45 protein-coding genes (1 of these 45 running past the window's edge) are annotated in these 57,671 nt (G+C 39.6%); 26 read left to right on the top strand and 19 right to left on the bottom strand.

Annotation, left to right across the window (positions count from 1 at the left end):
* The 5 genes from FTV11_RS10075 to FTV11_RS10055 form a co-directional block, all read right to left on the bottom strand.
* Window positions 1–544, bottom strand: partial view of a hypothetical protein gene (locus FTV11_RS10075; protein ID WP_180073951.1) — the 5' portion only. It extends 110 nt beyond the left edge of the window; the window shows 544 of its 654 coding nt (coding positions 1–544); its start codon is at window positions 542–544; its stop codon lies beyond the left edge, outside the window.
* Between the two features lie 433 nt (window positions 545–977).
* Entirely contained in the window at window positions 978–1,790 is an 813-nt protein-coding gene (locus FTV11_RS10070; RefSeq protein WP_180073950.1) for an HNH endonuclease, read from the bottom strand.
* Between the two features lie 736 nt (window positions 1,791–2,526).
* Complete coding sequence (locus tag FTV11_RS10065) at window positions 2,527–3,822, bottom strand: Y-family DNA polymerase (protein WP_180073949.1); 1,296 nt, start codon at window positions 3,820–3,822, stop codon at window positions 2,527–2,529.
* 30 nt (window positions 3,823–3,852) lie between these two features.
* Window positions 3,853–4,434: a LexA family transcriptional regulator gene (locus tag FTV11_RS10060; protein WP_180073948.1), complete on the bottom strand. Its 582-nt coding sequence runs from the start codon at window positions 4,432–4,434 to the stop codon at window positions 3,853–3,855.
* An 83-nt stretch (window positions 4,435–4,517) separates the two neighbouring features.
* A complete protein-coding gene (locus FTV11_RS10055) occupies window positions 4,518–5,138 on the bottom strand; it encodes an SOS response-associated peptidase (protein WP_180073947.1) in 621 nt (206 codons plus the stop codon).
* A 119-nt stretch (window positions 5,139–5,257) separates the two neighbouring features.
* Here FTV11_RS10055 and FTV11_RS10050 point away from each other — a divergent pair, with 119 nt between their 5' ends.
* Window positions 5,258–5,695 (top strand): hypothetical protein, encoded by a 438-nt coding sequence (locus tag FTV11_RS10050; RefSeq protein WP_180073946.1) that lies wholly within the window; start codon window positions 5,258–5,260, stop codon window positions 5,693–5,695.
* A 59-nt stretch (window positions 5,696–5,754) separates the two neighbouring features.
* Here FTV11_RS10050 and FTV11_RS10045 read toward each other — a convergent pair whose 3' ends face one another.
* Window positions 5,755–6,414: a hypothetical protein gene (locus tag FTV11_RS10045; protein ID WP_180073945.1), complete on the bottom strand. Its 660-nt coding sequence runs from the start codon at window positions 6,412–6,414 to the stop codon at window positions 5,755–5,757.
* Between the two features lie 690 nt (window positions 6,415–7,104).
* Between FTV11_RS10045 and FTV11_RS10040 the strand changes: the two genes are divergently transcribed.
* The 6 genes from FTV11_RS10040 (at window position 7,105) to FTV11_RS10015 (ending at window position 15,189) form a co-directional block, all read left to right on the top strand.
* Window positions 7,105–8,652: a class I SAM-dependent DNA methyltransferase gene (locus tag FTV11_RS10040; RefSeq protein WP_180073944.1), complete on the top strand. Its 1,548-nt coding sequence runs from the start codon at window positions 7,105–7,107 to the stop codon at window positions 8,650–8,652.
* Complete coding sequence (locus FTV11_RS10035; RefSeq protein WP_180073943.1) at window positions 8,649–9,701, top strand: restriction endonuclease subunit S; 1,053 nt, start codon at window positions 8,649–8,651, stop codon at window positions 9,699–9,701. The genes FTV11_RS10040 and FTV11_RS10035 overlap by 4 nt, the downstream gene beginning before the upstream one ends.
* A gap of 53 nt (window positions 9,702–9,754) precedes the next feature.
* Window positions 9,755–10,294: a DUF2939 domain-containing protein gene (locus FTV11_RS10030; RefSeq protein ID WP_180073942.1), complete on the top strand. Its 540-nt coding sequence runs from the start codon at window positions 9,755–9,757 to the stop codon at window positions 10,292–10,294.
* A gap of 30 nt (window positions 10,295–10,324) precedes the next feature.
* Window positions 10,325–10,798 (top strand): hypothetical protein, encoded by a 474-nt coding sequence (locus FTV11_RS10025; RefSeq protein WP_180073941.1) that lies wholly within the window; start codon window positions 10,325–10,327, stop codon window positions 10,796–10,798.
* Between the two features lie 80 nt (window positions 10,799–10,878).
* Window positions 10,879–11,901, top strand: coding sequence for a lecithin retinol acyltransferase family protein (locus FTV11_RS10020; protein ID WP_180073940.1), 1,023 nt, complete (start codon window positions 10,879–10,881; stop codon window positions 11,899–11,901).
* Window positions 11,902–11,937: 36 nt separating this feature from the next.
* Complete coding sequence (locus tag FTV11_RS10015; RefSeq protein WP_218950516.1) at window positions 11,938–15,189, top strand: type I restriction endonuclease subunit R; 3,252 nt, start codon at window positions 11,938–11,940, stop codon at window positions 15,187–15,189.
* 398 nt (window positions 15,190–15,587) lie between these two features.
* Here the strand turns inward: FTV11_RS10015 and FTV11_RS10010 are convergent, their stop codons facing one another.
* Both FTV11_RS10010 and FTV11_RS10005 read right to left on the bottom strand, forming a co-directional pair.
* On the bottom strand, window positions 15,588–15,887 hold the full coding sequence (locus tag FTV11_RS10010; RefSeq protein ID WP_168378735.1) for an HNH endonuclease: 300 nt from the start codon (window positions 15,885–15,887) through the stop codon (window positions 15,588–15,590).
* 191 nt (window positions 15,888–16,078) lie between these two features.
* Window positions 16,079–18,313 (bottom strand): NADP-dependent isocitrate dehydrogenase, encoded by a 2,235-nt coding sequence (locus tag FTV11_RS10005; protein WP_180026752.1) that lies wholly within the window; start codon window positions 18,311–18,313, stop codon window positions 16,079–16,081.
* 1,122 nt (window positions 18,314–19,435) lie between these two features.
* Here FTV11_RS10005 and FTV11_RS10000 point away from each other — a divergent pair.
* The 10 genes from FTV11_RS10000 to wecB all read left to right on the top strand — a co-directional run bounded on the left by FTV11_RS10000 (window position 19,436) and on the right by wecB (window position 32,626).
* Window positions 19,436–20,722, top strand: coding sequence for a sensor histidine kinase KdpD (locus FTV11_RS10000; protein WP_180073938.1), 1,287 nt, complete (start codon window positions 19,436–19,438; stop codon window positions 20,720–20,722).
* 92 nt (window positions 20,723–20,814) lie between these two features.
* The gene (gene glnE, locus FTV11_RS09995; RefSeq protein ID WP_180073937.1) at window positions 20,815–23,574 is read left to right on the top strand and encodes a bifunctional [glutamate--ammonia ligase]-adenylyl-L-tyrosine phosphorylase/[glutamate--ammonia-ligase] adenylyltransferase; all 2,760 of its coding nucleotides are present in this window, start codon (window positions 20,815–20,817) and stop codon (window positions 23,572–23,574) included.
* 18 nt (window positions 23,575–23,592) lie between these two features.
* A complete protein-coding gene (locus FTV11_RS09990) occupies window positions 23,593–24,519 on the top strand; it encodes a branched-chain amino acid transaminase (protein ID WP_078191262.1) in 927 nt (308 codons plus the stop codon).
* Between the two features lie 84 nt (window positions 24,520–24,603).
* Window positions 24,604–25,491 (top strand): mitochondrial fission ELM1 family protein, encoded by an 888-nt coding sequence (locus FTV11_RS09985; protein ID WP_180073936.1) that lies wholly within the window; start codon window positions 24,604–24,606, stop codon window positions 25,489–25,491.
* A 472-nt stretch (window positions 25,492–25,963) separates the two neighbouring features.
* Window positions 25,964–27,310 carry a sulfatase-like hydrolase/transferase gene (locus FTV11_RS09980; RefSeq protein WP_180073935.1) on the top strand — a complete coding sequence of 449 codons (1,347 nt, stop codon included), beginning with the start codon at window positions 25,964–25,966 and terminating at the stop codon, window positions 27,308–27,310.
* A 172-nt stretch (window positions 27,311–27,482) separates the two neighbouring features.
* Window positions 27,483–28,292 carry a polysaccharide deacetylase family protein gene (locus FTV11_RS09975; protein ID WP_111885826.1) on the top strand — a complete coding sequence of 270 codons (810 nt, stop codon included), beginning with the start codon at window positions 27,483–27,485 and terminating at the stop codon, window positions 28,290–28,292.
* 3 nt (window positions 28,293–28,295) lie between these two features.
* Window positions 28,296–29,288, top strand: coding sequence for a glycosyltransferase (locus tag FTV11_RS09970; RefSeq protein WP_111885807.1), 993 nt, complete (start codon window positions 28,296–28,298; stop codon window positions 29,286–29,288).
* Window position 29,289: 1 nt separating this feature from the next.
* A complete protein-coding gene (locus FTV11_RS09965; protein ID WP_162689781.1) occupies window positions 29,290–30,312 on the top strand; it encodes an ELM1/GtrOC1 family putative glycosyltransferase in 1,023 nt (340 codons plus the stop codon).
* 101 nt (window positions 30,313–30,413) lie between these two features.
* A complete protein-coding gene (locus FTV11_RS09960) occupies window positions 30,414–31,463 on the top strand; it encodes a glycosyltransferase family 4 protein (protein ID WP_180073934.1) in 1,050 nt (349 codons plus the stop codon).
* Window positions 31,464–31,492: 29 nt separating this feature from the next.
* Window positions 31,493–32,626, top strand: a complete 1,134-nt coding sequence (gene wecB / locus FTV11_RS09955; protein WP_180073933.1) for a non-hydrolyzing UDP-N-acetylglucosamine 2-epimerase — start codon at window positions 31,493–31,495, stop codon at window positions 32,624–32,626.
* A gap of 148 nt (window positions 32,627–32,774) precedes the next feature.
* Here the strand turns inward: wecB and FTV11_RS09950 are convergent, their stop codons facing one another.
* From FTV11_RS09950 to FTV11_RS09925, 6 genes are all read right to left on the bottom strand, one after another.
* Window positions 32,775–33,539 (bottom strand): glycosyltransferase family 32 protein, encoded by a 765-nt coding sequence (locus FTV11_RS09950; protein ID WP_180073932.1) that lies wholly within the window; start codon window positions 33,537–33,539, stop codon window positions 32,775–32,777.
* A gap of 47 nt (window positions 33,540–33,586) precedes the next feature.
* Window positions 33,587–34,678, bottom strand: a complete 1,092-nt coding sequence (locus FTV11_RS09945; protein ID WP_180073931.1) for a glycosyltransferase — start codon at window positions 34,676–34,678, stop codon at window positions 33,587–33,589.
* Between the two features lie 77 nt (window positions 34,679–34,755).
* Window positions 34,756–34,974: a hypothetical protein gene (locus FTV11_RS09940; protein ID WP_111885360.1), complete on the bottom strand. Its 219-nt coding sequence runs from the start codon at window positions 34,972–34,974 to the stop codon at window positions 34,756–34,758.
* 125 nt (window positions 34,975–35,099) lie between these two features.
* Window positions 35,100–35,966 (bottom strand): lysophospholipid acyltransferase family protein, encoded by an 867-nt coding sequence (locus FTV11_RS09935; RefSeq protein ID WP_180024548.1) that lies wholly within the window; start codon window positions 35,964–35,966, stop codon window positions 35,100–35,102.
* A gap of 314 nt (window positions 35,967–36,280) precedes the next feature.
* Window positions 36,281–38,065 carry an aspartate--tRNA ligase gene (aspS, locus tag FTV11_RS09930; protein ID WP_180073930.1) on the bottom strand — a complete coding sequence of 595 codons (1,785 nt, stop codon included), beginning with the start codon at window positions 38,063–38,065 and terminating at the stop codon, window positions 36,281–36,283.
* Window positions 38,066–38,225: 160 nt separating this feature from the next.
* Window positions 38,226–39,005, bottom strand: a complete 780-nt coding sequence (locus FTV11_RS09925) for a DUF4184 family protein (protein ID WP_180073929.1) — start codon at window positions 39,003–39,005, stop codon at window positions 38,226–38,228.
* 147 nt (window positions 39,006–39,152) lie between these two features.
* Between FTV11_RS09925 and znuD the strand changes: the two genes are divergently transcribed.
* Together znuD and FTV11_RS09915 are read left to right on the top strand one after the other, a co-directional pair.
* On the top strand, window positions 39,153–41,237 hold the full coding sequence (gene znuD / locus FTV11_RS09920; RefSeq protein WP_180073928.1) for a zinc piracy TonB-dependent receptor ZnuD: 2,085 nt from the start codon (window positions 39,153–39,155) through the stop codon (window positions 41,235–41,237).
* Between the two features lie 109 nt (window positions 41,238–41,346).
* Window positions 41,347–42,813: a phospholipase D family protein gene (locus FTV11_RS09915; protein WP_180026738.1), complete on the top strand. Its 1,467-nt coding sequence runs from the start codon at window positions 41,347–41,349 to the stop codon at window positions 42,811–42,813.
* Between the two features lie 87 nt (window positions 42,814–42,900).
* Here the strand turns inward: FTV11_RS09915 and FTV11_RS09910 are convergent, their stop codons facing one another.
* Window positions 42,901–43,359, bottom strand: coding sequence for a hypothetical protein (locus FTV11_RS09910; protein ID WP_180005494.1), 459 nt, complete (start codon window positions 43,357–43,359; stop codon window positions 42,901–42,903).
* Window positions 43,360–43,542: 183 nt separating this feature from the next.
* Between FTV11_RS09910 and FTV11_RS09905 the strand changes: the two genes are divergently transcribed.
* Window positions 43,543–44,007, top strand: coding sequence for an RcnB family protein (locus FTV11_RS09905; protein ID WP_373685127.1), 465 nt, complete (start codon window positions 43,543–43,545; stop codon window positions 44,005–44,007).
* A gap of 47 nt (window positions 44,008–44,054) precedes the next feature.
* Here FTV11_RS09905 and FTV11_RS09900 read toward each other — a convergent pair whose 3' ends face one another.
* Window positions 44,055–44,552, bottom strand: a complete 498-nt coding sequence (locus tag FTV11_RS09900; RefSeq protein WP_180026737.1) for a phosphate-starvation-inducible protein PsiE — start codon at window positions 44,550–44,552, stop codon at window positions 44,055–44,057.
* Between the two features lie 170 nt (window positions 44,553–44,722).
* On the opposite strand from FTV11_RS09900, the gene FTV11_RS09895 reads away from it, so the two are divergent.
* Complete coding sequence (locus FTV11_RS09895) at window positions 44,723–45,358, top strand: FMN-binding negative transcriptional regulator (RefSeq protein WP_180022436.1); 636 nt, start codon at window positions 44,723–44,725, stop codon at window positions 45,356–45,358.
* A gap of 44 nt (window positions 45,359–45,402) precedes the next feature.
* Here FTV11_RS09895 and FTV11_RS09890 read toward each other — a convergent pair whose 3' ends face one another.
* The 3 genes from FTV11_RS09890 to FTV11_RS09880 all read right to left on the bottom strand — a co-directional run bounded on the left by FTV11_RS09890 (window position 45,403) and on the right by FTV11_RS09880 (window position 50,128).
* Window positions 45,403–47,184: an acyl-CoA dehydrogenase C-terminal domain-containing protein gene (locus tag FTV11_RS09890; protein ID WP_180026736.1), complete on the bottom strand. Its 1,782-nt coding sequence runs from the start codon at window positions 47,182–47,184 to the stop codon at window positions 45,403–45,405.
* Window positions 47,185–47,377: 193 nt separating this feature from the next.
* Entirely contained in the window at window positions 47,378–49,180 is a 1,803-nt protein-coding gene (locus FTV11_RS09885) for an acyl-CoA dehydrogenase C-terminal domain-containing protein (protein WP_180026735.1), read from the bottom strand.
* Window positions 49,181–49,498: 318 nt separating this feature from the next.
* Window positions 49,499–50,128 carry a hypothetical protein gene (locus tag FTV11_RS09880; RefSeq protein ID WP_180073927.1) on the bottom strand — a complete coding sequence of 210 codons (630 nt, stop codon included), beginning with the start codon at window positions 50,126–50,128 and terminating at the stop codon, window positions 49,499–49,501.
* 134 nt (window positions 50,129–50,262) lie between these two features.
* Here FTV11_RS09880 and baeS point away from each other — a divergent pair, with 134 nt between their 5' ends.
* The 5 genes from baeS (at window position 50,263) to FTV11_RS09855 (ending at window position 57,408) form a co-directional block, all read left to right on the top strand.
* Complete coding sequence (gene baeS, locus FTV11_RS09875; protein WP_180073926.1) at window positions 50,263–51,939, top strand: sensor histidine kinase efflux regulator BaeS; 1,677 nt, start codon at window positions 50,263–50,265, stop codon at window positions 51,937–51,939.
* 12 nt (window positions 51,940–51,951) lie between these two features.
* Window positions 51,952–52,638, top strand: coding sequence for a response regulator (locus FTV11_RS09870; protein WP_111885370.1), 687 nt, complete (start codon window positions 51,952–51,954; stop codon window positions 52,636–52,638).
* 233 nt (window positions 52,639–52,871) lie between these two features.
* Window positions 52,872–54,569 carry a carboxypeptidase regulatory-like domain-containing protein gene (locus FTV11_RS09865; RefSeq protein ID WP_180022416.1) on the top strand — a complete coding sequence of 566 codons (1,698 nt, stop codon included), beginning with the start codon at window positions 52,872–52,874 and terminating at the stop codon, window positions 54,567–54,569.
* Window positions 54,570–54,926: 357 nt separating this feature from the next.
* Complete coding sequence (locus FTV11_RS09860) at window positions 54,927–56,282, top strand: amino acid permease (protein ID WP_180073925.1); 1,356 nt, start codon at window positions 54,927–54,929, stop codon at window positions 56,280–56,282.
* Window positions 56,283–56,553: 271 nt separating this feature from the next.
* Window positions 56,554–57,408 carry a hypothetical protein gene (locus FTV11_RS09855; protein WP_180073924.1) on the top strand — a complete coding sequence of 285 codons (855 nt, stop codon included), beginning with the start codon at window positions 56,554–56,556 and terminating at the stop codon, window positions 57,406–57,408.
* Window positions 57,409–57,671 lie beyond the last annotated feature (263 nt).

The raw sequence follows: 57,671 nt of genomic DNA, 5'->3' as shown, positions 1-57,671 counted from the left end.
TAACGCAATAGGCTTGTTCTGATAATTTTGTAGTAAGTTTATAGGCACTACTTTGATTCATACTTGAAGTACTCCACATTTTGCAAGCTGTATCTTGACCTAGCCATAAATGTAGAGTTCCCTTAATTTTTTGCAAAGTTACCACTGGATATTCACCAGTCATTGGACTCCAGTTTTTTAGATTTGTATAACCAAGCATGCTGTACTCCTGTATACGATCTATAGCCTCCCTTAGAGTGGGATAAGGCTTGCTATCGAGCCAATAACCATCATCCTGTTTAAGCAAAAGTCCATAAGAAGTTCCTGTTGGGATCACTTCCAACTGTGAAGAATAAATGGGGGTGTTTTTACTTTGCTGAGGTAGGTTGCTGATAGGAGGGACTATTTGTTGGGGTTGAGGTGTATGTTCATAGTATTTTTCGAGTAAGAGGTCGTATGCCATTATGGTAAGTAATTCTATTGGTTTTCCTATACGCTGAGACAAGTGTTCGAGAGCTATTAGATAAGCTTTTGGTGGTATTGGGAATTGTACTGGTCTAGTCATTGTTTACTCAACGGGATCGATTAATGGTGGGTGAAACTATGACAAAGAAGTTTTCATAATGGAAATAATTTAAATGAATCAGTGGTTTACGTACGTGCGTACGTACTTAAAGAGGCTTGATTTTCATGAGAAATCATAAAATATTGTCAGACATAATATGAGCACTCTCATAAAATCTTGTGCTCAAGTGAAGAATATTTTATTTAAGATTGAGATCGTTTAGGAACTGAATTGGTCTCAACCTGAGACCAATGATTGCTTTTGAGTTTGGCACCTCCGGTGCCTTATGTGACTCTTTCTTCAATTTAAAGATTGACGAGGGTTTCCTTGTAAAACCAGCATAGCCTATCAATCGCTCTCTAAAGTCTATTCATGTGGGAGTGAATAATCTCTAGTGCGTTTGATAGGTTGTCCTAAAGGTTAGTACTTCAGATTAGTTGCGAAACAGATTGTCTCGATGCCATTGTAAATATTCATTATGGCGAGGATCTATCTTGCTTAGCTTCATACTTGATGAGATACCTAGTTGATCTAATGTATCCTTGCTAAGTTTAGGGCTAATCATGATTGAGCCTGCACCATCGAAGCTGATCAGTCCCTTATCAAATGCTTTATCTAATGTAGGGGATAATAACAAACCATTAAATTGATCTAGTCGTTCCTTGTTGTTAGAGGCACTCCATGGCTTGATATGTGAAGCTATGAGTAAGTCGTTAATCGTGCAACCTGTTACAGCACAACCATTCCAATAATCACACAAAGCATTTCTGTAAGTACCTTGGCCAATACGAGCTTTGATTAAGGCATCTTTCTCTGTTTGGTTTTGAGCTTCATCTGATTCATCTAATGTAATGTTACTTATTGATGTTATTGGTTTTCCACATATAGTACTTAAGAACTCTTCAAGTTCAGGGGTATCATCAAATCCAAAGTCTAGCCCAAATCTTTCGGGCTTTTTCTTAGGAGTCGGTTTTGTGTACGGATTTAACTTTTTATTAAAGCTACGCATATTTGAGCAGAAATATTCTGACTGAATGGGATCAGCATGTACGCCTGAGATTTTAAGTAAATTAGTCCGCTTAGAGAAAAATGTGTCATGAATAACTAAAGGAAATCTATTGGTTTTTTTTACATAAATTGGATGATTAAGTTTAGGATGTGTGAATTCAATAACATAAGATTTTTCAAGGTTTCTAGTGAAATCTAATGTCTTTAAATGAGTCTGAATTTCAAGTGATGATATCATTATCTTTCCTTAGAGTGTTTTTGTAGTAGATGACACATTCCACACTTATCAATTACTAAGCTTGGAAAGGTGAATAACCAATCTTCATTGAATCTACATGTGTCAGGTAGCTATTAAATTGATTATGTACATCAGCATTAGGTTTGCAAGAAGAATTCTACTAGGCGTGAAAATTAGCCTAATGATGAAAATAAACCAATAAAAAACAGCCAGATGGATCAAGCCATCTGACTGTTTGTTTTGTGATGCAACCTAAGATTAGCTTTCACAAGCTAAGCCTTAGCTCGAAACTTGCAACACAACAACCGAAAAGGTTTAGTTAAGTTAGAGCTCGTTTGTAGGCGACGCAAGTATTTTATAGAGAATTTTCAATACAAAAGTTTTGAGAAAAATGCTCACATTACTACGAGGGTAGTGTCCTAACATTTGAACACCCCATACCCCCATCTACCCCCCCATACCTCTATTCAGAAAAGGATTCTTTAGGGTAGAAAACACAAGATGAATTGTTTTGGTTGATGTCCTATCTTCGACTTGTTTAACACAAGGTTGGACAGTCCACCTGCCACCCCCTTTACATATTAGGAAAGCCAATGTTAGACACATTGCTATGAATAGGTCTCAGTGTGATACCAATTATTGCTCTAACTATCTCAGGCTGAGACAGTTAGCATTCATTAGATATCAATGTGAGACACTTGAGATGAGCAACTGCACAATCCAATGCAATATCGGTTTATTTAACAACAAGTAGTTGATCCCATTGGAAGTAGTTCTGGGTCAGTCTATCGCGTGCCATATTCCATGTTCTATTAGGTAGCATACTTGCTCCAAGGCCCAGCTTCTTCTTCCCATATTTTGTATGAATGGCTTCGAGAGAATCCATCAAGCTATCACTTAATGCAATGGTTTTCATATCAGTGAAGATATCAAAGGAGTGGCTGCTCTTAGGCTCTAAGCATGTAAGGATAACGCCACACTTCTTGTATGCAATATCTTTGGTAAACAGTCCATCTATCATTGCAGTGGCGAGCTTAGAAAGCACTAAGACGTTATCTGTTGGTTCAGGTAATGGAAGTGATAAAGACTTATTGTAGAAGGGTTTTGATGTATCGAATGGATTAGATTGAACGAAACCAATTAGACAGCCACATAACAATCCGTCATCTCTTAAACGATGTACTGCATCTTGAACATAAAAGGTCATCGCTTCTTTAAGATCATCAATGTGATATACACGTTGTCCAAAGGAACGACTAGCTATGATCTGTTTCTTTGCTTCAGGTGTATGCTCTAATTCAATGCATGATAAGCCATGCAATTCTAGAATTGTTCTGTGCATTACTATTGAAAATTGGTCTTTGATCATGAGAGGGGAAGCCATAACAAAATCAAGTACAGAGTGAATGCCTAAGCTTTTCAGCTTCTTTGTATGCTTTCTACCAACTCCCCAAATTTCACTTACATCAATGCGGCTGTAGAGAGATTCAGTAGAGCAAGGGTCCATTGAAACTAGATTACATACACCATTAAGGTAAGCATTCTTCTTAGCAATATGGTTGGCTATCTTGGCTTCTGTTTTGGAGCGGCCTATACCAATGCAAGCGGGTAAACCAAGCCATTTAAGTAAGCGCTGTAGAATTTGTAAGGCATACTCTGTGAGGTCGTGGTTTGCAGCATAAGCTGTGAGATCGAGAAAGCATTCATCAATGGAGTAGATCTCTTGTTCTTGTGGCGTAACAAAATCAGAGAGTATCTTCATAAACCTGCGTGACATCTCTGCATAAAGTGCATAGTTGCTTGATAGCACTACGACTTGGTGCTTCTCTACGATGTCCTTAATTTGAAAGAGTGGGACACCCATTTTGATGCCCAAATCTTTAGCTTCTTGAGAACGTGCAACAGCACAACCATCATTGTTTGATAAGACAATAACAGGTCTTCCATTCAAGCTAGGTCTAAAGACTCTTTCACAACTGACATAGCAGTTATTGATGTCTACTAAAGCATAGATTCGATGTTTACGATTCATGTGATGAAACCAAAATGAAAAGGTTCTGTATTACTTATGCTTTTTGAATGACTTTAATACGAAGGTAACAACTCCCCACACAACTACTTCCTGCCCATCATGAAAATGGATGTTTGGATAATCTGGATTTTCAGCTTTAAGCCAACGGTTTTTTCCTTCTTCGATCATTAGCCGTTTGACAGTAAATTCATTATCAATCCATACGACTACGATGTCTTCGTGTTTAGCTTCTAGGCTACGATCTACTACAAGTTCATCATTAATGTCGATACCAGCACCTAGCATTGATTGCGAGGAAACAGTTACGACGAATGTTGCTGCTTCATTTTTGATGAGGTGCTCATTCATATCGAGCGTTTGTTCAATATAGTCTTGAGCAGGGGAAGGAAAGCCAGCAGAAACTTTTTCAGAAGCGAGCGGAATTCGCATAAATGTAGTTGGGTCAACCTGAGTAATGGATGCTACATCGTTAAAGATAGGTTTCTTGTTTTCAGCGAGGAAATGCTTTATTTCAATAACTTTAGATTCGGGTACTCGGATGACTTTAGTTGGTTCTTCATATAAGGCTTTGCGCCCTGATCCTTGTCGACTGCCACCATGATTACTAGTCATAAGACCCTCACTTGAAAAAGTTACATAATCAAATGTTAGATTATGTAGTTTGATTCATACAAGCTTGATCTGATGAGTGGTAGTTACCTTGGCATGTGTGATGAAGTGAATTCTTTAGGATTCATGAGCTTAAAAAATTGTGGAGCATCTTCAAAATTACAGTGAAGCCAGTCATCTCTAAGTTCATTTGGTATAACGATAATCGAGCGTTTTTCATCTTCTGGTTTATGGAAATGAGACATCAATGAGTGCTCTTCTGCATTGATGGTAAGCATGGACATGGAGCGTACCTGTTGCCCATTTAGGAGGATATTTTCATATATGGCTGCTACCATAAAAGGTAAGCCATCATCTCTGTATATGCCCCATCTTTGGGCTTTGCCATTGACATATTTAGGTTCATAAATTGTTTGAACTGGGATGAGTGCAAACTGACTTCGATACCAAGCATTCCTGAAAATTGGCTTTTCATGGACTGTCTCAGTACGAGCATTGTAAGTCATACGACCTATTTTCATGTCCTTGGCCCACTTTGGTATCAATCCAAACTTAACGGATCTCCATTCGATTCCTTCTTTACCTGCAAAGATGAGAGGGCTATCACTTAACGGGTAGAGGTCATCACTGAAAACCAAATTCATAGGTTCTGGTAGGTTAAGAAGCTTAGCTTGATTTGGTCTTATAGGGCGAAAATTAGCACACATGAAAACCCCCGTTTTGCTCATCCTAGAAGGCAATAGTTTCATTGAGTGTAATGCCGCACTCCGTGCGGTGAGAGTGAGTCTTTGAAGCTCATTCATTTATCGTTAAAGGAGTTGCCCGCATGGACATTTCAACAATTACAACAGTTACATTAACAGAAGCTGAAATTCAAGAAGCTGTTAAACAATACATTCAAAATAATGGTTTGGATTTAGAAAACAAGGACGTTGAATTTACAACTCAATTACCTAAGGAAATCCAGATTGTTGTGTCCAAATCTATTACCAAAGACAGCGCAAATCATGACTTAAAATCAACTGCTCAGCCAGGAATACCAAATGTGAATCAATTTGCATTAGAGCAAAAGCCATTAATTCAAAATAAGGATGCGAATTCAGAGCAACATGAAGTATCAACTCCAAGTCACCCTATAAAACGTCGCAATCTTTTCGCTATTGATGACGAAAGTGAATCCACTAATACACCTACACAAACCAGAAATTCATTTGAGGAAAGTAAATTAATGCCATCAAGACCTCCAAAAGGAATTTTTGCTTGAATTGAACATTCCTGATTTGAAGATGTAATTACCTAAATGAATCACCAATATAGTTGAAGTTAGAAAGTTAACGTGCGCTTCAAATTCTTTGGTGGAGTTTGTGTGATTTCATCTTCTTCGTCATCAAATTCAATTGGAGTGGTCATCATTCCTGCAGTTGGGAGGCTTAATTTCAGTGTTTCTAATTGTTCCACTGATTTAGAGTTACTTTGATTCTGAATCTTGCTTTCAACGGAGTGTAAATCCATTTTCAATTGATTCCAACGTAACTCTACAGAATCATAATGTGAGTATTCAGGGATGATGGCTTTAGGATTGATGAGTAGATAACCGCGCTTTATATCGCAAACTAACTGATGTTCCTTTAATTCAGACCTGCATTTTTTCAATCTATTCTTATCAGTTTCATTAAAATCATGAACAGCTAGATTTACGATATTTGTGCGTGAATCTCTCAATGAAACCAATTTCCAAAAAAATGCTAATGTTGTTGGTTTGAGTTGTAGGAAGATACTTGTAACATCAAGACCTTCTGGGAACTTTCTCTCTTTAATAGAATGATCATAAAAGGATGTATATCCTTTTCGACCAATACAAAAATACGGAGCAGTCCTGTATTGCTGGTTTTTTAGCTTGGTCATTTGTAGAGTTTCACCACCTTCAAGTGAAACTAAATCAGTTTTTAAAGTATCTGTGAGCTGGCTTGCATCAATTGACATTGTTTACCTCGGTATAGCACAACAGCATGGTAAGTACCTGTGACGCACTTATCTGGTATGTGAAAGTGCTTATTTAGATACAGAAAACTTACCTAAGTGTTTGATAATATTGTATGGATGAACGGCATAAGTATATATAGAGGACGAAAGAGTCTCTAATAAACTACCGTTTCAGAGAGCGAAGCTCCCGAACCATTACTATCTATATGCTATAAGGGTAATTCTCTAATCTATAGCATGCCTATAGTTTTGGGGAGAGTTTGGTGTGTTGGTGTACAGCTTTGAGATGAACTGACTATATGATGATCACTTGTGAGAGTTAAGTTGGTTCTATGGCCAACCTATATGATGTCTATGACCTTTCATCTACTTTCCCCATTAACCTTCGTCATAAGTACTGCGTACTTCTTCCTCGTTATGGGGACGTAGATGAAAGGCCTAAACTTCTTCCTAAGGAATGTTAATAGCATGGTCCCCATTACTCGGTTAAGTTTACAACCACCTTCAAGTCCATAGTGCGAAGCACGGAGGACGAAGGAGGAGGGTTGTAAACTTAAGCTAAGTGCATAACAGTAAAAAAGGATAATGTGATATGCGACAAATCATGTCTTTATCCTCTTACGTACGTACTCATTATTCGTTACTATTCAAAACCATAACAAAACACTAATTATGTAATCAGGATTCAACATGGCTCGTGCTCCAAAGCAAACCAAACAAGAACCTTTAGAAGTTGTACTGTGGAAAGCAGCAGACAAGCTTCGTAAGAACATTGATGCGGCAGAGTACAAGCATATTGCTCTTGGTTTGATCTTCTTAAAGTACATCTCTGATACCTTTGAAGTTCACTACAATCTTCTCGTACAAGGTGAGGGTGAATTTGAAGGAGCTGATCCAGAAGACCGTGATGAATACACTGCATACAACGTATTCTTTGTTCCTGAGAATGCACGTTGGTCATACCTATTAAACCAAGCAAAGCAACCGACCATTGGTAAGATTGTCGATGATGCAATGGAAGCCATTGAGAATGACAACCCTCAGTTGAAAGGTGTTCTACCTAAAGTCTATGCACGTCAGAATCTCGATCCTACGAGCCTAGGTGAGCTAATTGATCTGATTGGTAACATTGCTTTAGGCGATGCGAAATCTCGCTCTGCCGACGTGTTAGGGCATGTATTCGAGTACTTCCTTGGTGAGTTTGCTTTAGCTGAAGGTAAGCAGGGTGGGCAGTTCTACACGCCTAAATCTATTGTGAGCCTATTGGTCAATATGCTTGAACCATACAAAGGACGTGTATTCGATCCTTGCTGTGGTTCAGGCGGTATGTTCGTACAGTCTGAGAAGTTCGTAGAATCACATCAAGGCTTAGTCGATGACATCTCGATCTATGGGCAAGAGAGTAACCAAACCACTTGGCGACTCGCTAAGATGAACTTAGCCATTCGTGGCATTAACTCAGAGCATGTGAAATGGAACTCTGAGGGTTCATTTCTTAATGATGCGCACAAAGACCTGAAAGCGGACTATATCATTGCAAACCCACCATTCAACGTTTCTGATTGGAGTGGTGAACAGTTAGTTGGTGATGCTCGTTGGTCATTGGGTACACCACCTGCAGGTAATGCCAACTTCGCTTGGATGCAACATTTCTTGTATCACATGAGTCCTAAAGGTCAGGCAGGTGTAGTCCTTGCAAAAGGTGCATTAACCTCTAAGACAAGTGGTGAAGGTGAGATTCGCAAAGCCTTGGTAAACGATGCCAATGTCATTGACTGTATTGTGAATCTACCTGCCAAACTATTCCTGAATACACAGATTCCTGCTGCTTTATGGTTTATGCGTCGTGATCGTGTTGGTTCAACCAAGTACAAAGATCGTAGCAATGAGATTCTGTTCATTGATGCTCGTAACTTAGGGCATCTGATTAACCGAAGAACCAAAGTATTGTCTGATGAAGACATTAAGCTCATCACTGACACTTACCATAATTGGAGAAACCAAGATGGTGAATATGAAGATGTGGCGGGCTTCTGTGCATCTGTAACCTTGGATAAAGTGGCTGAGCTTGATTATGTACTCACCCCAGGTCGTTATGTTGGTTTAGCAGATGATGAAGATGAGTTCGACTTTAAGGAACGCTTTACAAGCCTGAAGGCTGAATTTGAGGCACAACTTGCTGAAGAAGCGAAGCTGAATCAAGCCATTGCTGAGAACTTGGCAAAGGTGATTGTATGAATGAGTGGCAGGTAGGGCGATTAGATAGCTTTTTCACTTTAAAGCGTGGTTATGATCTACCAAAGCAATCTCGAGTTTCGGGCAGTGTGCCTATCATTGCTTCTTCAGGTTTCACTGATTTTCATAATGAAGCAAAAGTAAATGAATCAGGTGTTGTGACTGGCCGATATGGAACGATTGGCTCAGTTTTTTTCAGTGAAGTACCATTTTGGCCATTAAACACAGCTCTTTATGTAAATGACTTTAAGAGTAATGATAAGAAATTCATCTACTACTTTTTGCAAACATTAGATTGGGAAAAGTTCAGTGACAAAAGTGCGGTGCCAGGAGTCAATCGTAATGATGTCCATCAAGAGGAAATATGCTTTCCGCCTCTCCCTGAACAAAAATCCATAGCCTCAGTCCTTTCATCATTAGATGACAAGATTGACTTACTGCATCGTCAGAACAATACCTTAGAAGCCATGGCTGAAACTCTGTTTCGTCAATGGTTTATTGAGGAAGCGAAAGAGGATTGGGCTCAAGGAAAAGTAGAAGACCTCTTTATCCTGCAAAGAGGGTATGACTTACCAAGCTCTAAACGAGTGAAAGGTGAGTTTCCTTTATATGCTGCTAGTGGGCTAAATGACACGATAAATGCTTATCAAGTGGAATATCCGACTGTAATCACTGGGCGAAGCGGTTCAATAGGTGGTGTATACATCTCATTAGAAAAGTCTTGGCCTTTGAATACTACTCTCTTTATCAAAGAGTTTAAGCTTGGCACTTTGGTTTTTAGCTACTTTTACTTGAAATATTTGGATCTCGAATCATTTAACTCAGGCTCAGCAGTACCTTCATTAAATCGTAATCATGTACATGGATTAGAGATACAGTTGCCACCTGTTCAATTGGTTCAAGAATACGAAGAGATTGCACAAGATTGGATGCTTAAAGTGAAAGCCAATAAATATCAAATCCAAACCCTAGAAAACCTAAGAGACACCTTTCTACCAAAGCTGATGAGCGGTGAAGTGAGAATTCAATACCAAACAGAAGACGTTGCATAACATTTAGGTGAAGTCATTTGATGGCTTCACCTTTTTTACATCCAGGGGTAAACATGAATAAGAAGCTGATAGGGGCAATCATAGCTCTAGTCGTCGTGATATGTGGCTATGTGTATGCAACACCATACCTTGCCATCAATAACATCAAGAAAGCAGCGCAGGCAGGTGACAGCGAAACTGTTTCGAAGTACATCGACTATCCAAGTGTTCGTCAGAGCTTCAAAGACCAAATGAATGCCATGATGATGAAAGAGATGGCAAACCAAAAAGATGATGGTTTTGCAGCACTAGGTGCAATGCTCGCATCTACAATGGTCGATAAGATGATTGATGGTTTGGTCACACCAGAAGGTATGACCTTGATGCTACAAGGTAAAGACTTAAAAGACTCAGCAGAGCATTCAATGGGTGGTCAAGATTCATCAAACCAAGAAAAAGAAGAACCTAAGCCAGAATATGAAGCGGGCTACACGTCCCTAAATGATTTTGAGGTGGTGATTAAAGATCAGAATCAATCCAAAGAAGTCAAAGTGCTCATGGTTCGTGATGGATTGAGTTGGAAGATTCACAAGATCACTGTGCCGATGGATTAAGTAGAAGAGAATTAAGGAGGGGGAAACAGAATGATAAAGCACTTGACTCAAATGGGATTTGGCTTGATTGCTGTAGTTGGCTTTGCTACCACTGTCCAAGCAGCACCAGCTAAATTCAATCATAGCGGTATACAAAAAGGTAAAGTCATAGAAACTTGTTATCACTCTCCTTGTTCAGTCGCCAAGTTTGTCTCTTACAAACAACTGAACAAGACAGCGACAGAATCCAAGATCCAAGTCACCTTGCTGGGTGGGAGCCGTGAGTGGGAAGCCAAGAAAATTGACTGGAACAGATCGCCACATAAAGTCACTGTGAATTGCTCATATAAACGACCAACAGTTCAGATCGGTTCACAAAAGACTCTGATTCCACTCAATGATGGTTTAGGTGTACCAGGTGTTCTAATGGTTGATGCTGAACTCTACCTCTCTGCTTGTCATAAGTTTGAGGGATCTATTGAGGATGCAGTACAGAAGTATGGCTATAACGTCTATGATGAGTAATCACGATAGCGCATAAGAGCATTTCATTTAAGTGAAGTCATTTATTGGTTTCACCTTTTTTTACATTCAGAGGGGGCATTATGGACGATCTTAAAATAGCAACGCACTTTATGGTGTCTGATGGCATATCCGAACAACATGCTCTTTATCTGATGGAAAGAGATAAAGGTAAGTATGTGGTATTTCTTTCCGAAGAAGATTCTCAAATCAGACTACAAATTTTAGAAGATTTTTTAGCGCCTTATGATAGCTATACCACATATCGTTACTTAGATAATAAGAGACTATATGATGACATCACAGTCCTGAATAGAGCCCTAACAGCCTTGGATAAACCAGAACATCTACCTCATTTTTGTAGTGGAGAAGAATTTGTCGAATGGTGCTTTGTGGGAGAACCTTTAGAAGGGAATTTGGTTGTGTCAGGAATCCATATTAAGGCATCAAGAGGATTGTATGACCATCATGGAATTTATCTTGGAAACTTCAATGGTACAGACTTAGTTGCCCATTATAGTGGTTTCTCCGAACCTCTTAAGAAAGGCGAAATCACTATTACATCGTTGGAGGAATTCCAAGGTGATGCAGACACTCTGTATCACATTCAATACTCTCCTGAAGTTGTTGCCTACTCCAAGTTTGAGATTGTGGATCGTGCACGAAGTAGGTTGGATGAAAATAGCTATAACCTGTTTACCAATAATTGTGAGCACTTTGCTGTTTGGTGCATTACAGGTGAACACAGAAGTGAGCAAGTTGAAAAAGTAAGAAAGCACGTGACGACAACAACAACTACAATTATTGGTTTACGCATGATGTATGCAGGTTGGGGAATGTATACAGCAACAACAGCCACAACTGCTGCATTAGGTATTGCAAGTGCAGCAGGAGTGAGTGGTATTGGACTTGGCACAGGAGCAGCAATTGGAGGAGCCAGTGCTGCTGGTTTAGTGGCAGTTACAGGTGGGACAGTTGCTACAGGTGGAGCTATAACAGCAGGCCTCATTGGTGGTGCAGTAGCTGCACCTATTCTTGCACCAATTGCAGCAGGTGCTGCGATAGGAGCAGGAGCAGTTGCATTGTGGTCATGGCTAAAAGACTAACGAAAGAATTAAGGGGGAAGTATTCAAGTGACTAAGATGACCGAATCAGACATTGAGCTGATGGCAATAGAGAAGCTTGAAGGGATGGGCTATACCTATGTGTATGGGCCAGATATTGAATCCAAGGGAAACAACCCTCTACGAAACTACAAACAGGTCATTTTAGAATCCAAAGTACAGAAAGCTTTGCAGCGTTTGAATCCACATCTAAGTGAGGACAAATGCATCGAGGCACTCAAGCAAATTACGAATCTATCCTCCCCTAATTTAGTCACCAATAACCAAGCATTTCACCGCTTGCTGACTGAAGGTGTAAACATCGAAGTCAGTAAGGATGGCAATACCCAAGGTGAATATGCTTGGCTTATTGATTTCAACAATCCAAGCAATAACGAATTTCTTGTCGTAAACCAAGTCACAATAAAGGAGGATCGTTGGACTAGACGACCTGACATGATTCTCTATGTGAATGGCTTACCTTTAGTGGTCATTGAGCTTAAGAATGCAGCAGATGAGAATGCCACTGTAGAAGGCGCATACAAGCAGATACAGACCTACCAAAGCCAAATTCCTAGTCTGTTTACCTACAACGCTTTCAACATCATCTCTGATGGCTTAGATGCGAAAGCAGGGACGGTATCAGCAGACCTGAGTCGCTATATGGCGTGGAAGACATCTAATGGTCAAACCAAAGCCAAGAAGACACAGGCACAGCTTGAAGTCTTACTACATGGTTTACTGAATCCAGTGACTTTACTGGACATGATTAGGCACTTCATTGTGTTTGAATCCAACAAACAAGAAGATACGAACGGCTTAATCACGATTAAGACCATCAAGAAGATGGCTGCATATCATCAGTACTATGCAGTGAATGCAGCAGTACTCTCGACTATTCGTGCGTCTGCAATGTCTTCGGACTCGAAGTCAGCAGAACTTGCGATGCAACATCAAGGCAGAAGTAAGCTCGAACTTGTACAGCAACAAGCAGTAGGTGACAAGAAAGCAGGTGTAGTTTGGCATACCCAAGGCTCGGGTAAGTCGCTGTCTATGGTGTTCTACACGGGTAAGATTGTCTTGGCTTTGGATAATCCAACAGTTGTTGTGATCACAGACCGTAATGACTTAGATGATCAACTCTTTGGAACCTTTGCTGCATCAAGCCAACTGTTAAGACAAACACCTAAGCAAGCGGATAGCCGAGAAGAACTTAAAGAGTTACTCAAGGTTGGTTCAGGTGGTGTGATCTTCACAACTATTCAGAAGTTCCAACCTGAAGATGGTGGCAGTGTCTACGAGCAACTCTCAGATCGAACCAACATTGTCGTCATGGCTGACGAAGCACATCGTTCACAGTATGGCTTCAATGCCAAAGAGGTAGATGTCAAAGATGATAATGGCAAAGTGGTAGGTAAACGTACTGTATATGGTTTTGCAAAGTACATGCGTGATGCTTTACCGAATGCTACATACCTTGGTTTCACAGGAACTCCTATTGAGAAGACTGATGTAAACACACCGGCAGTCTTTGGTAACTATGTGGACATCTATGACATCTCTCAAGCAGTTGAAGATGGTGCCACTGTTCGTATCTTCTATGAAAGCAGACTCGCTAAGATTGCGATAAGTGATGAAGGTAAGGAACTCATCGAAGACTTCGACGAACAATTCAGTGAAGACGACTTAAACCAAACACAAAAAGAGCGTGCGAAGTGGGCGAGAGTTGAAGGACTGATCGGCAGTAAAGAACGTATCAAAGCCATCGCTAAAGATATCGTAGAACACTTCGAGCAACGTCTTGTTGCTAATGCAAACCAAGGTAAAGGCATGATTGTCAGCATGTCTCGTCGCATTGCTGTGGACCTCTACAACGAGATTGTAGCGATCAAACCAGAATGGCATAGTGATGACTTGCACGATGGTGTAATCAAGGTCGTGATGACCTCATCTGCTTCGGATGGTGAAGAAATTGCCAAGCACCATACGACCAAGCAGCAACGCCAAATCCTGGCTAATCGTATGAAGGACAACGATGACAAACTGAAGCTCGTCATTGTGCGTGATATGTGGCTGACTGGTTTCGATGCACCGAGTATGCATACGCTCTACATCGACAAACCAATGAAAGGTCATAACCTCATGCAAGCGATTGCACGAGTGAACCGTGTCTATAAGGACAAGATTGGTGGACTTGTTGTTGATTACCTTGGTATTGCATCTGATCTGAAAGAAGCCCTCTCATTCTATTCTGAAGCAGGTGGTAAAGGTGATCCAGCCTTAGTGCAGGATGAAGCTGCAACCATTCTTCAAGAGAAGCTCGAAGTGATTGATGGCATCATGCATGGCTTCAATTATCAAGAATACTTCACAGCGAATACCTCTCGTAAGCTCAACATTATCCTAGAAGCAGAAGAGCACATCTTAGGTGTAGACCAAGGTGAAGGTAAGACTCGCTTCCTGACAGCAGTCGCTGCAATGTCACAAGCATTTGCTTTAGCTGTACCTCATCCACATGCAATGGAAGCAGCCCCTGTTGTTGCATTCTTCCAAGCAGTGAAAGCACGACTTGCCAAGTTCAGTGATGGTTCAGGCAAAATCTCAGGTATGAGTAATGCTGAGCTTGAAGCCAAGGTGAAACAAACCATTGACCAGGCTCTTGTTACTGAACAGGTGGTGGACATCTTTGATGCAGCAGGAATCCAGAAGCCAGACATCTCCATTCTCTCCGATGAGTTCATGCAGGAGATGAAAGGCTATCAACACAAGAACATTGCGCTTGAGACATTGAAGAAGCTCCTTGGTGATGAAATCAAGGTTCGTGAGCAACGTAGTGTTACTCAGGGTAAGAAGCTCATGGATATGCTGAGTTCTGCAATTAAAGGTTATCAGAACAAGGTGCTGACAGCAGCCCAAGTAATTGATGAACTCATTAAGTTGGCAAAGGCAATCCAGGAGTCAGATAAGCTCGCAGAAGAACTCAACCTGACTGAATACGAATATGCTTTCTACTCTGCAGTTGCAGACAACGACAGTGCTCGAGAGTTGATGCAGAAGGATATTCTCAGAGAACTTGCAGTGGTACTCACAGAATCAATTCGAAAGAATGTTACTTTGGATTGGACTGTAAAAGAGTCAGCAAGAGCTAAGTTGAGAGTTGTAGTGAAGCGATTGCTTAAGCGTTATGGTTATCCACCTGATATGGCTTTGCTTGCAACAGAGACAGTACTTGAACAAGCAGAGCAATTGGCTGATGAATTGGCTAATTCAGACCAAACAACTGCTGCATGATACTGTTTGGTTATTATGCGGACATTTGAATCATTATTGGTAATAGACATCCATGAAGACATCCAAGGTGGGGTGTTAATTTGATAAGTTAATGTAAATCAATAAGATGATGTGTCGGTTCGAGTCCGACCCTCGGGACCAAAATTCTAAAAGACCCCAAGCTTATTAAGACTTGGGGTTTTTTATGTCTAAAAGTAATGAATTATATAAAATTCCTAGAAAATTTCCAATGATTTCACTAGCCACGTTTCAGGTGGTCACTTCGTAAAATGAGTACCTGAATTTTGTTTGGGTACTCATGGTGGAATCAGATGCTAAGCTTAAATTATTAGATCAATACAATAATCAAATGTGATTGATCGGGTGTCTTATAGGGCTTGTAGTATTTAAAAGATTTATTAACTATCTAAAGCTACTTTGATGACATCTGCAATTGTCTCAGTGTTGACACCTCTTTTTCGAGCATTCTCAGAGTGGAACCAAGTTGCTAAGTCTTTATTGCCTTTAGATGCATTGCAGCCAACACAGCACAATGCAATATTGGTTAAGGTTGTAATTCTTATATCGTTGATAATGTGTTCCCAAGACTTCTTGTTGGCTCTTTCAGTGCCAAACTTTTTGCCGCAATATACACAGCACAGGTCTCGCTCCGAGACCGCATCCTCTATGTGCTTTGGTATTCCCCATGAATTTGCCATTTTAGGTTTTCCTTATTTTAGGGCTGTAGTTGAATGAAAAATCCTAACCTTTGATAAATCACATTCATAAAATTTAGATCTAAGCATTAAATGAAAGAGTTGTCATAACACTATATAAATGAGGGTATAAAAAAACCAGCGCTTTCGCGCTGGTTTTTTACATCCCTAACTTGCATTAGTTCAGCATCAACTTATTGAGCAGCCTCAAGAGCAGCATTTAAAGTTGCGCTTGGACGCATTACAGCATTTACTTTTGCTGTATCTACAGCGTAGTAACCACCGATGTCCGCGGCTTTACCTTGAACTTCAGCAAGTTCTGCAACGATTTTTTCTTCGTTTTCAGCAAGTGCTTGAGCAAGAGGAGCGAATTTCGCTTTAAGCTCTGCATCTTCGTCTTGCGCAGCAAGTTCTTCAGCCCAGTATTTAGCAAGGTAGAAGTGGCTGCCACGGTTGTCAAGTTCGCCAGTACGACGTGATGGAGACTTGTCATTGTCAAGCAATTTACCAGTCGCAGCATCAAGTGTATTTGCAAGAAGTTTAGCTTTCGCGTTGTCTTCTTTGATGCCCATTTCTTCAAGAGAAACAGCAAGTGCCAAGAACTCACCTAAAGAATCCCAACGTAAGTGGTTTTCTTCTACAAGTTGTTGTACGTGTTTAGGCGCAGAACCACCCGCACCAGTTTCGTACATGCCGCCACCAGCCATTAGAGGCACGATAGAAAGCATTTTCGCAGAAGTACCCAATTCCATAATCGGGAACAAGTCTGTTAGGTAGTCACGTAGGATGTTACCAGTTACAGAAATTGTATCTAGGCCACGAGCAACACGTTCAAGTGTATAACGCATAGCACGTACTTGAGACATGATTTGAATGTCTAAACCAGTAGTGTCGTGCTCTTTCAAGTAAGTTTGAACTTTCTTGATGAGTTCGTTTTCGTGTGGACGGTACGGGTCAAGCCAGAAGATCGCAGGCATGCCTGAGTTGCGTGCACGAGTCACAGCAAGTTTCACCCAGTCACGGATCGGAGCGTCTTTCACTTGGCACATACGCCAGATATCGCCTTCTTCCACGTTTTGTGACATCAACACTTCACCAGTTTCTAGGTCGGTGATGTTTGCAACACCCGCTTCAGCGATTTCGAAAGTTTTGTCGTGTGAGCCGTATTCTTCAGCTTTTTGCGCCATCAAACCAACGTTAGGTACAGTACCCATAGTGCGTGGGTCAAAGTTACCATTCCATTTACAGAAATTGATCATTTCTTGGTAGATACGCGCGAAAGTAGATTCAGGCATTACAGCTTTACAGTCGTACTGTTTGCCGTCAGCACCCCACATTTTACCGCCACCACGGATCATTGCGGGCATAGATGCATCTACAATTACGTCATTAGGTGAGTGGAAGTTAGTGATGCCTTTTGCAGAATCAACCATTGCAAGTGCAGGACGGTGTTCTTGGCAAGCATGTAAGTCAGCAATGATTTCTTCACGAAGAGAAGTCGGAAGAGTTTCAATTTTTTCGTAAAGACCAGACATACCGTTGTTGATGTTAATACCTAACTCATCAAACAATTTGCCGTGTTTTTCGAATGCTTCTTTGTAGTAAATCTTCACACAGTGACCGAAAACGATTGGGTGAGACACCTTCATCATGGTCGCTTTTACGTGTAGAGAGAACAAAATGCCTGCTTCTTTACAATCATCTAATTCTTTTTCATAGAAGTCGCAAAGTGCTTTTTTGCTCATGAACATTGAGTCGATGATTTCGCCGTCTTGAAGCGCAACTTTAGGCTTAAGAACAATAGTTTCACCAGACTTAGTGATCAATTCCATTTTTACATTGCGAGCGCGGTCTAAAGTCATAGACTTTTCGCCGTGGTAGAAGTCACCTTCGTCCATGTGAGAAACGTGAGTTTGTGACCACTGTTTCCATTCGCTCATAGAGTGCGGATGTTTCTTCGCGTAATTTTTTACTGCAGTAGGCGCACGACGGTCAGAGTTACCTTCACGAAGTACAGGATTTACAGCAGAACCTAGGCATTTGCTATAACGTGCCTTGATTTCTTTTTCTTCCTCAGTCGCTGGGTTTTCTGGATAGTTCGGAATTGCAAAACCTTTAGACTGTAATTCTTTAATGCAAGCAGTTAATTGGCCAACTGAAGCACTGATGTTCGGAAGTTTGATAATGTTTGTGCTTGGATCTTGGGTTAATTGTCCAAGCTCTGCCAAGTTATTTGGCACCTTTTGTTCTTCGCTTAGGTAGTCTGAAAATTCAGCGAGTACACGTGCTGCAACTGAGATATCGCGTTTAACGATTTCAACGCCAGCAGGTTTAGTAAAGGTTTCAATGATCGGCAGCAGAGAGTAAGTCGCCAATAATGGCGCCTCGTCGGTCAGTGTGTAGATGATAGTTGACTTTCCACCAGCCATATATAGCCCCTTGCTTTAGATTGTGTCTTTGAGGTCCGAGCTTGTGGCTCGCCTCTATGAACCGATTTGCTTAAATAAAACTATGAAAGTATCGGGGTTCATTGCTTTTCAGTCAACGCAAGATCCTGTGATGTGGTCATTTCGTAGAAAAATGATACAAAAGAAGTGCAGTTTGACGCCCAATTTTAGCGCAAAACCGAGAAGGGAAATATTGAAAGCTTGTTATTCATAGCTTAAAGCTATTGAACAATTAAATTTATATCATTTTTTTGGGGCTGATCTGTTCTTTATGGCTCGTTCGAGTTTTAGTTGTAAAGTAAAGCGTTTGATAGGTCAAACCGAATGCCTTAACTTTTAGGTGTAGATTTGGTGCGGAAGTTCGAAAATTAGTCAGGATTGGGGACTTTATTAAAGAACGACGTGAGTTTGATGCTACGTTTGACTTTGAAGGCTCGCGGAATGCTTATGCGATAACTTATATATCTGATGAATAAGGCATGGCACTTTTTCAGCTTCAGTCATTTGGGTGAATGAGTTCATGTGCAGTAGAAGCATGAAACGAATCTTTAGCTCAGTTTAATAAAGTAAAAGCAAGCAAGTATGGTTTAATGCTCAAATGACACACATAACTGATAAAAACTAATAAATTAGTCTAATAGAAAAACTTAAAAATAGATTCATTTAGTGTAGCTGACTGAAACGAGCATCCTGATGAGCAATCTGGTCATAGAATAGTCATAAAACTCACTATTTTTTGTGATGGAGTTAAAGAAAATTAAACCCAGTTTTTTAGGTCTTATGTAAGTGAATGTTTCTTTTGGTCATGTTTTTAGTTTGAATAAAACGCGAAAAGTACGATTTAAAATAAACAGTTAATAAAATTTAAATTAATTTAAGTTTCTAATTTTATTGTTTTAATTTTTGTTTTACCTTTAATGTTATGTTCTTTATAGATATTTTTATTTTCTAATTGGATGAAAGTTCGATTAAATAGCGCATTCGTAAATGATGTTTGTTTTTTTGTTGGGTTTTGTTATTGAGTGTTTGGGCTATTTTTGCTATTAATCTTGAACAGAACAGTTGGTTTTTATCTTTAAGATAAACCCTGAGGAGAGCAACGGGATGGCTTTACGTTTACTGGATATTGGTACACAAACCGAATTATTAACTGCCTGTCGTTTGTCTTTATTGATGGGGGTTTATACGGACGACAACCGCATTGCAGAATTTTTAAAGTTTGCGCGTGGTATTGTGCAAGTCGATAATGCTGTCCTCGCATTTAAAAATGAACCTTATATATGGTATGCGTCAGAGCACATATTTAAGGCATTTATGGCCGAAGCTGATGATGATCGTCTAGATCAGTTTTTTGCTGAACATTCTCGTATAGACCGAGACGCTGAAAATTACCAAGCTTATTCCGACTATATGCAGGAACTGGGTTTAGGGCATCAGCGTCTAGTCGCTTTCGATTTAAAATATGATCAAGACTCTATCGGTAAAGTTATTTTATTCGATGATCAAGTCACTGCATTTGAAGCCAAACAATTAAAGATCGTTGAAGAATTTGTACAAAGTCTAGTCAATATTATTCAGCTTCGCGTTGAAAATGCTGAATTAAAAGAAGCCTATGAACAGCAGTCGGCACTGAATTTTAGTAAGACTAAATTTTTCCAAATTATTGCGCATGATTTAAGAGCACCTTTTCATGGTTTATTGGGCTTTTCTGAAGTTTTGGCGCAGGAACGCAATACCTTAGATGATTCGAGTGTGCAAAATATTGCAGACTATTTATATGACACCACACAGTCGACGTATAACCTCTTAGAAAGCTTATTAAACTGGGCTATGGCAGAAGGTGGTCGCTTTGTTTATCACCCGATTAATTTTGATTTACATCAGTCTGCAAAAATCGTAAGTGATGTCTTAAATAGCTTGGCTGTGAAGAAAAATATTCGACTGATCAATGCCGTGCCTGAAGGCATAAAAGTTAATGCAGATATCAATATGATCACATCAGTGATGCAAAACTTGGTGTCAAACGCATTGAAATTTACCCATACCGATGGTAGAGGTGTGGTGACGATTTCAGCCGATCGAGATGGAGAACGGGTTGTATTCACTATTCAAGATACTGGATTGGGGATGACCCAAGCTCAGATTGATGATTTATTTCAGCAAAAACTGACGGTTAGTATTAAAGGTACGGCAGGAGAACGTGGTACGGGGTTGGGTTTAGTCCTTTGTAAACGTTTTGTGGACTTAAATCAGGGTGAAATTGTGGTGAATTCGAAAGAAGGTGAAGGCACACAATTTAAAGTCTGGTTGCCACAGGCGACAAGTCTGCATCAAACCTTAAGTACTGAGAGTAGCAGCGTACAGAAAGATGCGACCTTAAGCGAGCTTTAAAGCGCGTCTATTGGTATAAAAGCCTAAAAATACTTTTCCCTAAGCGTTATCAACTGTTATAACTAGAAAAAAATCACGCTAGGGTTTGTGAAATGAATGCGGAGCAATTGCAGAAAACATTACGTGCCAGTCAATATGCTGAACAGGTGCTCGGAATCCATCAGGCCAGTTTAGAACAAGACTATGCAATTGATCAGTTTCAAACCTCGCTCAGTACAGCACAAATTCAACATTTTGTCGCAAGCAGCCTCGCTGATATCCAAGATGAAAATAGCTGGATGCGTGTAATTCGTGTGCTGCGCGCACGCCTCATGTTCCGTTGGATTTGGCAAGATGCCAATCAACTCACCGATGTCGTCACCTTAACTCGAGAGCTTTCAGACTTTGCCGATGCGTCCATCTGTGCGGCAAAAGATTTTGCACTAAAGCCGTTGATTGCGAAATATGGCGAACCGCTAGGCTATAAGGGGAAAGTTCAAGACCTGATTGTGGTTGCCATGGGAAAACTTGGTGCACAGGAACTTAATCTTTCAAGTGATATTGATCTTATTTTTGCCTTTGATGAACAGGGCGAAACCAATGGTCGAAAATGTATCGATGTACAGCAGTTCTGTATTTTGTGGGGACAAAAATTAATTTACCTGCTTGACCATATTACGGCAGACGGCTTTGTCTTCCGTGTAGATATGCGCCTTCGCCCATGGGGTGATGGTTCTGCCTTGGCAATCAGTCATGCGGCATTAGAAAAATACTTAAGCCAGCATGGCCGAGAATGGGAACGCTATGCCTGGATTAAGGCACGTATCGTCACGGGCGGTAAAGAAGGCGCAGAGTTACTAGAAATGACCCGACCATTCGTCTTCCGCAAATATGTCGATTACACCGCTTTCGAAGCTATGCGTGACATGAAAGCCATGATCGAACGTGAAGTGCTACGTCGTAATATCGAAGATGATATTAAACTCGGTGCAGGCGGAATTCGTGAAGTTGAGTTTATTGTTCAAGTCTTTCAGCTCATCTATGGCGGTTCAAAACTCGAGTTGCAAGACCGTCAATGTTTAGTGAGTCTGCATCATTTAGGTGAAGTTGGATTATTAGAAAATACCGCGGTTGCTGATTTAGAAGATGCGTATTTATTTTTACGTCGTATTGAACATGCGATACAAGCGCTCAATGATCAGCAAACCCAATCGTTGCCACATGAGCCTGAACCCCGCCAACGTATTTTAGATACTTTAGGTTTTGCATCTTGGGATGACTTTTTGCATGTACTCAATCAGAAGCGTGCCAAAGTCATTTACCAATTTGAGCATCTTATTAAAGAAAAAGAACCCGATCCGTTATTGGAAAGTTTTAGTCATTTAGAAGCCCAGTTGAACGATGTTCTAGATGATGATGCCAAAAATTTAATTCACGAATTTTGGTATGGGCATGCGCTGAAAAAATTACCTGCCAAAGCTGTACAGCGCTTAAAAACCTTTTGGCCACATCTCATTGAGGCGATATTACAGTCAGATAAACCTCAGGTAGCCTTACTACGTCTCATGCCTTTGGTGGAGTCGGTGCTGCGCCGTACGGTCTATTTGGTGATGCTGATTGAGAGCAAAGGAGCATTACAACGATTAGTGAAAATGGCAACAGTGAGTCCTTGGATCTGCGAAGAATTGACGCATTATCCCGTGCTGTTGGACGAGTTTTTGTCGATGGATTTTGAGCTGCCAAAGCGTAAAGATTTAGAAGACTCTCTACGTCAACAACTGCTTCGAATTGAAATTGATCAAGTTGAAGATCAGATGCGTGTTCTTCGATTATTTAAAAAATCCAATGTCTTAGCAGTAGCTGCTAGTGATGTTTTGGCCGAAAGCCCGTTGATGAAAGTATCGGATGCATTGACCGATATTGCTGAAGTGTCGGTGAATGCAACCTTGCATTTGGCATATCAAATTGTTGCCAAAAAACATGGCTATCCAATTGATGCAGAAGGGCAGCGTTGTTCGATTGATCACACGGCTTTTGCGGTGATTGGTTATGGCAAGGTGGGTGGCATTGAGCTAGGTTATGGTTCGGACTTGGATTTGGTGTTTATTCACTATATGGATGAACAAGCGGATACCGATGGACAGAAACCAATTAGTGGCTTTGAATTTGCCATGCGGGTTGCACAAAAATTTATGTCCTTAATGACCACGCAAACCCTAGATGGTCGAGTGTATGAGGTGGATACACGTTTACGACCTTCGGGAGAGGCGGGATTATTGGTGACCAGCTTAAAAGCTTTTGAGCAATATCAACAAAAGAATGCTTGGGTTTGGGAGCATCAAGCTTTGGTACGTGCCAGAACCATTGCAGGTGAGCACAGTTTACGGATTGAAATTGAAAACTTGCGCTGCAATATTTTGACTCAGCCACGAGATGAGAACAATGTTCGTGCAGAAGTGCTAAAAATGCGACAAAAAATGAAAGACCATCTAGGTTCTTCTAAAGAGCAGCAAAAAGATGGAATTTTTCATTTAAAACAAGATGCAGGTGGTATCGTTGACATCGAATTTATGGCACAGTATGCAGTATTAGCATGGAGTGGGTCGAATCCCGATCTCGCCCATTACTCTGACAACGTACGAATCCTTGAGGATGCCGCAAGAACGGATTGCTTATCCAGCGCCGATGCGACAGCATTGATTCAAGCTTATCTCCGTGAACGAGCCGAGAGCCACCGTTTAGCACTTGCGAATCAATCCATGCAAGTTTCAGCTGACGATTGGCACGATACCCGAGTGGTCGTTTGCAAGCTATGGCAAAGATTAATTGATCCAACTGCAACGTTTGCATTGGATAAAAATGACTGTGTATAAAAATTTGGAGTGTGTGCCATGAACTTGGCTGATCGTGATGGTTTTATTTGGCAAGATGGACAATTGGTTGATTGGCGTGAGGCGAAAACTCACGTATTAACACATACATTGCATTACAGCATGGGTGTGTTTGAAGGCGTCCGTGCTTATGAAACTCCGAATGGAACGGCTATTTTCCGTTTAAAAGAACACACTAAGCGTTTATTAAATTCTGCAAAAATTTATCAAATGAAAGTCCCATTTGATCATGCAGCATTAGAACAAGCTCAAATTGATGTGGTTCGTGAAAACAAATTGGCTTCTTGCTACCTACGTCCAATTATTTTTATTGGTTCAGAAAAATTAGGTATTGCAGCAACTGACAATACAATTCATGCCGTTGTTGCTGCATGGAGCTGGGGTGCTTACCTTGGTGATGAAGCGATGGCGAAGGGTATTCGTGTTAAAACGTCTTCATTTACGCACCATCATCCAAACGTGACCATGTGTAAAGCAAAAGCATCTGGTAACTATACTTTGTCAATTCTTGCCCACCAAGAAGTGGCACATGCTGGCTATGACGAAGCAATGTTACTCGACCCACAAGGTTATGTATGTCAAGGTTCAGGCGAAAACGTATTCTTAGTTCGTGATGGCGTGATTCATACTCCTGACATCGCGGGTGGTGCACTTGATGGTATTACCCGTCAAACCATTATTACGATTGCGAAAGACCTTGGTTTTGAAGTGGTTGAACGTCGTATTACACGTGACGAATTCTATATCGCTGATGAAGCATTCTTCACAGGTACTGCTGCTGAAGTGACGCCAATCCGTGAATATGATGACCGTCAAATTGGTGAAGGTTGTCGTGGTCCAATCACTGAGCAAATCCAAACTGCATTCTTTAATGCGGTTCAGGGTAAAGACCCTAAATATGCGCACTGGTTAACTTACGTAAAATAAGCTGATCGGTTAAGATGAAAAGGCGAAACTAAGTTTCGCCTTTTTTATTGGCTTGAAGATATTGAATTTTTTTGGAACGAGACTATGCATATTGTTTATGTCAGTGATGGTAAAGCAGGACATCGCTCACAGGCTCTAGGTTTATTTAAGGCCATGCAGCGCCAATCTCAGGAAGCAGTCACATTTCAAGAAATTTCAATTGATGATTTGCCTATAGCGACACTTATTTCTGCACTGTTTAGCCATCAAGTTCATGCCGTAGAACACGAGCCAACCTATATTTTTGGCGTCGGCAGCCATACACATTTTAGGGTATGGCTGTTGGGCAAAGTGTATAACAAAGCCAAAACCATTATTTTAATGAAGCCAAGCTTGCCGTTTGCATGGTTTGATTATGCTGTGATTCCACAGCACGATGGTATTCAGGCATCTAATAAAGTACTAACCACACAAGGTGCGTTAAATCCTATTGTAAATGAAGAGCGGCATCAGCATGGTCGAATCTTGATCGCTTTGGGGGGCTCGTCAAAACGCCATCAGTGGAATGCGGCTAAAGTACTCCAAGCGATTGAACAAATAGTCGAGCAGAATCCAAATTCACAAATCATTTTGACCACTTCACGGCGCACACCAAAAGCGTTTTTAGTAGAATTAAAACAGTTAAAGAATATTGAAAAAGTACAGATTTTCCCAGTTGAAGTCACTCCGCAAGGTTGGATTTTTGAAGAAATGCAAAAAGCCGAAGCGGTTTGGGTAACTGAAGATAGTGTTTCAATGATTTACGAGGCTCTCACCGCGGGTTGTAAAGTCGGGGTGATAGAAGTGGATCGACTCAGACATGATCGAATTACAACATCTGTCGATCACCTTTTTCATCAACAGTATATTACTCATTTTACTGCCTTGTCTAAGTTAGCTCAACCACAATATTTTGCTGAAGCAACTCGAGTTGCAGTTGAAATATTCAAATAATGAACAGATTCTTTAATATAAACATCTAGATAAATTAAGATACTAAAATGCAGTGACTAACGCTTACGCTTTTTTTGAACAATATCAATAAAATAAATGATGGAAAAAAAGCCGTAACTTAAGTACAGTGGCGTTCAAAATTTGTATCTAAGGAAAATAGCAGCAAGTCCTGATACAAGAACATTATCGGAGATAGGAATGAGATTGCTTCTACATAAAAAGAGTGTAATTCACTTTTTTTATACATTTTTTTTAGTGCTTTTTTTGGGGGGGGGCAGAATACTTTTTAACAAAGAATGGCGTAGTAAGTATTGAGTTCTCAAAATATGTTGAAAGTTACATATTAGTTTTCATTTTATTTTATCTCAGTTTATTATCTGGGTATAAAACTTTTTCCTTAATTGTAACTAACTTTATTATTTACATTATTGGTTCCAATATTGTTTTTTTGACCTATTTTGGCCGTTTATTAATGCCTTATGATATTAGTCAATTTTTTTATGAATTTGCCGATATTATGGGAGGATTGTCTGGTGGAATAAAAATTTTCCTTATTCCGCTGTGTCTATATTTACTGCTGATTGTTTTAAATACTATTTATATTTTGAAATATGTAAACAATAAAGAAGCAGGATATAAAAAATACCTCTTTTTTATGGTTGCCGTATTAGGTTTAATGGGACTTATGGTTCCAGCCTTAAAGGGAAAAGTCTTTGAAAATAATCTACATTACCCAGTTGTGAGAAATACCATTAATTGTATTTCCAACTTTTTAATTGGAAGCAGTAAATCTTTATTTTCAGAACCTGAAGCTAAAAAAGTATATTCAAAATACAGTGTTGAAAATATTGATACAGTGCAAGACTTTAATGTGATTGTGGTCGTTGGTGAAAGTACTGCATTTAAACATTTGGGCTTATATGGTTATGAAAGGCAAACCACCCCATTTTTGAGCTCACTTAATGGGCAATCAGGATTTAAATATTTTTATGGCATCAGTCGAGGTTTTTCTACACGTATTGGTGTTCCACTTTTGCTTAATGTTATTTATGAACCAGATAATGCTGAGCAGTTATTATCCATGCAAACAAATTTATTTACGCTTGCTAAAGAGACTGGCCGCAATACCTTATATCTATCTAATCAAAAATCTGGCGTTCTCGCATCTTTAGTAAACATGAAAGATATTAATCAATTTCATGATGTTTTCTCTAAAGAAATGCCAGAGAATACAACTGATATGCGATTAATAGAGTTGATGGAAAAGAAGAAAGAGGCTTTAGCGAAAACGCCATATTTTATGGTTCTGCACCAGCGTAATAGTCATTTTGCATATGAAGAAAACTACCCGCAGGCTTATAATTTTTATACAGGCAATAAAGATGAGTTTTCAAAATTAGTTGATACTTATGATAACTCAATGCATTTTCAAGATGATTTTTTTAAAGCCTTGAGAGCCTCAGCTCAAAGAGTGAGTTCTAAGCCAACGCTTATTTTCTATACATCAGATCATGGTGAGTTATTTGGTGAGAATAGTTTATGGGGGCATGGAACTCCAATTTTGCAGTCCGCTGCTGTGCCAATTCTGATGTTTGGGGTCAATGGTGCTGAAAAATGGGTAGATGATCTTCAATATTCAAATTGTTATATGACAAATTATGAATTGGGTAAAATTGTTGCTGCTTCATTTGGACGTAAAATTATTAATCCAAATGAAAATAACGATCAAATTTTTATTAATATTAATTTACCGCTGGATAGCTCTAGTAAATTTACAGAAGTAAACGCTAAAGAAGCCAAAGCCTTATGTTCACAATAAGGCAGCACTCAATTTAAAAGGGACTTAAAAACTGATTTCTATTCAATATAGAATTCAGTTTTTTAATGGAATTTTAAATACACAATACGGCTCGCTCAATTTGAGAACTTTTCTTTTCTTATGAAGAGGACTGTGGCACTATTTGGAAAGGAACTTTGGTTTGGTCCATATTGTGATTTATATTTGTATTTTTACACTCATGATTTTACTCGCGTGGAGTTATAAATATGCTTGGTGGAAGCCCGCTGTAGATTGGAAAAGACCGCGTATTTTAATGTATCACATGGTGTCTGAGCATATCGATGGTGCAAAATTTAATAAGTTGCGGGTTAAACCTGAAGAGTTTGAGAAGCAAGTGGCTTGGATGAAAGCTGAGGGTTTTCATTTTGTCACAATGCATGAGTTGCAGCAAAATTGGGGGCAGCATCCTAAAAAAACTGTAGCAATTACCTTTGATGACGGCTATTTAGATAATTTAGAGAATGCTTTTCCCATACTAGAAAAGTACCAAGCCAAAGGCACTATTTATGTGGTGGTTGATCGCCATGATCGTGACTGGTCGACCTATAAAAAAGCCCATCATAATAGTGGTGAATTGGCACGTGAACCGAAACTTAATGATGAGCAAGTTCGCTTTTTGGCACAAAGTGGTATTGTCGAAATTGGTTCACATACATTAACGCATGCCAATTTAGATAAATTAAATGATGCTGAGTGTTTGAAAGAGCTTGATGAATCTAAACAAGCTTTAGAAAATTTAATATTAAAACCCGTAGAGAGTTTTGCCTATCCTTTCGGCATTTATTCTGAGCGCGATGTGCGTTTAGCAGAGCAGGCAGGTTATAGCAATGCTGTGACCACCAAAGAGGGCATTGATGGCCTAAGTCCCGACTTTATGCAATTACAACGGATTAAAGTTAGTGGTAAGGACTCAATGTTTGCGGTGAAGTTGCGGATGAAATTAGGTAAGCGTGAGGGGTAGTCTGTGCGTATTACTTTGGTGATGGCTAGCTGTGAAGATGGTGGTTTAGAAAAACATGTTATTGAACTTGCAAATGGTTTAGCAAATGAACATGACGTGAGCGTAATCGCACATCAGCGCTTTAAAATTTTTTTTAATAATAATGTTCAATGTATCTGTTTTGATATGAGTGGTAGTCGTCATAATCCATGGACCAAATATCAGCTTTTGAAAAAAATTAAGATGACTCAGCCTAATATTGTGCATGCACACGCATCGAAGACAGCACAGCTCATGAGTGGGTTAATAGATAAAATCTCTGTACCATGTGTGGTTACGATTCATGGTGCAAAATCTAAATTAAAACATTACTTTGCTTTTGATCATATTATTGCAGTCAGTCAAAAGTTAGCAGAACAAATAGACCTACCTTCTAAGACATCAGTGATTTATAACGGTGTTGACTTGTCGGAAAAGCCTAATAAATGGGAGAAAAATAGAAAGTTTATTGCGATTGGTCGCTTAAATGAAGTTAAGGGTTTTGACATACTAATCACAGCCTGGAAGGATATTGATGCAGAACTCAATATTTATGGGGAAGGCGAAGAATTTGATCGTTTACAAAAGTTGATTGGTGATCTGGGTTCAGAGTCTCGGATTAAGCTCTGTGGATTTAGTCATGAAATCCAGAAGAAAATTAGTCACCATGAGGCTTTGGTTGTTTCCTCACATCGTGAAGGTGGACCTTATACTTTGAGCGAGGCATTGTTACTCAATCGACCTGTTTTTGGAACAGATGTTGGCATGATGAGCGAATTTGTGCCCAAAGACTTATTATGTCAGCCAGCTAGTGTAGCTAAGTTACATGCCGTGATTTTAAAGTACTTAGAACTAGATCATCCTTTAGACAACTATGTTCCTTATTTTAGTAAAGCTCAACAGCATTTAAGTTTTAACATGATGCTGAATCATACTTGTGAGATATATAGTAAATTAATTCAAGATGGAGTGGCTTAGGATGGTTAAGATTGTACTATTAACTGATGGTAAGCCTGGGCATGAAACGCAATCTATTGGCATTGCGAAATTACTTAATAAAGCGCAGAATTTTGAGATTATTAAGATAACAATTAATAAGCCTAAAAAAATTGTACAGCAAATTTTTAAGCGGTTTTATAATATGCTGTCTAAAGAGTGGATGTTAAGCTTTTTCTTAACGCCAGAAGCTTTAAAAACTTTGAATGAAACATCTGATCTTTTTTATATTGTATCTGCAGGTGGTGATACGCTTTTAGCGAATGCATTATTGAAAAAAATTTTAATAAATAGTAATCCGAGTTTAAAAAATATAATTGCAACATCATTAAGAGGTATGCCTGAATCTGCTTATGATGTAGTCTTTACGATTGATCCACATAAAGAAAATCAAGCTCCTTATTTATTTTATCCTATTGCTCCAAATAAGATGGTGAGTTTTAATCTCAAACAAGATGAGATTAATGCAAAAAATAAACTCGGTTTGAATCTGGACCAATCTATTGTGAGTATATTGTTAGGCGCCGATACAGCAGATGTAAAAATTGGTAGTGGTTCAAATTGGTTAAATTTAATCAAAAATTTGGCCTTGCAAAATATGACTCAAAAATATTTTGTTTGTACATCAAGGCGTACTCCTGAACTATTACAACAGGAGTTGAAGCAAGAATTATCTTTGCCGAATGTTAAGCTGATTTTATTTGGGCAAGAGCAAGGCATTACAATACAGGATTTGATTTTTTCTGCGCATAGTATTATTTGTTCACCTGACTCAACTTCGATGTTAAGTGAGGCAATAATTGCGAATAAGAATGTGATTGTGCCACTTTTTCAGAATACCAAGCTTAGTCAAAATTTCCAGAGCTATTATCGGAAGATGAATCCTTATGTGATGTGTGTAGAGGCTCAAGAGGTGAATGAGCTGTTAGATAGTCCTAAGTTTCAAGATCAAAATCACGTTGATATCTTGCAAACTAAATTCGTTCAAGCTTTGAATCTTGCATAATTTAAAGCGCATTGAACAATGCTAAAGAACGAATTTACTTTATTTAGAGTGAATCTAGTCAATAAAAGCAAAACTGAAGATGATTAAATTTTGAGTAAATTATGAAAGTTGTACAAACGGTTTATGGGGATGCCTCGGGCGGGCGTTGGCAAGCAATGCTTAATACCTATGAGGCTTTAGAAAGTAAGGGTCATGAGGGGATGATTGTTTATGGCACTGATAATCAAAAGCAAAAAATTGAGGGCTATCGCTCTTGGTGCCTAAATAACTCAGGATTTTATGATCCAGTCGCTACAGTTAAATTAGCACTATGGTTAAGACACTATAAACCTGATGTGGTGATTGCTCATAGTGGGCGTGCGGTTTATTTATTTAAAAATGCACTGCTTTTTGCACGAATTCAATGCCCTGTTATTACGATGAATCATAGTCATAACGTGAAAAGAACATTACGTGCAGATGGATTTATTCATATTACTCCTTATGTAGGGCAGTGTGTTGCTGAGGCTGCTAAAAAGAAAGGGGTAGATTTGAGTCAAAAATCACAAGCGGTTATTTCAAATTTAATACATTTACCAGATGATGAACCTTCTTTTGCTAAAAACCTTGGGGAACCCGTAGTCTTAGGTATTATGACGCGTTTAGTTGAATATAAAGGTACACATATAGCAATTTCTGCTGTAAAACAACTGAAGCAAAGAGGTTATCTAGTTAAATTGTTAATTGCTGGAGAAGGTGAGCAAAAGGAATCCTTGATCAAGCAAGTTAAAGACTCTAAGTTAGAAAATGAAGTTGAGTTTCTTGGATGGATTGGGGGCAATGATAAAACAAAATTCTATAGAGATATTGATATTGCCCTTGTTCCTACCATGAATGACACTCAACCTTTAGCCATATTAGATGCTTTTGCCTGGGGGAAACCCGTGGTTGCGAGTGATCACATTAGTGTTCAGCAGATTATTCGACAATGTGAAAATGGTTTGATGGCAAAGTGTGGAGATTCTGAGAGTTTGGCTGAAAAGATAGAGCATTTGATTAAAAATAAGGAACTTATTTTAAAGCTATCCAAAAATGGTTATGAAGATGCGAGAAACGGATATGCATTCTCTATTATTGCAAGAAAAATTGATATGTTTTTAAATGCTCTATAAAATTTTATTGTCATTGAAGGTCTAATCATTTGTTTAACATCCTATTAGTTTTTGGTACGCGTCCTGAAGCGATAAAGATGGCTCCATTGGTGCATCAATTGAAGTCTATTCCGCTTTTTAGTACTAAGGTATGTGTTACCGCTCAGCATCGTGAAATGCTTGATTCTGTACTAGAAATTTTTGATATCCAGCCAGATTTTGATTTAAACCTTATGAAAAAAGGACAGGGTTTAACCGATATCACAACACAGATGATTCAACAATTAGATCAAGTTTATCGCTCTTTTTTGCCTGATCTTGTATTGGTACACGGGGATACATCTACAACATTTTCTGCGAGCTTAGCCGCTTTTTATAATAAAATTAAAATTGGTCATATTGAAGCAGGCTTAAGAACAGGAAATATCTACTCACCTTGGCCAGAAGAAGCTAATCGTAAGCTGACAGGTATTCTGTCAAATTTTCATTTTGCACCGACACAGGAAGCAAAAGAGAATTTATTGAAAGAGGGATATTCTGAAAAACAAATTTTTGTAACCGGAAATACTGTAATTGATGCGTTATATATAGCTAAAAATAAAATAGAAAACTCTATGACTTTAGATAAAAAGTTTCAAGAGCAGTTTCATTTTTTAAATCGAAATAAAAAAATAATTATTATTACAGGACATCGTAGAGAAAATCTTGATGGTGGTCTTGAGAATATATGCGCAGCTGTAAAACAATTATCAGATCTCTATCCAGATATCCAGTTTGTTTATCCAGTTCATCCAAATCCTAAGGTGCAGGAAACAGTATCTCAAATATTATCTCAGCAACATAATATATTTCTGATAGCACCTTTAGATTATCTACCATTCGTATGGTTAATGAAGCATAGTTATTTAATTCTTACAGATTCTGGTGGAATTCAAGAGGAAGCACCATCATTAGGTATTCCTGTACTGGTTACTCGTGAAAATACTGAGCGTCCTGAAGCACTTGAAGCAGGAACAATTCAACTTGTAGGTACTGATAAGAAAAAAATTATTGACACTGTTTCATTGCTTATACAGGATACAAATCATTATAAGAAAATGTCACAAGCTGTTAATCCATATGGCGATGGTTATGCATCTGAAAAAGTCGTAAAAATTATTCAAAATTTTTTTTATGATTTTTAGTATATTCACTTTTATAAATAGAGTTAGTTGCATGATCCTAAAATTTTAAGTTTATTACAATATTATTTTTTTAGAAAACATATTGTATGACCTTAAATTTGGTATAGATTTATAATAAGCCAGTCATTATTAACGACTGGCTTATTTTTTACCTTTTTATAAATTGACGAATTAAGAAAAAAAGAGATTTCAAGGTTAGGGTTTTAGCTAATGCCCGTAGATAATTTTTGCTATTGATAAAATTACTATGTGGCATCATTTGATTAATTTGATACTGCTCATTTAAATACTGTTTAGCTGTTTTGTGTTGAGTTTCCAACCAAGAACCATAAAAATGATGTGTCGCAAAATTAGGAGGAAGATCGAGACAGAAGTGAGTGGAAGGATATATATCAATAGTGTAAGAGTCACTTTTTCCTACTTGATAGCAATTTTTATCAGGGTCGATTCCAAAATCTTCAATAAGAATTTGTGAAACGGACGTAGTATTTGTTTCATTATTTATATGATAGATTCGATTATCATAATAAGACAAAACTTTTTGCGTTAATTTATGATTTGCTTCAGATCCCCATAGGGCTGTAAATGGGTATCCTTGTATTTCAAAACCAGTAAAAGCTTGACTTTTAAGAAAAATATCAATAGATGCTTTCAACTCTACATCTGTATCCAGATAAACACCACCAAATTTATTTAAAGCCCAAGCTCGTACATAGTCTGAAACAAAAGCATATTTTTTTGCTTCATATGCAGATTGTGTAAATGGATGTGATGTTATATTAAAACTTTCTTCATTCCATAATTTAAAATCCCAGTCAGGGCAATATATTTTCCAGCTTTCAATTAACTTTTTACAATCCTCTGGAATTTGTTTTGGGCCAAACCAACAATAATGGATAATTTTAGGGATCATTATAAAATACTCAATAAAAAAATATTATGACGATATTTTTTTGAACGTTAGTTAGAAATAAAGTTCAAAAATTTATCACTCATATTCTTCATGCTAATTATATTCTGGTTATTTTCAGAGTATAAATATGGTCTATCTATAACTAATAATAAATTTTTTGATAATTGTGGGATATTTTGGCTTTCAACCAAAGCGATAGATTTTATTTCATCACTAAATAAATCTGTAATACCTGCTGAAGAATTATAACTGATGATGGGGACACCAAGGGCAATTGCTTCAGCTAATGTTACAGGACTACCTTCGTACAGAGAACACATAACAAGGCATTTACTTTGTAGCATCAGTGTATGAGGTTCATCTACCCAACCTAAGAAGTCAACTCTGTCAGAGATGTTAAGTTCTTTTGTAAGCGCTTCAAGTTTTTGGCGCTCAGACCCATCTCCAACAATTGCCATTTTGCCACTTAGATTACTCATAGAAAATGCTTTAATTGCATGATCTACTTGTTTAATTGGAACCAAACGTCCTACAAAAATCACATCCCATTTTTTTTCAGTATATGGAGCTTGAGCAATAAGGTCATCTGATACTTGTACCCCATTTGCAATGGTGACTGTTGATTTTGGTTGAGTATAGGTTTGAGCTTTAGATTCTAGATCACGGTTTACTGTAATCAAATTTCTATTTTTAAATAATTTAGCAAATTTGCGTTTATTTTTGAAAAAACGAATATACTCTTTAATTTGCTTTAATGGATTATTGAACTTTCTAAATTCTAAAAGATCCCCATGAATCCAATGCCATACATTACCTTTTAGATAAGGTGCTAACCAATGGCCATTGTTATAGCCTGTAATAATTAAGTCAAAATTATTTGTCAGTAAAGTATCAATTTTTGTTTTTTCATCGGGCGATAATACTTTATTTTTCCACATCTTGCCGTATGCAAAAGATTCACATAACTGTAAATCAGTATAAGCTATATTAGCTGTACAGTGATAATAATTCAATCGGCCATTTAACACTGCTAAATGAATGCTATGCTCATGAGTTGCTAGATATTCAGCTAATTGTAAAGTTATTCTTTCCGCTCCGCCACAACCTAAGTGGTCAATAATAAATAAAATTTTATTCATGATAAATCAAAAAGTAAGCTAACTATCTTTTAGTATACCAGTCATGCATAAAATACTGAATCCTAGAGTTTATTTAATCATTCCTTATCCGCATTACCTTTCAACACCATATAAATCAAACCGACAAAGATTAATAATGCACCTGCAAGGCTGCTGACACAGAATAAAACGATTCGGTTATAGGTGGTTAAGTTGAATAATTCATTGGCTAAAATGTAGCGCATGAACAACCATTGTACGACAGAAAAAACAATCAACACGATTGCACGACGACGGACTTCAGGACGCATAGCCATAGGAGAATCACTTAAAGTGGAAATTGAGGCTATTATGCCACTGTCGATAATTGATCTCAATTAAATAAGATTAATTCAAGCCTGCGGAACACAACTCTAAAGGTTGAGATGTTCTCAGATCACCTTTATTTGCGGTACGTATTGATATTACCAAAGCAGACACGAAAGCGTTTGTAAGACCAGATATATTGTTCTGGTGCTTGGTTAATGATGTCTTGCATCGCGATGTTGAGGGTGTCGACAGAGGATTGTAAGTCTTTAGATAAAATCTCGTCTGATAAGGTTTGGCAATGCACATCAAAGTGCCTTAAGTTGGGTTGTCGGATACAACTTAAGCCAATGACATTGCATTGGGTTTTTGCAGCAAGTTTTGAAACCAGTGTAATTGATAAAGTATTTTGCCCAAAAAAATTGGAATAAATACCGCCTGAAGGCTTCGGTAAATGGTCAGGTAAAATGACCGTTAGGCCACCTTGTTTTAAATGCTTAAAAATGGCACGGATCCCTGTTTCATCTGTCGGGACTAAGGTTGCATTAAACTTCTCTCGTGCTTCTAACAGATACCGATTGATCCCTTTATTTTTATTCGGTTTATACATAATCATTGGTTCTGTATATAAGTTGAGCCATGCGTTCAGTAATTCCCAACAGCCAAAATGCGGAACCACAACGATCACACCTTTTTTATTCGCAAGCGCTTCCGTGAGGATATTTTCACCATAAATATTTTTCAGTAAGCTCAAGCTATAACTCGGCGGCATACCCCAACATTTAATAAATTCAATATAGGTCAGGCATTGGCTGCGGATACTTTGGCTGACGAGCTGTCTCTGCGCTGTCGCTGACAAATCTGGGTAGGCCAGTTGAATATTGATGCTAGTGATACGTTTGATCGATGAATTAAATAGATTAAGAATAAACGCGATCATCAAAGCCAAGTTTTGTAACAGCCAAAGTGGCAATAGCGCGATGATTTTGAATAGAAAGTACATGAATCACAAGGTCTCAAAATTGACAGCATGGGATAAAATAAATTTTGCCAAGAGACCGGACTTATTCAGTGAAAAGTACAAAAAGATCTGAATCTAAAAACAAAATAATCGGAAGTGGAAAATTGAGCTATCCATTGCTCAAAGGATGTAGTGCAACATCATAACGTACTTGAAGCGTTTTGATATTAGCAAAGTAAATCAAATCTTTAATTTATGTTTTGTAGGTTTTCTACCACCTTTTGTAGGTTGACATAAAAAACCCTGCATAGCGCAGGGTTTTTTGAAACTTAAAATCTAAATCTTAAAATGTAAGATTATTTAGATTCTTCAGCTTTTGGTTTTTCACGTAAGCGAATACCTAAGTCACGTAATTGGTTCGCTTCAACTGGCGCAGGCGCTTGAGTTAAAGGACATTCCGCAGTCTTAGTTTTCGGGAATGCAATCACGTCACGGATAGAAGATGCACCAGTCATCAACATCACTAAACGGTCAAGACCGAATGCTAAACCACCGTGAGGAGGCGCACCGAATTTCAAGGCGTTAAGCAAGAAGCTGAATTTCTCTTCTGCTTCTTCTTCAGAAATACCAAGCGCTTCAAAGATCGCTTTTTGCATTTCTAGGTTATAAATACGAAGTGAACCACCACCGATTTCAGTACCGTTCAATACCATATCGTAAGCAACAGAAAGTGCAGCACCTGGGTTGTTCTTCACTTCTTCAACGCTTGATTTTGGCAGCGTGAATGGGTGGTGAACAGACGTCCATTTACCGTCATCAGTTTCTTCGAACATTGGGAAGTCAACAACCCAAAGTGGCGCCCACTCGCAAGTTGCAAGTTTCATGTCGTGACCGATTTTAATACGTAAAGCACCCATCGCATCATTTACGATTTTCGCTTTGTCCGCACCAAAGAACACGATGTCGCCATTTTCAGCACCAACGCGTTTCAATAGATCAAGTACGATAGGCTCGATGAATTTAACGATTGGAGATTGAAGACCTTCGATGCCTTTTTCAAGCTCGTTGACTTTGATGTAAGCCAAACCTTTCGCGCCATAAATGCCAACGAATTTAGTGTATTCGTCGATTTGGCTACGTGGAAGCGCGCCAGCACCTGGTACGCGAAGCGCAACAATACGGCCTTTAGGATCTTTTGCAGGACCTGCGAATACTTTGAACTCAACGTCTTGCATCATGTCTGCAACATCAACAAGTTTCAAAGGAATACGTAAGTCAGGTTTATCAGATGCATAGTCACGCATTGCGTCTGCATAAGTCATGCGAGGGAATTTGTCGAATTCAACGTTTAGAAGTTCTTTGAACATCTTAACCGTTAAACGTTCCATTAAATCCATGATGTCATCGTCACTCATGAACGATGTTTCAACGTCGATTTGTGTGAATTCAGGCTGACGGTCAGCACGTAAGTCTTCATCACGGAAACATTTAGCAATTTGGTAGTAACGATCGATACCGCCAACCATTAACAACTGTTTGAACAATTGCGGAGATTGTGGAAGTGCGTAGAAGCTACCGTTAGAAACACGACTTGGTACTAAATAGTCACGCGCACCTTCAGGAGTTGCACGAGTCAAAATCGGTGTTTCAACGTCTAGGAAACCATTTTCTTCGAAGTAGTTACGAATCAGGTTTGTTAATTTAGAACGGAAACGTAAACGATCTAACATTTCTGGACGACGAATATCGAGGAAACGATATTTCAAACGTACTTCTTCAGAAATATTGGTATTTTCGTCATTCAATGGGAATGGAGGAGTTTCAGACGCAGCAAGAACTTCAATTTCTTTGCCTAAAACTTCGATTTGACCACTCACGATATTCGCGTTTTCAGTACCTTCGTAACGACGACGTACACGGCCTGTAATTTTTAATACGAATTCTGAACGTGATTTATCAGCAGTCGCGAAAGCTTCAGGAGTATCAGGGTCAATCACTACTTGAACAAGGCCATCACGGTCGCGCATGTCAAGGAAGATTACACCACCGTGGTCACGGCGACGGTGAACCCAACCGCATAATGTAACGGTTTGGTCGATTTGGGCTTCAGTAAGTGAGCCGCAGTAATGAGTTCGCATCATAGCGTTAGAAATCCAACTATATGGGTTAAGGTCAGCGAATACGTAAACAGCGTACCGCTTTTATTCGAATAGGGGATTATGCCTCTTTTTGGCTGTTTTGTCACAAGGACTTATTGCTAAAACAGCCAAATTTACAGCAAATTTTCGGTCAATGATGGGCTTAAGCCGATGACGTTGAAAAAATATTGGTGCTCTTGCTTAAGATCAGAAATATCAGACTACCGAGGCTAAACGTGGCTAAAAATGCACGGAAAAAATAATTAATAGCCTTGCCGACATAGGCATACAGGTCGTGTACAAAGGCATCTGAATAAATACTGTCAGCAAAATAAAAATAACTTGCGATGCCCGCAGCTAAAGACAGGGCCGCTAAACCATATACATAGACTTTGATGGATGCGGGGACGCTTACTATACTTCGATAGTGAAGATGATGACGATAAATCATCCATGCCAAAACGGGGAGGGCCAAGCCAGATAATCCAATTTGCAACACACGATGTAGGGGATATGAATGACCGAAAAATTGAATCGGCAGACTTAACAGATCCTTAAAAGCAAAGGTGCGAAAGTCAACATGGGTCAAGCCATCCCAAACAATATGCGTCGAAGTTCCAATGATGAGTGCGAGGATGAGGCTGAGGATAAACCCACAACATTGATTAAGACTCTGTAGATGCAGCGGCTTATTTAAACCAAAAAAAGCAAATAACATCGGGCGATAGAGCACATACCACAGCACACAAAACAGCAAACCAAGGATTAAGTTTGGAAAAATTAACCCCGACCATTGATGTGAACCTGCATAGTCAGCATTAGTAAATAAACGGAATAAATCTGGCACCATGCTACCAATTGCGAGTGCTGCAATAGGCTGGCGATTTCCGCTTAATTTGGAAATAGGCGGTGCGAGTACAGCATGGGATATGGTAAAAGGCATTGAATTAAAATAAATATATGAATAAATACAATGTGGTATAGGTGAGTGTATATGATTTGGGCAAATTAGAATGTTTTTTATTGCAAAACGAATGAAATGTTATATTATAACATTATTCAAAAATAGCCTGATTTGAGTCTCTCCAACATGTCTTTTCATAAGAATTTAATAACTGTTTCGATTTTTGCAGTGATTGCACCCAACCTTTATGCCGATGACCCAGAACAACAGGTACAAAAGCTCGAAGCGATTAATGTTCAGGTCCATCCTTTAAACCAAAGTGCGGCAGATTTTGCTGTTGCCGATAATGTCATTCAACATAAAGCTCTTGCACAAGGTGGCGTCACAATTGGTGATGCGTTAGCCGGACAACCGGGTGTATATTCAAATCAGTTTGGTGCAGGCTCAAGTCGACCTGTGCTGCGTGGGCAAGATGGGCCACGTGTCAAAGTTTTGGAGCATGCATCTGAAACAGCAGATGTTTCAACTTTATCCCCTGACCATGCAGTGACGGTTGATCCAATTTTAGCGAAACAAGTTGAAGTGATTCGTGGGCCATCCACTTTATTGTATGCAGCTGGGACGGTTGGTGGGTTGGTGAATGTTACCGATCAAAAAATTCCAACGCAGATGCCTGAAAATGGTTTAGAGGGGCAGGTTGGGCTACGTTATAACTCAGGTAGTGACGAAAAATTAGCGAGTGCAGGTGTCACTGCTGCGCTAGGAGAAAATTTTGCACTGCGAGTTGAGGGATCAAAGCGTAAAGCCAATGACTATATTGCACCCGATTATTTCCATGACCATGAGGGTGAGTTAGAAAAAGAACGTCGTGTGGGTAATACTTTTGCTGAAGGCGAAAATGTAACGATTGGTGCTTCATGGATTCATGAGCCCGGTTTTGCTGGACTGTCTTATAGCAACCGTCAAGACCAATATGGCTTACCGGGGCATAGTCATGAATATGAAAGCTGTCATCCACATGATGACCATTTACATTGTGATGGTCATGACAACCATGGGCATACCGATGAGCATGATCATTCAGCCCATGACGAACATGATCACGATCATGATGCCGCAGGCCCATGGGTCGACTTAAAGTCAGAACGCTATGATTTCCGTACCGAACTTGCGAATCCGTTTGCGGGCTTCCAAAAAATCCGTGCACATGCAAGTTATACCGATTATCAACATGATGAAATTGAAGGCGATACAGCGGCAACAACCTTTAAAAGTAAAGGTTACGATGGTCGTTTAGAGTTGGTGCATAACCCGATTGCGGATTGGGAAGGTGTGATAGGAGCACAATACAATCAGCAAAAGCTCAATATTAGTGGTGAAGAGTCACTGATGAATCCAAATAAAACCCAAAAATGGAGTGTGTTTGGTTTAGAGCATAAACAATTTGGTGATTTTCATGTCGAGCTGGGCGCCCGTGTAGATCAGCAGAAAATTCAAATCGATTCTGCACAAAAAGACTATGATGATTATGGCATCTCTTATTCAGGTGCTGTGAATTGGGCGTTTGCACCCAATTATAAATTGTCCTGGGTGGGTTCTCATCAAGAGCGGTTGCCATTGGCGCAAGAGCTGTATGCAGATGGCAAGCATTTTGCGACCAATACCTATGAACGTGGGAATGAAAATCTAGATGTTGAAAAATCCAATAATCTAGAATTAGGTTTCCATTATGAAAAAGATCAGTTGGATTATCACGTTCATGTGTACCACAACTGGTATGACAACTACATTTATGCCGCAACCAAAGATAATTTTGAAAACTTCCGCTTAGTTGATTACACCCAAGACAAAGCTAAGTTTTATGGCGCGGAAGCTCAAGTAGGCTATGCCATCAATGATATGTATAAACTCAGTGTCTTTGGTGATTATGTTCGCGGCAAAATTGATGGTGAAAATGCGCCACGTGTGCCTGCAGGGCGTTTAGGAACCAAGGTCGATGTTGACTTTGCCGATGGTTGGTCAGGTCTTGCAGAATATTCACATGTATTCAAACAAGACAAAATCACTGCATTTGAGCGTGAAACAGATGGCTACAATATGGTGAATTTGGGTGTGGCCTATAGTGGTCAATTGAAAGATCAAAATGATTATCGAGTCTATTTCAAAGCCAATAATTTATTGGATGAAGATGTTTACTCTCACACGTCATTCCTTGCCAATATTCCTCAAGTCGGTCGTAATTTTACGGTTGGTCTTGAATTTGGTTTCTAATTGAATTTGCACAGACTTTTCTAAGTAAGTCTAGGTAAAGTCACAGAAATCCTCTTGAAAAATCAATGAATAAAACCTAGTCTGAGCGCATTAGACTAGGTTTTTTCTTATGCGCATCATTCAACGAATACATCACAAGCTTAATTGGTCACGTCGTCGCTATGTGGGTGTGGTCATTGGTTTATTGGTTTTAGGTTATTTGGCATCGGCAACCTATCACACGCTAAAACCACTCCCTGAAGGGCTGAACTACACGGGAAAACTTCGCCATGCTGAAGTGAACTTTTTAGTAGATGAAACCTATATCGATGCGCAAGGAAAGCAGCAACAGGAACATCGCATTTTTAAAGAAATGCTGAAAATGATCGAAGAAGCGCAGTCGACCATTGTGTTGGATATGTTTCTCTTTAATCCTCAAGTTGGCGACTCTCAATTAAAACATGAACCATTAACACAGGAACTGACCGATGCACTGATTTTGAAGCGTCGTCTATCTCCTCAAGTGGAAATTTTTGTGATTACTGACCCGGTCAATTCGGTATATGGCGGCATTCAACCTGAACATTATCGTCAATTGCGTCAAGGTGGAATTGAGTTAATCGAAACCAATTTGGTACCGCTTCGTGCATCCAATCCTGCATGGTCAGGCTTTTGGTATATCTGCTGTCAAGATATTGGCAATAATCCTGAACAAGGCTGGTTACCGAATCCATTAGGTACGGAAAAAGTGACGATTCGCAGCTATATGGATCTGTTTAACTTTAAAGCGAATCACCGAAAAACTTTGGTGGTAGATACCATCGATGGCTGGAAAGGTTTAGTCACCTCTATGAATCCACATGATGGTAGCTCACGACATTCTAATGTTGCTCTGACTGTGAAGGAAATGACTGCAATTGACCTATTAAAAACCGAGCAAGCCGTAGGCATGATGTCTAAAGCTAATATTCCATTTGTAGTGATTAAAGATGTTGAAGCCGCGAAAACTCAGCCACAGGTTCAAGTGCTGACTGAAAAAGCCATTTATGATGCCACACTCGACTTAATTGATAGTGCGAAGAAAGCTGGAACTGAAATTGATATTGCTATGTTCTACTTGTCAGAACGTAAAATTACCAAGGCACTCATTGCTGCGCATGAACGTGGCGTGAAAGTGCGTGTATTACTCGATCCGAATAAGGATGCTTTTGGGCGGACTAAAAATGGCATTCCAAATCGACCTGTAGCATCCGAATTACATGATGCGGGTATTGATGTACGTTGGTGTAATACCCAAGGTGAGCAGTGCCATAGCAAGATGATTTTAAAACGAACTGCTTATCAAGCCGATATGATTTTAGGTTCGGCAAATTTCACCGCGCGTAACTTAAAAAACTATAATTTAGAAACGGATTTACGCGTGATTGGTCTGAAAAATGCGCAAGTTTTTAAAGATGCATCGCAGTACTTTAATACGGCTTGGTCAAATCTGGATGGTAAACAAATGAGTGTCGATTATAGTAAATATGCGGATGAATCGACCTTGAAATATGTGTTGTATCGCTTTATGGAATGGAGCGGAATATCTACTTTTTAGAATTGTCTTAATCTCCCAAATCCCTCTTTTTTAAAGAGGGGCTTTCCTCCCTTTTTTAAAGGGAGGTTAGGAGGAACTAAATCAGTTTTAATTCTTCGGTACAGGATTCGGCGGAACGATTTGATCTAAATCTTTATCCGTCATTTGATCCAATTCTTTAATATCGGTTTTGATTTTCCATTTATCTGCATCATCTACCGGTTGTGGCAAACGAGCTTCTAACCAGTCACAGATGACATCTGGTGGAAAATCGGCATGGTTACATTGAATCACCCAAGACAAGAATTGTCTTGCTTCGCCATTCATATATGGTGGCGGAGAAACCGGTAAAAATTGAGTCGGTAAGCGTTCATTTTTAGAAATATAGTTCAATACATGGCCCAATTCTTGAACAGTTTGCCATGCTAAAGGGTGATCTACATTAATTTGAAATTTAAACCACCAAGCAGTTTTACCATCGGTTCCGTACGAGTCAATCAGTTGTTCTTGAATACTTGGAACTTTAGAAAAAAATTGATGAAGTCGGTCAAAACTTAATTCAGACACAGCATTTGATCCACTACGAAATAAAATCAATCTTAGCATAATCCAATGAAAAACAGGCTAGCCTGAAGGTGCGATCAGCTTGGTCGGAAAATTAACAAATTCTTGCACTTGATGGATTTTTATCCATTTTTTCTCCTACAATGGAATTTATACTGAGCGTATAAACCGTCGAGGAGAGCTTAAGTGAAAACCACATTATTCTATGCGATTGCAGGTGTGATGCTGATCAGTGCTTCAGCCAGTACTTTTGCGGAAAACAAATGGGCAAATTACCAAGGTGTAGATACATCAAAACCACAACACCGTCCACCGTCGATGAATCGGCCTGGCTATCCGCAGCATGCGCCGAATTATCCTCAACATTATCCTCAGTATCCAAGTCGTCCGCCGGTTTATCCGCAATATCCAAATCGACCTTATCCGCAGTATCCTCAGAGTGGCATTAGCATTCAATACAAGGCACCGACCACGATTACTCAAAATTCACAAAGCTATAGTTGGGTCAATGGCGATCCTGCGAGTGCCAGTATTTCCAGTTCGACCTATACCTTTATCAGCGATTGGAAACGGATTGGTTTACCAGCACCCCCAAGTGGCATGTATTGGATCTTTGAAAATGGTCGCTATGTATTAGTGCCGAATCGGTAATTTAATCTCCCCAAACCCCTCCTTAAAAAAGAGGGGCTTTAATAAGACTAAGCTAACTCATCATCTTGCGGACGTGGGGTTTTTCCTTCAGGCAGTGGCTTCTCGGAATGCTTATCTCGAATAACCGAAGGATATGTCCAAGAGGCATAGCGCACAATCAAAATGGCCACAGCAAGGATGAGGATCGAACCTGTAGTAATGACCAAGCCCATATCCGCTTTATGGTCATGTTGAATGTCCGAAATCAGTAAACGGGTCAGGGCAGTAATAGCAATATAAATCAGGAAGCGAACAGGCATGTGGTTGGTTTTAAAATAAATACCAACCATGGCACCGAGTTCGAGGTAAATAAACAATAATAAAATATCGTCAATCGTGGCGAATTGCTTAACTGTAATAATTTCAAAAATGGTATGACCCGCAGACCATAAAATCATACAGCCGATGACAAACAGCGCAAGATAATGAAAACCTTCTACAGCAAGATTGCCAAGTCGGTCGAGGAGGGCTTCAATTTTTTCTACTTTAGGATCACGGTGTTTCATATATCTTCCTCCTGTGTAAATTGCGTGAATATTCAATCAAGAACAAGTCATTAAATACCAAGCAAATTTCATGCACATGAAGCGCATATGACAAAAATATTTTTTAGGTTAAATAAAGTCTTTAATGTTAAGTTTGAGCTTAAATTTTGTCCTATAAGAATGAAGCGACGATGTATCAACCAACGCATTTTAAACAGAATGAACTCCTTGATCTGATTGATCTTATGCGTAAGCATGCTTTGGCGACAGTAATACTGACGGCACCCAATGGTGAGTTGGAAGTGAATCATTTACCACTAGAATATGACACTGAGTCAGGCGAATTGGGTATATTGCGCGGTCATATTGCCAAGACCAATCCAATGTTTGAATTGCTAAATCAGTCAGCGCACGCCTATGTGATTTTTCATGCCGATGATGCATATATTTCGCCTAGCTGGTATGAAGGAAAACAGGAGCATCATCGCGTTGTACCGACATGGAATTACCGTGTGGTGCATGTCAAAGGCACAATTCGTAAAGTTGACGATGAAAAATATTTACGAGGGGTTCTGGCTCGGTTGACTCGACAACATGAAGCTAGCCAACCCGTGCCGTGGAAAATGGGCGATGCGCCTAATGATTTTATTGCTGAACAGTTAGAGAAAATTGTGGCGATTGAAGTCGATATCCAGTCGATGATCGGGAAATTTAAAGTCAGTCAAAACCGAAGTGCTGTAGATGCGATGAATGTGGCAAAAGCTTTGGAAAATGCGAATTCTGAAATGGCTAGGTCAGTCAGGAAATATTATCACTACAATGAATAAAAAAATGCCCGATAAATCGGGCATTTTTGATTTTGTGTATTTAATTAAGCTTGGTTGGTAAAGTAATCTTCAGAGAAGTTCATGATCACTTCAGAACCTGCTTTTACTTTAGCAATGCGTAATGCCAATTCAGGTAAAATACGCTGCGTGAAGTAAAGAGTCAGTGCAAGTTTGTTTTGGTAGAACTCGCCATCTTTGTCTTTTGCTGCATCTGCAATGCGGGCAAACATATAGGCAAAGCTGAGTAGGCCTACAGCATGTAGGTAATCAACTGCTGCTGAGTTCGGGAACTCAATGTTTTCACGAGCAGCTTCAAGTACATATTGAGTCACCGCTTCAACTTCAGCTGCTGCATCTAAAGTGGCATCTTTGATGTAGTTCAAGCTGGCATCTAAGTTATTGGCAAAATCACGGATTTCTTGAATATATTCAGCAATGAATTCACCATTGCACTTAATGGTTTTACGACCAATTAAGTCTTGAGACTGAACACCGTTGGTCCCTTCGTAAATCTGTGCAATACGCAGGTCACGGATACATTGTTCCATACCCCATTCACGAATAAAGCCATGACCACCGAAGACCATTTGAGCATCGAGTGTTGCTTGGAAAGCTGTATCTGTTAAATACGCTTTCGCAATAGGTGTTAACAGCGCAACACGGTTATTGGCTGCTTTGACTGCTTCTGGGTCAGTAGAGAACTTGGTAATGTCCAGTTGTTGACCAACATAAACCGCAAATGCACGAGACGCTTCATTGTTGGCACGTGCGTTCAGCAACATACGACGTACATCACCATGAACTAAGATGCTGTCTGCAGGTTTTGCAGGCGATTGAACGCCAGAAGCGCTACGGCCTTGTAAACGATCAGTCGCATATTGCGCTGCATTTTGATAAGCAAATTCAGAAGCACCTAGGCCTTGAATACCCATAGACAGACGTTCGTAATTCATCATGACGAACATCGCTGCAAGGCCTTCATTTTCTTTACCAACCAGGTAGCCTTTCGCGCCATCAAAGTTCATTACACATGTTGCAGACGCTTTGATCCCCATTTTATGTTCAATAGAACCAGGGCCTACAGCATTACGCTCTCCCAATGAACCATCTGCATTCACCAAGAATTTAGGTACGATGAATAGTGAAATTCCGCGTGAGCCCGCAGGCGCATCAGGCGTTTTCGCTAAAACTAAGTGGATGATATTTTCAGAAAGGTCGTGGTCACCGCCAGTGATGAAAATCTTCGTACCTGTAATGTTATAAGTACCGTCTTCATTACGTTCGGCTTTAGTTTTGATAATACCTAAATCTGTACCTGCATGCGGTTCAGTTAAGCACATGGTGCCTGACCATTCGCCTGTATACATTTTTGGTAAATAAGTTTCTTTTTGCTCTTGTGATGCATAGCTGTTTAATGCCATGCCTGCACCTACAGAAAGAAGCGGGTAGAGCATGAATGATGGGTTGGTTGCAAACAGCATTTCGTCAGACAGAACAGTCAGCATTTTTGGCATGCCTTGACCGCCCCATTCTTCATCTGCGCCTAGACCAATCCAACCGCCTTCTGCATATTGTTTAAATGCTTCTTTGAAACCAGCAGGAGTCGTGACATTGCCATTGCTATAGGTTGCGCCTTCTTCATCACCTGTGCGGTTTAAAGGATGAGTGACGTTTTGCGCAAATTTTGCCATTTCTTCAAGAATGGCTTCTGCAGTAGCAGCATCAAGGTGAGCAAGATTTTCGTTGTTTTGCCAGAATTGTTCTGCTTTAAAAACATCATTTAAGATGAATTTCATATCTGCAAGCGGCGCATTATAAATTGGCATGTTCGTTCACCTGTTTATTGTTTGAATCTGTGGACTTGGGGCAATTTGTATCGACATAAAGCGTGGAGAAAATTGACCAAAGTAAAATTATGAGACTATTTATAAAGAAAAAGGACTGCCAATGCTATGACCGTCCTTTCTCTATTTCTGCACTCAAGAGTACAATTTTTTGAATATGTTTTAGATATTCACATTAGAATGCAAAGTGTTCTGCATCCAATGCCATAAGAGGATCTAGGCCACCTGCGATCACTTCTACATGAGAGCGAACGCGCGGTAAGATTTTCTTGAAGTAGAAGCGAGCAGTCGTTACTTTTGCATTGTAGAAATCAACATCTGTTGTTCCTGCAGCTAAAGTTTCTTGTGCAACTAAGGCCATGCGAGCCCATAAATAAGCAAGCGTTACATAACCAGAGAAGTAGAGGTAATCGACTGCAGCAGCACCTACTTCTTCAGGGTTTTGCATTGCTTTCATACCAATCTGCATGGTTAAGTCGCCCCATTCTTTGTTTAGCGCAGCAAGCGGCTCAACAAATTCTTTCATGGCAGCGTTGTCTTTGTTAGCTTCAACAAATTTATGGATGATCTTGGTGAAGTCTTTCAACATTGAACCTTGAGTACCCAATACTTTACGGCCTAACAAGTCAATTGCTTGAATTTCAGTCGTACCTTCGTACAAGCATGAAATACGTGTATCACGTACAATTTGTTCCATACCATGTTCAGAAATGAAGCCGTGGCCACCAAATACTTGAACACCGTGTTTTGCAGATTCAGAACCTGTTTCAGTCAAGAATGCTTTAGCAATTGGAGTTAGTAGAGACAAAATGTTGTCAGAGAACTTACGTTCTTCTTCCGTTGCACCTTGTTCCACGATATCGGCATGGAAAGACAATAAGTAAACCAGAGCACGACCAGCTTCAGCAAATGATTTTTGCGTAAGCAGCATGTTGCGTACTGCAGGGTGAACGATAATTGGATCTGCTTCTTTTTCAGGTGCTTTAGGGCCTGAAAGTGAACGCATTGCCAAACGGTCTTTTGCGTAAGCAAGTGCACCTTGGAAAGCGCCTTCAGAAGCTGAAAGACCTTGTACAGCAGTACCGATACGTGCAGTGTTCATGAATGTGAACATGCAGTTTAGACCGCGGTTTTCAGGGCCAATCAAGAAGCCTTTTGCGTTATCAAAGTTGATGACACAAGTCGCGTTACCATGGATACCCATTTTGTGTTCAATCGAACCACAACGTACCGCATTGCGCTCACCAATTGAGCCATCAGCATTTACATTGAATTTAGGTACGATGAATAATGAAATACCTTTCGTGCCTTTTGGTGCACCTGGAAGACGAGCAAGTACGATATGGATGATGTTTTCAGCCATGTCGTGTTCACCAGCAGAGATAAAGATTTTCTCGCCAGAAATTGCATAGCTACCGTCTGCTTGTGGTTCAGCTTTAGAGCGGATAATACCTAAGTCAGAACCTGCATGAGATTCTGTTAAGCACATCGTACCAGTCCATTCACCTGAAACAAGTTTAGGAAGGTAAGTGTCTTTTTGCTCTTGAGAACCGTGATGTTCTAATGTACGGACAGCGCCATGAGATAGACCAGGGTACATACCCCATGCCCAGTTCGAAGTACCCACCATTTCTGAAATGATGTTGCCTAAAGAAACCGGTAAGCCTTGACCGCCGTATTGTTCTTCAGCAGATAAAGATGGGAAACCGAGTTCGATATATTTTTGATACGCTTCTTTAAAACCAGTTGGTGTTGTTACAACGCCATCATTCCAAGTACAACCTTCACGGTCGCCGACTTGGTTAAGAGGAGAAAGTTCATTTTCACAGAAGTCAGCAGCAGCTTCTAGATATTGGTCAACCAACTCACGGCTTACGGTGTCTGAAAATGCAGGCAGTTGTGCATAGTGATCTTCTGCTTTTAAAAGTTCATGCAGAACAAATTGCATATCACGTAAGGGCGCTTTGTATTGTGGCATATCGTTTTCCTCAATACTGGTTTCTACCAGCGTTAGTAATCCTAAATAAACATTTGAACGTGTCTTCAATGACACGTATTGGAATGGTTCTAATCGTGCAACATCTTCTTATTGGGTACAAGCATTTCAGGGCGATTTGTTGGTGACTGTAAAGTCAAAGAAATATCCCTTGAAAATGCTAAGTGCATTGAGTGTAAACACTTTTGGCTGAAAATGAATGACACAAATAGTCAAAAAGCGTAAAAAGATATGTCCAATAAAAAAGGCACTCCTGGGAGTGCCTTTTTTTACGCAATGATATTGCGATCTAAGTTTGGATTATTTCACTGGGGCTGGCGTCGGGGCAACAGGAGCTTTAGGTTGGAAGCGAACTTCACATTTACCATTGATTTGCTGTTCGCCAACTTTAATGGCAACCGCGCTACCATCAGTCTTACCTTGGCATGCTTTCATAATCGCTTGTTGCTTCGTTTGGCGTTCTGCTAAACGTTGATCAAATTGTTTAGTCAGTTCTGCACGTTTTGCATCAGTCAGTGGCTCACCGCGTTGCATCTGACCACGCATGTCGCCACGCATTGGATGATGTTCACCGCGCATTGGTTTGTGTTCACCACGTGCTTTTTTCATGTCTTGACGGTCTGCTTTGAACACCATGGTACATGTACCATCAATATTTTTATCGCCAGCTTTTACTTGAACTGTTGAACCTGTAGCCTTACCATCGCAGGCTTTTTGCATATCAGCAAACACTTGACGTTGCTCGGCACGCATTTGTTTAAAATGTTCACGTTGCTCAGGTGACATACGACGATCGTGATCACCATGATGTTGTTTCATTATACGGCCATGATCGTTATCTTTTGGTGCGGTTGTCGATTGACAGGCAGTTAATGCACCCATGCTCAGTACGCTTGCACCGATTAAAGCCATTTTGGTCATTTGTTTCATAGTCTTTACCCCACCAGATTAGATATTTTTCCGATGGTTAAAGATTAAATAATAAAGATGTAGAAACAATGGAGAGTTTTTTAGTTGCGTGTTCGCTACAATAATGAATATAGAAGAAAAATGAGAGTTCTCTTTTGAAAATACGTCGTATCCCGATTGCCCTACGCTTGTTTCTGACTGTGCTGTTGACGACGCTCGTCATCACAACGGTAAGTCTTGGCGTTTTGCATTGGAATATGCAGCGTAATTTCACCAAATATGTGGCCGATGTCGAGATGCAAAAGCTTGACCATGTCATTGAAAATTTAGCCGATGTGTATACGGTCTATCATGATTGGGGCAATGCGATTCAGGCACAGATTCTGCAAATTGAAGGGCAGGCAGCGCCAGATGACTATGATCGTCTCTCTCGGTGGTGGCTACGTCGTCAATATGACATTGCATTGCAGCAGCGCTATTTCCAAGATCATAGTTTAAATGCAGCATCGATGCTGGCAACACCACAGCATACGGCAGAGCAAAAAATTGAAGAGCTGAAATGGCTGGAACAAAACTTACCATCTGAGTTCCAACCCTTTGAAGGTTTAAAATTTCCTTTAAGTGCGAATCAAAATGTGTTCCGCCCCAAAGAAGCAAACGCGGATGAAAAAGATAAAGATGCGGGTCAATCCTCTCAAAACAACACCAATAATGGTGGTAAAAAACAGTTTATCCAAATGCCTGACCGCTTGGGCTTGAGTTCGCGTTTATCTTTATATGATGCACAGCGCCAATTTGTCGTGGGTGAACCGACAGATGAACAGATTTCTTATCGTCCGATTATGGTGAATAATCAAATCGTGGGGTATCTAGGACTCAAACCTGTCCTCGAGCAAGATGATGCAATCAGTATTAACTTCTTTAGTAAGCAAAAACGTTATTTATTATTGGTTTATGTGCTTACGTTTATTGCAAGTTTGATTGCAGCATTGTTATTGGCAACATACTTTAAAAAACCGATTCAGCGTTTGTTAATGGGAACACGTGAGTTAACCAAGGGCAATTATCAACATCAAGTCGCGGTGAACCGTAATGATGAGCTTGGTGATTTATCGAATGAATTGAATCAGTTGGCCGTAATTCTCGATCAGCATGAAACGTCACGTCGTCAATGGGTGGCTGATACTTCACATGAATTGAAAACGCCATTGGCCGTGTTACAGGCTCAAATTGAGGCGATGCAGGACGGTATTCGTAAGCCAACGCCAGAGCATTTTACTTCGATGTTGAATCAAGTCAGTAGTCTGAAAAAATTGACCAAAGATTTGGCTGATTTGGCGCAAGCTGATGCACAGCAATTAAATTGTTATCTCACTACGATTAATCCGTGGGATGTCATTGTGCAGGAGGTTGAAAGCTTTAAACCGAAGTTTGAACAAGCCGATTTGAAAATTACCGCAACGGGCGATGGCACTTCATTACAATTAGATATAGACCGTTTTAAACAGATTATGGTCAACTTATTGGGTAACAGTATTCGTTATACGGAAGCTGGTGGTGAAGTGCATGTTCATACTGAGCAAGATGAAACCCAGTGGACCGTGTATGTTGATGACAGCCCATTTGGTTTAACTGATGAACAGTTGGCACGTTTAGGTGAGCGTTTCTATCGTGTGGATGATTCACGTACGCGTGCAACTGGTGGTACAGGATTAGGATTGGCGTTATCCGTAAAAATAGCTAGAGCATTGGGCGGAGAATTGAGTTTTGATCATTCTCCATTGGGCGGTTTGCGTTGCAAATTGACATTTCCCAAACAGATGAAATATTAAAAGGAAGCATGCATGAAACATATCATGTTGGTTGAAGATGAAGTGGAACTTGCACAGCTAGTGCGTGATTATCTAGAGGCTGCAGGCTTTGAAGTCAGCATGTTTCATGATGGTCAAGAAGCCTATGAGAGCTTCACGCAGCGTAAGCCGAGTCTAATGATTTTGGACCTAATGGTGCCACGTATGGATGGCTTAACCATTTGCCGTAAAGTCCGTGAGCAGTCTGATCTGCCAATTATTATGGTGACTGCACGCACTGAAGAAATTGACCGTGTATTGGGGCTCAATATGGGTGCTGACGATTATGTCTGCAAACCGTTTAGTCCGAAAGAATTGGTGGCACGTGTGCAAGCGGTATTACGTCGTTTAGAACGTAAAGCAGAGCCAGAGGTGAATGATTTATTCCGTATGGACAAAGCACAGCAACGTATTTGGTATCAACAAAAAGCGTTGAGCTTAACGCCAACAGAGTTTCGTTTACTTGAGTTGTTTTTAGAGCATGTAGGGCAGGTGTATTCACGTGCGCAATTGCTTGATCATATTAACCCAGACAGTTTTGAAGTGGCTGACCGTGTGATTGATAGTCATATTAAAAATTTACGTCGTAAGATTTCAGATGCAGCGGAAACTGGCAACCGTCATGAATGGATTCAAGCCGTGTATGGCGTTGGCTACCGTTTTGAATATCCAGAAGATTAAAACATAGATTGTAAATTCTAAAAGACAGGCTTTGGCCTGTTTTTTTGTACATACCTAGCTAAATTAATTTTAAAAACAAGAAAAACAAAGCAATAAAAACATAAAATGTGAAATTTGCGCATTTAGTGGAAATTAGGTATTATTTTGCTTGAATATTGACCAGTATGTTTGGGCTGGCAGAGTTCAATGTAGAGATAACAATTTTAAAAATGGAAAATTAGAGGGCAGAACAGATGAAAAATAGCGCTTTTGTAAAAATAATAATGGTCACGGGTGTCTTGGGTTTAACGGCATGTGGCGGTAGTGATCGTGACGAGACAGGGAGTGTACCGCCAGAGGCAGTTGCCGATGCTATGGTTCAAAAAAGCGTAGAAGAGCTGACTTTATTAGATGTGAATAATCTTGCTTTAAATGCTGCATCGATTCAGATTTTAACTGATGAAGAATGGCAAAAAGTACAAGCAGGCAGTCTGAAAATAGCAACGAATACAATTATAGCGGATGATTCTGAGCAGTTCTTTCCACCGATCAATAGTTTACCGACAGCAACTCATTTTAAAGGTCAAAGTTATCTTGCCAATGCTCAAGGCATCGTTAAACTGCCTAAATTGGCTGCAGGCACATATTATGTTTTGGTCACTAAAAATGGACAGTCTACAGTTTCGGCATTCTTGATCCATCCTAAAAATACCAATAAGAGCATTGTGTTGAATGTGGTTCTCAACTGCTTAGATCAAGACTGTCAGACACTAAGTGATGCACCAGTCAATGATGCAGTGGTCGGAACATTGTCTGGTCAAGTGATTTTTAAAGGGAAACCTTTGGCGAATGCGCAAGTGTCATTGTCTGGCGGTACAGCGACCAATGGCGCATTTGTTAGTGCTTTGACTGATGCCAATGGATATTTCACGCTTTCATTTAATGTGAGCAATGATCTGCTTGAAGCATTGAAAAATGCCACGCTCACCATTAACGGTGCAGGAATTAACACTATTACGAAAAAAGTTATGGTCATTGCTTCTTCTGCATCGGGCTATCAATTTGAAGTGCTGCCTGAAACAGCATCTGTAGATGCGGTATGGCGTGAAACTTTTGAAGCGGATTCTGCTACTCGCAATGCATGGACAAGGTCGCAGCCAAGTGTGGCTAATGTCGATTGGCAGTTGCTAAACAAAGGTCACAACATTCGTAATAATCAAGTAAATCAGCGTGTGCGCTTAGCGCCGAATGATCAGAGCCAAGGCAAGGTGCCTGAGCCACTGCAAGGTAATACGGCATATTGGTATGGTGACAAAGTAAATGGCAACTTTATTGGTGCTTTAAGTGATTCATCTACGGCTCCAGAGTTTGATGGCGGCACCTCGCAGTATGACAATAGGGGTGAATTGATTTCACCTTCCATTAATCTAAGCCAGTATCAGGCGCCTTTGAGTTTAAGCTTTAAAACATGGTGGGAAATTGAGTCGGTCAATCCAAATAATCAGGGATTCGATTTGATGAATATTTTAGTTTCTACCGACGGCGGTAACAGCTTCAAGACTTTGGCTCGATTAAACCCGCTGGCAGATCCATCCTCGGCATATGAGCGCGCGCCGATTCCATACAGTAATTTAGGCTTTAACCTCGCACCGGCTGCTGTTCAGCAAGAAGCAATTTCATTAGATGAATATGCAGGCAAGGCCAATGTTCAGCTGAAATTCCAATTCAGAACAGTCGATCAACTTTATAACGGTTTCCGCGGTTGGATGATTGATGATGTGGTGATTCAGAAAAAAGCCGGTACTTTCCCATTATTTGATGGTGCGAGTTTTGATGAAAATTCAGATAGTTTCTCTCAGGACTATAGTGGCGTCGCTGCAAAACAAGCGGACACTGTGCTGAAAAGCACGAAGAGTTATGCACGGTGGGCTGAAGTTCCACAGCGTAAATAACGATTTACATGGTGGTGCAGTATGAATGGTTAGAATAGGTTTAGACGTACTGTATTCACTATCAATCATCCATCAAGTGAAGTGAATGCTAAAAAGCAGCTCTCTATTGAGGGCTGTTTATATTTAAAGGGACAATATATTCAGCCACTTAAGTATGCTGGCAGCTAAATTTTCTGGCTGTTCTAATAGAACCATATGGCCTATATTGTCCATCCTATCAAGTTGACTATGTGCTATAGATTGATGCAGCTCACGCACTGTATTCCATAATGATTCATACAGAAATGATTTGCGAATATTTGGCTGCAAAGAGCTGCACAGGCTACAATCCACTTTTTTATAAGATGAGAACGTGTTGTGAGCAGCGAAATGCCTCAATTGCAGCGCCGATTAAAGAACCGTCATATTCAGCTGATTGCAATGGGTGGCGCAATCGGGACAGGGCTATTTTTAGGCTCTGCGCATATTATTGAGTCGGCTGGACCATCGATAATTCTGGGCTATTTGATTGGTGGTTTGATTGCTTTTCTGATTATGCGCCAGTTGGGCGAGATGATTGTACAAGAGCCAGTCACAGGTTCATTCAGTCATTTTGCTTTTAAGTATTGGGGCAAGTTTGCGGGCTTTTTAACGGGCTGGAACTACTGGATTCTGTATATTTTAGTAGTGATGACCGAGCTGACCGCGATAGGCAAATATGTCAATTACTGGTGGCCGCATGTGCCTGCTTGGGTTTCAGTTTTGGTGTTTTTTGCTGTGATTACGCTAGCCAATTTAGCCAATGTCAAACTGTATGCAGAATCTGAATTTTGGCTGTCGATGATTAAAGTTGTGGCGATTGTTGCCATGATTATTTTTGGTATATATCTGCTACTTACAGCAGGCGCAGACTCTACCGCTTCGATTAGTAATTTATGGGTACATGGCGGCTTCTTCCCGCACGGTTTTGAAGGCTTGTTCTACATGCTAGCCTTTATGATGTTTGCTTTTGGCGGCATTGAATTAATCAGCATGGCGGCGGCAGAAACTGAAAATCCTGATCAAAATATCCCGAAAGCGGTGAATCAGACCGTAATCCGCGTGTTCTTATTTTATATCTGTTCTTTGGCGGTATTGCTGTCGTTAGTGCCGTGGAACCAGTTGAAACTTGGAGGTTTGGATCATAGTCCTTTTGTGATGATTTTTAATCAGATGGGGATTGATTGGGCGGCACATTTGCTGAACTTTATTATTTTGACTGCATCCGTTTCGGTCTGTAATAGCGGCATGTATGCCAATAGCCGCATGCTGCTCGGTTTGGCAGAACAGGGCAATGCGCCAAAAGCCTTTAAACATGTGAATAAATACGGTACGCCGATTGCTGCAGTTTTATTTTCTGCTTTGCTGATTTTTGGCTGTGTGCTGCTGAATTATTTCTTGCCCGAAAAAGCATTGAGTTATTTGATTTATATTGTGGTGAGCGCTGCGGTGCTGAATTGGATGCTGATCAGCTTGATTCATTTGAAGTTTAGAAAAGCGATGCAGCAACAGGGCATACTGACCAAGTTTCCTGCTTTATTTGCACCGTTCGCCAACTATTTTGTTTTGGTGTTCATGCTGATGATTTTATACATCATGTGGAATCAGGGCTTTATGCTGTCGGTGCTGATGCAGCCCGTATGGATTTTACTGCTGTATGTGCTGTTTAGAGTGATGCAAGCGAAGAAAGTTTAATACTATGAGGGCTTAGGGACGAGCCTTTTGATATGCAGGCGTTCTTGTTTCGTGCTGTAAAATAATGTCTTTGCTAAATTATTTTGAAAATAAACATATTTATGGAGTGTTCGTATCAATAGCAGTCGTTCCAGTATGCTTTAAATTTATATGGTTTAGGTTAAAGTATTGATATTAATTAAAAACATTAAAAATTTGGTAAGAAGTATATTTTATGAATATTTTTGAGGGCTGAGTAATTAATTTTTTTTAAATAAATCGGTAAATAATTATGAATATTAAAATTTTAGATTCTCAGCATTTTGATTCAAAAATGAATATGCATTTACAGCAATATTTAATTGAGCATCATTTACCAAAGATAGGTTTTTATCATGTCGTTGCGAAAAGAGATGATACGATTATTGCACTGGGAATGCTTTATTCTAATCATGTCCATCCTCATCGTGATTATATTTTATTTCATGAGGTGCCAAATGATTTAGAGGCTAATCTATTGATAAAATTGATCAATAATTTAGAGAAAAAATCTAAAACGAGAGGGTTACAACTCATACTCAATTCTAGGAATAATTCTTTATGTGAACAGTTTGAGTCACATCGTTTTTATATTGCTAGAACAACTTACTTGATTGAATTAACCGAAATAACTGAAATCTATACAGATATAAAAACAATAAAAACTAAAAAATTAAATCAGATGTCGAAAGTTGAATGGCAAGAATTAAAGAAGTTGTTCCATAAAAACTACAAGCGATTTCATGAAGGTGTTAATGCTTTAGCTCAGGAATTTTCACCTGACCTATTGTTCGAAAATTTAAAAAATATAAATGTAATGGAGTCAACAATTCTTTTAAATCATTGTTCTCAACTATGTGCTTACTTTCTTATTGGTGGTTCAGATGAAAATTCAATTGAAGTTGCATATTTGGGAGGGATTGATGAAGATCATATGGAAGACTATCTGTTTTTCTTCCAAAATGAATTGAGAACATTACTTAAGAAATATAAAGCTGTTTATTTTGAAGCTGATGATTCGGATGATTATTTTTCTGCATTAATGCAAAAAATAAACTGTGATTTATCGGACTCTTACTACACATTGATTAAAGACTTAGGTGAGTAGAGGGTCATTTTTCTAATTTAACTTTTAGTCTAATGATTGAAACTCTTATTTTCAAATGACTGTTATACGAAATAAAGTAGTCTAGGCTTTAATTTTTAATAACTTAAAAAATTAACTGTGTAATATCAAATTCGGATGCTATTCACCAATTAAAATGTCTATGCGATAAACCATTTAAAATGTCCTGTTTTTAACTGCAAGAGTCAAGAACAGGATTTAAATATCTTTGTTCAATAACAGCTTTCTGAGCTTTACGACTCGGC

Source organism: Acinetobacter sp. YH12231 (assembly GCF_013417755.1).
In the GTDB taxonomy this organism is placed as follows: Bacteria; Pseudomonadota; Gammaproteobacteria; order Pseudomonadales; family Moraxellaceae; genus Acinetobacter; species Acinetobacter amyesii.
This window is presented reverse-complemented; position numbering and strand designations above follow the sequence as displayed.

Excerpts from the sequence above, each read along its gene's own strand:
- FTV11_RS10070 (WP_180073950.1), bottom strand. The coding sequence starts at position 1,790 with ATGATATCATCACTTGAAATTCAGACTCATTTAAAGACATTAGATTTC.
- FTV11_RS10065 (WP_180073949.1), bottom strand. The coding sequence starts at position 3,822 with ATGAATCGTAAACATCGAATCTATGCTTTAGTAGACATCAATAACTGC.
- FTV11_RS10060 (WP_180073948.1), bottom strand. The coding sequence starts at position 4,434 with ATGACTAGTAATCATGGTGGCAGTCGACAAGGATCAGGGCGCAAAGCC.
- FTV11_RS10055 (WP_180073947.1), bottom strand. The coding sequence starts at position 5,138 with ATGTGTGCTAATTTTCGCCCTATAAGACCAAATCAAGCTAAGCTTCTT.
- FTV11_RS10050 (WP_180073946.1), top strand. The coding sequence starts at position 5,258 with ATGGACATTTCAACAATTACAACAGTTACATTAACAGAAGCTGAAATT.
- FTV11_RS10045 (WP_180073945.1), bottom strand. The coding sequence starts at position 6,414 with ATGTCAATTGATGCAAGCCAGCTCACAGATACTTTAAAAACTGATTTA.
- FTV11_RS10040 (WP_180073944.1), top strand. The coding sequence starts at position 7,105 with ATGGCTCGTGCTCCAAAGCAAACCAAACAAGAACCTTTAGAAGTTGTA.
- FTV11_RS10035 (WP_180073943.1), top strand. The coding sequence starts at position 8,649 with ATGAATGAGTGGCAGGTAGGGCGATTAGATAGCTTTTTCACTTTAAAG.
- FTV11_RS10030 (WP_180073942.1), top strand. The coding sequence starts at position 9,755 with ATGAATAAGAAGCTGATAGGGGCAATCATAGCTCTAGTCGTCGTGATA.
- FTV11_RS10025 (WP_180073941.1), top strand. The coding sequence starts at position 10,325 with ATGATAAAGCACTTGACTCAAATGGGATTTGGCTTGATTGCTGTAGTT.
- FTV11_RS10020 (WP_180073940.1), top strand. The coding sequence starts at position 10,879 with ATGGACGATCTTAAAATAGCAACGCACTTTATGGTGTCTGATGGCATA.
- FTV11_RS10015 (WP_218950516.1), top strand. The coding sequence starts at position 11,938 with ATGACCGAATCAGACATTGAGCTGATGGCAATAGAGAAGCTTGAAGGG.
- FTV11_RS10010 (WP_168378735.1), bottom strand. The coding sequence starts at position 15,887 with ATGGCAAATTCATGGGGAATACCAAAGCACATAGAGGATGCGGTCTCG.
- FTV11_RS10005 (WP_180026752.1), bottom strand. The coding sequence starts at position 18,313 with ATGGCTGGTGGAAAGTCAACTATCATCTACACACTGACCGACGAGGCG.
- FTV11_RS10000 (WP_180073938.1), top strand. The coding sequence starts at position 19,436 with ATGGCTTTACGTTTACTGGATATTGGTACACAAACCGAATTATTAACT.
- glnE (WP_180073937.1), top strand. The coding sequence starts at position 20,815 with ATGAATGCGGAGCAATTGCAGAAAACATTACGTGCCAGTCAATATGCT.
- FTV11_RS09990 (WP_078191262.1), top strand. The coding sequence starts at position 23,593 with ATGAACTTGGCTGATCGTGATGGTTTTATTTGGCAAGATGGACAATTG.
- FTV11_RS09985 (WP_180073936.1), top strand. The coding sequence starts at position 24,604 with ATGCATATTGTTTATGTCAGTGATGGTAAAGCAGGACATCGCTCACAG.
- FTV11_RS09980 (WP_180073935.1), top strand. The coding sequence starts at position 25,964 with ATGCCTTATGATATTAGTCAATTTTTTTATGAATTTGCCGATATTATG.
- FTV11_RS09965 (WP_162689781.1), top strand. The coding sequence starts at position 29,290 with ATGGTTAAGATTGTACTATTAACTGATGGTAAGCCTGGGCATGAAACG.
- FTV11_RS09960 (WP_180073934.1), top strand. The coding sequence starts at position 30,414 with ATGAAAGTTGTACAAACGGTTTATGGGGATGCCTCGGGCGGGCGTTGG.
- FTV11_RS09950 (WP_180073932.1), bottom strand. The coding sequence starts at position 33,539 with ATGATCCCTAAAATTATCCATTATTGTTGGTTTGGCCCAAAACAAATT.
- FTV11_RS09945 (WP_180073931.1), bottom strand. The coding sequence starts at position 34,678 with ATGAATAAAATTTTATTTATTATTGACCACTTAGGTTGTGGCGGAGCG.
- FTV11_RS09940 (WP_111885360.1), bottom strand. The coding sequence starts at position 34,974 with ATGGCTATGCGTCCTGAAGTCCGTCGTCGTGCAATCGTGTTGATTGTT.
- FTV11_RS09935 (WP_180024548.1), bottom strand. The coding sequence starts at position 35,966 with ATGTACTTTCTATTCAAAATCATCGCGCTATTGCCACTTTGGCTGTTA.
- aspS (WP_180073930.1), bottom strand. The coding sequence starts at position 38,065 with ATGATGCGAACTCATTACTGCGGCTCACTTACTGAAGCCCAAATCGAC.
- FTV11_RS09925 (WP_180073929.1), bottom strand. The coding sequence starts at position 39,005 with ATGCCTTTTACCATATCCCATGCTGTACTCGCACCGCCTATTTCCAAA.
- znuD (WP_180073928.1), top strand. The coding sequence starts at position 39,153 with ATGTCTTTTCATAAGAATTTAATAACTGTTTCGATTTTTGCAGTGATT.
- FTV11_RS09915 (WP_180026738.1), top strand. The coding sequence starts at position 41,347 with ATGCGCATCATTCAACGAATACATCACAAGCTTAATTGGTCACGTCGT.
- FTV11_RS09900 (WP_180026737.1), bottom strand. The coding sequence starts at position 44,552 with ATGAAACACCGTGATCCTAAAGTAGAAAAAATTGAAGCCCTCCTCGAC.
- FTV11_RS09895 (WP_180022436.1), top strand. The coding sequence starts at position 44,723 with ATGTATCAACCAACGCATTTTAAACAGAATGAACTCCTTGATCTGATT.
- FTV11_RS09890 (WP_180026736.1), bottom strand. The coding sequence starts at position 47,184 with ATGCCAATTTATAATGCGCCGCTTGCAGATATGAAATTCATCTTAAAT.
- FTV11_RS09885 (WP_180026735.1), bottom strand. The coding sequence starts at position 49,180 with ATGCCACAATACAAAGCGCCCTTACGTGATATGCAATTTGTTCTGCAT.
- FTV11_RS09880 (WP_180073927.1), bottom strand. The coding sequence starts at position 50,128 with ATGAAACAAATGACCAAAATGGCTTTAATCGGTGCAAGCGTACTGAGC.
- FTV11_RS09870 (WP_111885370.1), top strand. The coding sequence starts at position 51,952 with ATGAAACATATCATGTTGGTTGAAGATGAAGTGGAACTTGCACAGCTA.
- FTV11_RS09865 (WP_180022416.1), top strand. The coding sequence starts at position 52,872 with ATGAAAAATAGCGCTTTTGTAAAAATAATAATGGTCACGGGTGTCTTG.
- FTV11_RS09855 (WP_180073924.1), top strand. The coding sequence starts at position 56,554 with ATGAATATTAAAATTTTAGATTCTCAGCATTTTGATTCAAAAATGAAT.